We start from the raw sequence: 55,741 nt of genomic DNA on the forward strand, positions 1-55,741 counted from the left end.
GTAAGTCCTTCTATTGCATGCCTCCCCAATTCGGAGCGTCTGATCATATAGCTAGAGTTATACTTACTGCAATGAAACATGACCAAGCAGTTAGGAGTGCTATAGATCTGAGGTACGAAGAGTCTATAGTGAAGAGTCTCCCCAGTGAGGAGCTGTGCGTTTTCAATAGGAATGTCGAGACTGAGGAGTCTAGAAGTGTAGAGAGACACACCATGAACCTCATGGTGGACTTCTGCTATAAACTTTGGGATGGCAAGAGCCATAAATTCATAATAGATGAGGGGGACGTCGGTAAAGAGAAGACTTTGTTCGTCCTAGGAAAAGACCCTGTCGACGTGGTGAAGATATCTCTCTCCTTACTCGATTTGATTTGAACTTTTGCGATTTCCTATAACTACTTCAATCTTCTCTCTACAAGCTCTTATTATTTCAAGGATCTTCTTAGTTTCTTCTTCTCCGATAGAATTTCTATTACCATAAAGAATAATTATCATGTCCATCAGTTCAAGGGCAATTTTTCTCTTATCACCAGTGTAGTCGTCGGCGAACTTGGTCTTGAATTTCTCTCTAGCTTTTTCTAGTTCCTGTTTCCCTGCCTGGTTGAGGACATACGTCTTCTTTCCGTCCTTTTCGTTTACTTCCACTAATCCTTCGTCCACCAATCCCTTCAATATAGGATAGATCGACCCAGTGCTAGGGCGATATGTACCATCGAACCTCTCTTCTATTGACTTGATTATGTCGTAAACTCTAAGGGGTTTTTCAGATATAGACTCCATTACTAAGTACCGTAATACACCCTTTCTGAGTCTTTCCAAGTTCAGTTTTCCTAGCATAATCAAACACCATCTTACTAAACATATATAATGTAAGACTGTGAAATAAACGTTGCATAACATTTCGAAAGTTGAAAAGATATTTAATTTATCTAAATAAAATCATAATTTATGCAAAGTTTTTAAGAAACATTGAATAGTCTTTTATAATGGAAGGAAAAAAACACGTAGTTATAATAGGAGCTGGAAACGGAGGAGTAGTAACGGCAAACCAGCTCGCTAAGGAAGGAAATCTTCACGTCACAGTTTTGGATAAGTCCGCGTACCACGTTTATCAGCCTGGACTAGTAGATTTGATGTTTGACGAGAGTATGACTCCAGGAATGATAATGAAGGAGACCAAGCTGATTCTAGATAGAAGAGTGAACTTCGTTCAAAAGAAAGTCATTAAGGCAGACGTAGATAACCATAAGGTGGTAACGGAAGACGGAAGTGAATACAGTTACGATTATTTGGTGATCTCACCTGGGGTAACAGAGAAGAAGAAGTTCAATTTCCCAGCATGGCATGATATAGATAGCGTTACCAAAATCAGGGAAGGGATCACTGATCTAAACGGAAAGAATGTGGTAGTAGGTTATTACGGTCTCATAAAGTGCCCTGCTGCTCCATTTGAAATCTCTTTCATGTTGAAACGTAAATATCCTAAAGCAAACGTTACTCTTCTAAATCCTGTGGCTCAACCTCCGAAGCTTCAAGTACCAATGGCAAACTTGCTAGGGCAAGCGTCTAAGGAAATGGGAATTCAAGTTAAGAGAGGGTTCAAGTTGAGCGGTATTGACGGCAACACGATGATATCAGAAGACGGAGAGAAATTCCAGTTCGATTACGCCATAATCGATTCCCCCATACACGTACATAAAGAATTTGAGGATTTGTCAGACGACAGCGGTCTGATCCCTGTAGACAAGGCCAGTTTAAAGTTCAAGGATTTCGATAACGTGTACGCTATAGGAGATACGACAAATATTACATTTCCACCTAAAACCGGCGCTTTAGCTCACTTTGAGGCAATTCATGTAGCTAAGAGTATATTAAGCAATGTGAACGGGGGCAATAAGCCAGTTTTTGACGGAAGGGCAATGTGTGCAGTATATGCGGGAAACAACAAAGGAATGATGGTGTACATGGACTATGAGAAGAGTACCGCGCAGGGGAGGAACTTCATGTTCTATGCCTCTAAGAAGCTTTTCATGTCATTATACTGGGCCTCCCTTACTGGATCTTTAGATAAGACATTAGAAGCTTTTTCGAACTCTATAGCAAAAACAGCGGTAAAGACACCAAATTGAAAATTCAATTAATTAAAAAATAATTCTTTTCCTCCTCTAGTTATCTATTATTTGACTTCTACTAGGAAAATTTTTTCAAGAAATTAAATTTTATTTATTAGAAAATACTAATTTCTTGTCGTCTTTAATTGTCTTTTAAGGGCAACAGAAACTTTAAAGCCATCCCGGTTCGGTAGGGCTACGGATCCTCTCGGAATCCACCGCCCTACCAACGTAGACGGCTTAACTTCCGGGTTCGAGATGAGTCCGGGTGTTTGCCCGTCTACTATGACCGGGTAGCGATCTATACTATCTTTGTCTCCCTAAAAAGCTAACTTTTGATTCTGTTTTCAATTAATGATTTAAGTATTTCATTTGGCTCTGTTAGTTACTTTCTTTACAGTTTCTACATAATTTTTATCCTGAGTTATTATTCCTAAAGGCTTCATAGATTCTAGTTTTGGAAAAAGTGATACGTCATTTATTCCATCTATTAGCACTGGTGATCTGAATTGATGAATTTCTCTTATACCCATTGGCATATATTCTAGAATTAACAGTTTTGCCCTTACCTTATAGTCAGGCCTTCTAACTACGAGAGCCTTCTCCGAGGCCTCATTTGGATCTTCCGTTACTTCTATTTCATCTCCTTCAGGATAGAAGACTATCTTTTCTTCTTTTCCTCCTTTCATAGCTAATATTCCGTCGAAACCAAGATCGACTATCCTATCCCTGTTTATTTCCCCTGCGGTCTTTAGAATGAATTTCATGAATTTACTTTCTGTATCTTCTTTATTAATGCTATCTACATGATAGAATATGACAAGTGTTTTTTAATTTATAAAAATTATCTGTAATTAAAGTCTATTTAAAATCAATTCAAAATGATATTAAATTATTGTAGGCGTAATACGATACATCAGTATTACACGTTGCTAAACGATGAACGGTATATCTCCTCAGCTTTTTTGAACAGGTCAGGATACATTTCTTTGAGTCCCTTCTCAAGAGCTTCTTTAGCTATTTTGCTCATTTTGAAGCCTGGAATTGTATTATAAAGATATTGGAGAAGTAGAAAAGAAGGGTAGCTCCACACTCCTATCTTTGGGTCCTTGTTCACGAACTTCCTCATTAATTCCTCAATTCTGTCTTCTGGTCTAGAGGTCGAAGTTCTATCTTCTCCGACCCAGCTTTTTTCAACAGGCTCTGTTCTACTCTCTTCTGTCTCCTCACTTCCTTTTCTTGTCTTCTCTATTCTCTCTACTTTGTCCTCTCTTCTTTCTGCTCCTCCCAGAAGGAAGTCTAGTTCACTCATTCTACTATCGCCTTCTCTAGACTCTCGAAGTAACTCTGGAGTCTAGGTCTCTTGTTTCTGACCTCTTCATACCTGAGTGCTGGAACGCCCAGTCTAGACGCCTCAACGAAAACTCTAGACTGAGGAATGCCTACCTGCACGAACTTAACTGAGGAGAGCCCCTCCAGTGATACCGGTTTAGTTGAGAAGTTTGTGAATGATAGAGCTCCCTTCTTGAGGCTGTTGAGTCTAGAGTCTAAGTTCTTCACGGCTTCAAGGGAGAGAGGTTGCGGTGTAACTGGAGAGACTATACGATCCGCTACTATCATAGCAGAGACGGCAAGCTTTCCTAAGTTAGGCGGTGTATCTATGACGGTGGCGTCGTAGTTCTCAGCTATTTTCCTGATGTCTTTGGTTATCTCATTTATGTCTCCTCCAAGTTCCAGCTTCAGTAGTCCCACGCTTGCGGGATATACTTCTACATTAAATATGTTCACACTTTTAGTACCTAACTTCACCTCGTTCTGATCCCTCTTTATACCGAAAGAGACTGTAGAGCCTCCCTCTGGGTCTAAGTCTACTAGGGCTACTTTCCTCCTTTTTGAAAGGTAATAGGATAAGTTAACTGAAGTTGTAGTCTTTCCGACTCCTCCTTTTTGATTAATTACTGTTACTATCACACTCTAGACTCTTGAAAACCTTAGTTTAATAGAGTGACCACTTGATATTACTCTCAAGTGAGACCTCTCAGTTATACCTCATTTTCAAGATATGGTTGAAGTAGGCTGAAGAGCATGGAAGGAAGACTCTAGAGGAAGTCCGCTATATGCATGATCCTTTTACCGCTTTTCTTCATTACTAGGGAGCAAGAGGGGTTAGTGCTGATCACTATGTCAGCTACTGAGTACTTCACCTTCTTGTTCTTTTCCTGTATGACCTTATCTGAGATCTCCTGGTTAAAGAGGAAGAACGCTCCTCCCGCCCCGCACTCAAACGAGGGGTCCTCCATTTGAACCATGTTTTCTCTATCGTAAAATACATCTATCAGAGACTTAGTTATCCCGAGCAAGTGAGCATGACAAGGGTAATGAACTGTAAACTTGGTACCTATCCTGATCTGATAGTTCATGGACTTCATGAACTCGTGGAAGTCCATTACGTTTATCCCTTTTTCCCTCATATGTGCGGTGCAGTTTGATGAAAGGGAAACTAGCCTAGCGTTAGAAGTCCTGGCGCTTGTAGGTATGAGCCGATCTAAGGCTTTGTCTCCACCTTCTACGTCTCCTTCAGAGTAATGTGCTAGCCCGCAACAACCGTTAAGGATCTTGACTCGAAAACCCTTCTCTTTCAAGAACTTCAAGGCTTTCTCTACAGTACTTCTAAAGAACGTGGAAGTTATGCAACCGGGTATCAGGTATATGTCTGGATCCATCTCCTCATGCTCAAGAGGCTTCTGTGGATTTTCCACGAAATTCCTCAGTCTGTAGGAAAACTCCCCGTTACCCTTCGAGACGGCTAAAGTTCCCACGTAAAGTAGACTAGGTCTTTCTAGAGTTTTCAGCATTATTTTCTTGAACATGTCAGGCTTTCTGGCGCTAGTTATTATCTTGTTGTATTCCACTCCACTTGGACAAGCTATCTCGCATCTCCTACAATACATGCACGTCTCTATTCCTTCCGTGCTCAACCCCAGTTTAACAGTCAAAATCCTTCCCCTAGGTGAGTGAACTTCGGATCTAGTCACGACGTAAGTGGGGCAACTCTCTAAACAGAAACCACAGTGCACGCACTTCCCGATCTCACTTTCAGTAACGCCCTTCTTTCCGTCCATCCTTATCATTCCCATTCCCACATGACCTTGAGTACCTCATCCTGTTTTGGAAGCCTTACGGGCCTGAATATTTTCCAAGGGTTAAACAGATTGTTAGGGTCAAAGGTCTGTTTTATCCTCTTCATTACAGCTATCTCCTCCTCGTTGTAGTATATCTCTTCTATTCTTATTTTCTCTATTCCTATTCCGTGTTCGCCTGAAGGTACCCCGCCCATAGTGATTGCGATCTTGGAAATTTTCTCCCCAACTTTCAGGGCATTTAATAGGGACTCTTTGACGTTAGGATCATAAGGTATTAGAGGGTGTAGATTACCATCTCCTGCATGGAAAACATTTGCTATGAATACTTTCTCCTCTTTCGAAATCTTCTCTATAGACTCTAGAGCTCTAGGCAGAGCACTGCGTGGAACTGTGCAGTCTAGAGTGATGTATGCAGGTGATATTGCACCCATGGATGGGAAAGCGCCCTTCCTTGCGTTCCAGAACTGATTTTCCTTTCCTTTCGGGTCGATTACTTTTCCGTTATTAGCCTCAATTGCAGACTCAGTGACGGCTTTCTCTTCAGTAACTTGGGAAGTTGAACCGTCAAGCTCAACTAGTAGCATAGCACTTACATCTGGTAGGTCTGCTTTGTATCTACTCCTTTCTATAGCGTAGATGATGTTCCTATCCATGAGCTCAAGGGCGGACGGAATTATCCCTCTTCTAAAGACCTCGACCACAGCTTTTCCGGCATCAATTACTGTATTAAACGTGGCGAAAACCGAGACTCTAGACTCTGGTTTGGGGAACAACTTGAGCCTCGCCTTGACTATTGCACCTAATGTTCCTTCTGCCCCTATGAATATGGAAGACGGGTTTAGCTGCCCATTGTGAAACAGGAGGTCTTCAACATTTCCGTCAGGGAGTATCGTTTTGACCCCTAGAACACTATTGAAAGTAGGCCCGTACTTGATAACATGTATTCCCCCTGAGTCATGAGATATGTTTCCTCCGATGGATGAAACGGAATAGCTAGCTGGGTCGGGGGCATAGAATAAATGGGGAGGAGCGTTCTTAGTTAACATTATGTTAGCTATCCCCGGGCCTACGATTACTTCGTTACCTCTATACTCTTCTATCCTATTGAGCCTTGAAAGTCCTACAACTATTTCTCCATCAACCGGGATTGAACCTCCGCTCAGACTGGTTCCCGAACCGCGAAAAATGATCTTCTCCCCGTGTTTTATAATTGACCGGACTACCCTCACAGTTTCCTCTTCGTTTCCAGGTAAAACTACCATGGAAGGGTTTCCTCTGTAAGCCGTGAACCCATCAATACTGAAGAGAGAAGACTCTTCTCCAGCCATTACCCATTTATCTCCCACTATCTCCTTCAGCTCCTTCTCTAACGTCATGTATATACTTTTTAAACTCCACTAAACTATTTAAAAATACCTTGGTCGAGATAGTAGAGCCAAGAGATTACGACGAAATTAAAGACGTAATTCTCGAAACGTCCAGAGACGAAAAGAAAGTGAAGGTAGTCGGCACTCAGAGTAACGAGCTCGAAGCAGACAGTGATGTGTTACTTTCACTCAGAAAGATCACGGGGATATTAGATCTCTCTGAGGACGACAACTACGTAAAGGTGAAAGCCGGCACTCCGTTTCATGAGGTACAGGAATTCTTGAGAAGAAGGGGTTACATGATACCTCATTCATATTGGGGATCTGTGGGTGGTCTGTTCTCGCTGAATTTGCCTTCTGTTTTCTCATTTTGGTTCGGCCTTCCCAAGGACATACTGCTGGGCGCAACCATATGCACAGGTCTAGGAGAGGTCGTTAAGTCCGGTGGGGTAACTACGAAATTCTCCAGCGGTTATAAGATATGGAAAGCCCTTTCCGGATCCATGGGCAAGCTCGGAGTCTTCCTAGATCTCACTATAAAAATCATCAAGACTCCAGAGGAAATGAGGTTCGTAAAGGTAAAATCTGATGAAGCTTATCCTCTCATGATGTCAAATAAGAGGCCGTGGGGTGTAGCGTGTGGAAACGTAAGCGGAGAGATTGAGTGTGAAGCACTTTTTGCAGGGTTTAGCAGATCTGTTGAGCAACTTTCCTCAGGCTATGAACCAGGACGTATACAAGAGATTAGATCCCCTTTCATAAAGAACACCAGATTAGGAGACGAGCTAAGGATCCTTAATGAAGAGAAGGCCTTAGTCTTTCCTGGCGTTGGGCTTGGAATAGTTGAAAAGAGGGAAGAAGTTAGACTCACTAAATCTTTCTTGATGCTGAAACGTGCTCTGGATCCCAATTTCGTTCTAGTTTGAATTGGGTGCTACACTGTAATTATTTTTTATAATAATCTTATAGAAATATAGAATTAATTTCTAGACTATCTTGGTAAGGTTGGGAAGTGAAAGACCTTAGTTAGAAGAGTCAGAGAGTCCCTCATCCAAATATCAATTTAAAGACGCGCTGACGACATACTCATGGAGCGAGCGATTGAGACGTCTAGAAGTGAGGGTTTGTGAATGCTTCTGCTCCATTTATCAATCCTTGGGACATGTATAAAGACCAGGTTCGGGCGACCCTCAGCTTTAAGCTCACCCTCTATCACCGGCAAATGTAGCAATAAAGCATGAAGCCATATCAGTTATGTCAGGGTAATTCACGTGAAGGAAATAAGTTTCATTTTTCTTTTTTTTTACCTTACTCTATATATTCTCTATATATTACAAAAAAAAAACAAGAAAAATCTACTTTATCTCCTTTTCCTTCAAGATCTCTTCTATCAAGGTAGTTGGCCTTCCGTTATCTTCTATTACCTCTTGAGATGGTAAGTTGTCAATGTAAGAGGGAGACCTTTCAGTTATCCTCTCTTCATAGGTGCTCACTAATTCGTTCTTGTAGAAGATTCCTATAGGAATCCTATCTCCCCACTCTAGAGACTTCTCCAATGCCATAGCCATTTTTTCGTCAACCTCTTCTTTTTTGCTTACTACCGGGTTCCAGCTTTTCACATCCTCTAACCTATACACTCTCTTGTCATAGTATTCTTTCGTGAATAAGTCGTTATATGTGGGGCAAGGTTGAAGAACGTCGATGAGTGCGAGTCCCTTATGGGTTATGGCAGCCTTGATCAGCTCTTTCAAGTGCTTTACGTCGTATGCATATCCTCTAGCTACGAAAGTGTAGCCACTTGCTAGTGCTACGGCTAAAGGATTTATTGACTCATTTATGTTAGGTTTCGGAAGTGACTTAGTCTTTAATCCAAGCTTGAGAGTTGGTGAAGCTTGACCCTTGGTGAGACCGTAAACTCCGTTGTCATGGATGATTAAGGTCATGTCTATGTTCCTCCTTCCGCTGTTCACGAAATGACCAGCGCCTATTCCTAGCTGATCCCCGTCACCCGCGTTTACGATGACCTTGAGTTGCGGGTTTGACAGCTTAATACCGGTTGCAAAGGCCATAGCTCTACCGTGAAGAGTATGTACTCCAGAGATAGGTAACCTCATGAAATGAGGTGTCTTTCCTGAGCATCCTATCCCCGACACTAACACTATCTTCTTAGGATCCAACCCGAGCTCCGTAATTGCTTGCTGTTCGGCACTCAGAATGCCGAAATTCCCGCAACCCGGGCACCAGTCGGACCACTCTACTTTATGCTCCTGCATTCAAGATCACCTTTTTCTCTCCTTTCATGGAAAGTTTCAATGCATTCATTAGCTCGTCCATCATAATAGGTCTTCCGTTCCATTTCAATATGAACGAGTCAGCTGAAATTCCGGTGTTTAGCTTCAACACCTCATTTGCCTGAGCTAAGTAATTGTTTTCTATGTCTATCACTTTCTTACCTGAAAGAAGTTTGGCTATCAACCTCTTAGGAAATGGACTGAACATCCTTATTTGAACCAGACCTAGAGATATGCCCTCTTTTTTCAGCTCTTGGATTGAGTCCAACACAGTTCCCTTTGGAGAACCCCATGTTAGAATTACAGTGTCAGAGTCGATATCGCCATACGTCTTCAGCCTATCTTCCTCAGGTATCTCGGCGTCTGCGGTTTCCAGCTTCCTCATCCTCTTCTCATACATCTTGATCCTGTTCTCTGACTCTTCTCTTATGTGGCCTTCCTCATCGTGCTCGTCGCCTGAATACATCATCCATGCCTCGCCTAAAGGCGCTCTAGGGGATATTCCGTCCTTAGTTATCTCAAATCTCTTATATCCCTCACTGGGGCAGAAAGTGAGCTTCCCTCTCTCTATAATTAGAGAATCCAACCCGAGTTCTTCTTCTTCAAAAATGGAGTACGCGTTGGCCAAACCCTTGTCTACCAGATGAATAACGGGAGTTTGGTACCTCTCTGCCAAGTTGCTAGCCCACACTGCGTCTCTGAAAGCTTCCACGTGATCTCCAGAAGCTATTACTATCCTCGGAAATTCACCGTGACCAACGTTGAGTGCGAAAAGCAAATCTGCCTGCGAAGACCTAGTAGGCTGACCAGTGCTAGGACCTCCCCTTATGTAGTAAGTTATTACCACTGGTGCTTCGTTCATTCCTCCCCATCCTATACCTTCAGTCATTAAAGAGAAACCTGGACCGGAGGTTGCTGTAGCTGCCCTCACTCCAGTTAGGGAAGCTCCTAGTGCCATGTTTATTGCAGCCAGTTCATCTTCACTTTGAACGACGACTATAGTACCTTTTCTCTTGTCACCAGTCTTAGGATCCATCATCATCACTTCTTGATGAGCTTCTAGAAATACGCTCTCGTCGCTAGCTGGAGTTATCGGATAGTAACTCTGGAACCTCACGCCAGCATAGATTTTACCTAGAGCCACAGCCGTATTACCGTCGAGCTGAACCCTTTTCTTACTCTCATTTCTAGGAGGTAAGTCGAAAACTTTCTCTACCTTATCATAGGTTAACTCTACTGCCATTGAATTCATATTGTAAAAAGTTTCTTGTTTAAATGTTTTTTTCACTGAGTTCAGTAATGCATTTTTATCAAGCCCAATTATTTTCCCTGACGCAGCTATGGCTATCGTGTTCTTGACTCTTTCGATGACTGATAAGGGTAAGTGCATTTTCACTGATATTTCTTTAGAAATAGAGTCGTAGTCTATCTCTACAGTCTTCACTCCTCTCTCTCCGACAAACTTCACTACGTCTTCCACTGTCTCTCCCAATCCTTTTTCCTTCAGTCTACTCTCTACTTTCTGTGCTACTTCTGGTTCCATGCTGACTACCGATGATGCTTTTACTCCCTTCATTGAGGAGTTATAGATCAGTACTCCCTTGGCTTCTTCGAAGTGTTGAAAAATTGTTTCAGCGTCGAATGTTGCCATCACGTCTATAAGCTGAGAAACGCTGTTAACTCTATGATCGCTTATTGTGACGTTGAAATAGCTGTGTCTCCCTTTAATGTTTGAGTAATATTCTCTGTTCCCATACACGAAGTAACCCATCGATGCTATGGCATCGCCGAAGATCTGAGCGGAAGTATCAACGCCAGTACCTTGTGCACCTCCTATTAGCCAACTTAGTCTCATATGTAAAATAGGTTTTGTGGGAAAATAAATCACGATGGTTTTATACTAGATTTTTTTAAAATAAATTTCAAAAGTTAGGTAGTCTAGAATACGTCATGGTAATTTAGCTATTAGTCCATTTATTATATTCTCTTTTTGTAAATTCTTCTTTGCCTTGAAATCATAATAGATCCTCGCTTTCTCTTCCAGGCTAACAGTATTTCCACTGATTACGTCATCTCTTGTTGCCTTGCCTTTTTCAATCTTGAACCTTATGTCATCATTTTCTCGTGTAATAACAAGAGAGTTATCGCTGTAAACGTTCATCCCTATCATTGGGAGCATGAGAACTGTCTTGGGGGAGATCCACAATGTAGCTTCTACGTTCTCCTTTGATGAGAGGAGCTTTGTGACTAAGTTAGGTTCTATAAATATGCTCCTCTTCCTATCGAAATTAATTATTTTCTCATCTTGAAAGGTAACTTTTATGTCGTCCTCCTCTTTTTCCTGCACCCTTTTTTCTAGCGTAGAATAGCTATCATAATTAAGGAAAGAGAGCCTGAATGTTCCCTCTCTCATCACGGCCCTAGAAGGGATAGCTCCCTTTTCTGTAATTCTGACTTTCGTGGTGCCTGAGAAAGGAATACCATAGTAAGGAAACCTCAGCATGTTTTGCTCATAGGTTTTTCTCCCATCCTTTTCCAGGACTTTCTCTACGAATTTGTCTTTACTGTACTTGTATTGCCTGAAGAGATCGGCATATTTGTATTCCATTTCCTTTATTATGTTTTCCATTATCCTTTCGTCTAGGTAAGGGGACACGACTAACTCCAAGTCTAATTCCTTGCTTATCTCAACGGCAAAATCCACGGAACTCCTAAGTTCAGGAAATTGAGATAGAATGGAAAGTGAGCTCATACATAAAAGAGAAGGAACTGTATGTTAAATAGTTAATTGATATCAAATCTCTTCTTAGAAGAATTCTGAAAAAAGAGAGGAAAGATTAGTTTAAAAAGTTTTCTACTTTATTTTCAATTCAGGCTTTACTAGTTTATTACTCTACATCAACTTCTATCCAGCCGTTATTTTCTCTTACGGGTATCGTTTTCAGCCCTAGCTTGTCTTTGGGCGCATCGGGAGCTACATAGGGCGGTTCCAACATTTTCCCAGTATTTAAATCAAAAACCGCATGATGGCAAGGACACTTAACTGTCATGGAAGCTTTGTCAAGTTCTCCTAAAATACATCTTGCATGAGAACATACACCGTCCATCCCCATTAATTTCCCGTCTATATTTGCTACAAAAACAACTGAGTTATCTACCTTTATGGACGCATGACCTGCCTTTTCAAGGGCTTTCGCCATGATAGTCCTTTTCCAGACCATGTTTAAAGAGTGAATTATTCGGAGTAAAAATGTTTTTCTTCTTTGAAAATACCGAGGGGGAGAAAGAGTCCTACATTTATTTGAATACAAAATTTTTCCCCTATTTATAGTATCTGAAACGGCATGTATTTGAATAGCCTAAAGAAGATAATTTCCTATATTTGTAAATGAAAAGTTATTCTATATAAAATTTCAAACAGCTCTCTAGATCTCCGTGGTTTTAAAATACATTCAAAAGTGAAAATCATCACGACTTAAAATCCATATAATATTATCTTACATCCTTTACCTTGGGGTCTACGTATTCTTCTAACCTTTGAGACCGTAGTGGCATATATCGTAGCGTATCTATGTTTACGACCTTCCATTCTTCTTTGTCCTTCATGTCAGCTAAGATCATAGGTCTCACGATGCCGTTATCGTTCTCTGGAACCATTGCTATGCTCATTCCAGGATAGTCAGGTAAGGTTAAGTTGTTTGCGTTCACCACTCCTACCCTGTTCTCTAGAGCCCTTATCATCAGGTAAGCTCTCCAGATGTCTATTCCCTCTTTTCGTATCTTTGATGGAACTAGTAGTATCTCCATACCCCTTTTGAACAGTTCCCTTACTGACTCAGGGAAGTCTACGTCGTAACATATAGCTATGCCGAGTTTTACTCCGTTATAGTTAGTGAGTATTAACTCCTCCCCTGGAAAAAGCCTTCCTTTCTCATCACCAAAGAGATGTACCTTCTTTGCTACATCCTTTACGTTTCCATTTCTATCTATGATGGGAGAAATAACAGATACTCCGTCTTCGAAAGCTCCTGGTATTATCATTGCGGTGTACTTCATTGCCAGCTTCTGGAACTCAGGAAGAGGTACATCATCGAGTGAAGGGACCCACTTTTCGGGTAGAAGCACTACCTCTGCTCCATCGTTCAGAGCCTCCTCTGTCATTTGCACTGCGCTTGTCTTGGAGCTTGGCTGAACTATTCCAACCTTCAAGTTTTTTCTGCCTTGTCTTTCTTATTGTTTTTATCCTCGATCTTCTTTAGGTTCCTTATTATTCTAGACTCTATTTTCTCGACAGCCCTCTTTACTGCAACTACTGGATCTCTATCGGAGTCTTTAGCTACGAACTCACCTTCCTTGGTCACAGCCCTAACTGTGGCCATGTAAACCGATCCCTCTCCTTGTTTTGCACTTTTTTCCTCCTTGAAAGAAACCTTGAACGTTATGATATCTGATATTTTCTCTAGTTTAGCTAGGTATCTCTCCACTATAGCGTCTATTTCAGCCTTGAGTTCGCTGTTCTTCCTTATTATCATGGGAATTTTAGCGTCTATAGGTATCGATAACTGCATGGATTCAGACACTGCATTTATCACGTCTACTCCACTTAATACTCCTACTATTTGCTCTCCTTCCATGATAGGAAGGCCTGATACGTTCTTATCTAGCATCTTTTCTAGAGCCCCCTTTAACGATTCGTTAGCTTTAGCGGTAATTACTGGGTATTTCATGATTTCCTTTACACATGTTGCCATTATTCTTTCTTCCTCTGTCATGATGCTTGATTTCTTTTTATCTATCACTGAGTAGAGGGTATTCACCACGTCTCTTACTGAGACTATTCCAACTAGCTTGTTGTCTTCAACTACGGGCAGTCTTGATATTTTATCCCTTAGCATTATCCACCTTACCTTGGCTATGCTTTCACTCTGTGATATCACCTTGGGAGGAGAAGACATGTACTTCCTGGTCTTCTCGTTATCTGGGACCTTCTTCTGTTCTAGCAAGTACCTTATTATTGACTCCCTAGTTATCTCCCCCTTCAAGTTCCCTTTGTTGTCAATTACTGGTATCACTCTGGCTTTGGTCGTGTAGAACTTTCCTATTATTTTAGTGAAATCACTGTTATCTAAAAGGGACACCGTGGGTGACATCACCGATGAAACTTTAGAGTCTAGACTAACCCTTCTAGAGAGTAGGTCTTTATATGAGAGTAACCCTACGAGCACTTTTCCCTTGACTACCGGGGCAGTCCATGAGTTTGTTTCTCTCATTTTAGGAATAATTTCAGATAATCGGTCATTAGGCGTAACAGTTAATTTCACTTCCGAGATTAGCTCTCTTGCTGACATTTGAAACACGATAAAGTATTTTTAAAGCCACAATTAAAAGACTAATGAGACCTTTGTTAGCACATAAAACTGTTTTTGTGTGGAGTGACCTTTACTACAACTATTCCTTCCCTGGAGATCACCCTTTTAAGTCAATAAGGGAAAGCCTGACAAAGAAGTACTTGGAACAGAAAGGACTGTTTCACGAGATAGAACAAGTAGCGCCTGACCCTGTAAGTGAAGATATGCTTCTGGAAGTTCACTCAAGAGAATATGTAAACCAGATCAAGAGAATGAGTGAACGTGGTCAGGGGATGCTCGACGAGGGAGATACACCAGCATTTAGGGGAATTTTCGAGGCGTCCTTAGTCAGAGTAGCAGGCAACCTGAAAGCACTTAAGGAAATAGAGAGCGGAAATTTCGTTCATGCGGTTAACATAGGAGGAGGTCTACATCACGCTAAGAGGGACTCCGCAGGAGGCTTCTGCGTCTTCAACGACATAGCTATCTTAGTGAAGGAGGCAGAGAAGAGATACCAGCGTGTCGCAATACTTGACATCGATGGTCACCATTTCGACGGCACGCAGTCTCTCCTCTATCAAGATGATAAATCCCTAAAGATCTCCATGCACATGTTCCATCCTAATTTCTTCCCGGGATCTGGGTCTATAAATGAAATAGGGGAAGGTAAAGGGAAAGGGCTAACAGTCAACATTCCACTCCCCCCTGGTACTGCTGACGACGCTTACTTGATGGCGTTCAACGAGGTGGCCTACCCTGTCCTAGAAAGGTTTAAGCCAGAAATAATAATCCTTGAAGTGGGGGGAGACTCTCACTTCGGGGATCCGTTGGTAGAGCTCAAGTTAAGTACCATGGGATACGCGGAGGTAATAAAGAAAGTTCACGAACTAGCTCACCGTCTTTCTGAAGGGAGGCTAATAATGACTGGAGGAGGAGGGTATAACTACGACGCTACAGCTAGAGTCTGGACTCTAGCAATAGCAGAAATAGCTGGAATCAAAGAGACAGAGCTAGATTTGCTCCATGACTGCTGTTCTACCGCGTCGACTCCTTTTGTAATTGAGAAGGTAAAGAAAATTGTGGAAAAATTGAAAGAGGTTCATCACATTAGTTAACTACTATTAATGCTGAGGCTTTCCTTACTTTCTCTAAAGCTTCAGTTGGATTATCCCCCGTAGCCAGAACGACCCCCATCCTTCTCTTTGGATATGTGGACGGCTTACCAAATAGCCTGACTTGAACATTAGGTATCTCTAGAGCCTTGTCAACGTTTTGGAACTTGGGAGCCCATTTTGAGTTCTCGGCCAAGATCACGTGTGAAGCCGCAGGAGAGACTAACTTAACGCTGGGCGTGAAAAGCCCTAAGGCACTCCTAACATGGACTTGAAACTCGCTTATGTCTGAGCTAGCTAATGTGACGAGCCCCGTGTCGTGGGGTCTAGGAGAGACCTCACTGAAGAGCACCCTTTCACCAGTAACTATGATCTCAACACCATAGATTCCCAGACCTCCGAAGCCCTGCACTGTCTTTTTAGCTATCTCCTTAGCTCTCTCAGCTATTTCCTTCCTTACAGTGTATGGATGCCACGACTCCACGTAATAGTAAGATGGTCTGCGGTGTTCTATAGGCTCATATTGCCCTATTTCTGCCTTCCCGTCGCTGTTCATTGATCTGTATGTGAGCACCGTCAGTTCAGTGTCGATCTTTACGAATTCCTCGACTATTACCTTTTTGCCTTTACCTCTGGCGTGAGAAATCGACTCCTGATAGCCTTTTGCAACTTCATCTGGAGATTTTATCAGAACGTGTCCGTGTCCACTGGAGCTCATCTCGGGTTTCACGAGGCAGGGGAAGCCTACGTCTTTGCACGCTGACATGACCTCGTTCTCGTTTTCAGCGAAGTGAAATGTCGTCGTGGGTAAACCCAGCTTATTGGAGGCGAAGTCCCTTAATTCCAGTCTGTTCATGCAAGTCTTCACTGCAGTAGCGTTAGGAGCAACTCTAAAGCCGTCGTCCTCAAGCTCCACTAATGCGTCCGTGTTTATGGCTTCTATCTCAGCTATGACAGCATCGGGGTTTTCTCTCCTTATGATTGCCTTAATTGCATTAGGATCCATCATGTCAACTACGTATTTCCTGTGGGAAACATGCATAGCTGGCGCGAAGTCATATCTATCTACCACTACTGTTTCGACGCCTAGCCTCTGAGCTTCTATAACCATCTCTTTGCCTAGCTCTCCTCCTCCTAACCAAAGGAGTTTCTTAGAACCCTCAAATAAAGGTGAACCTATATTCACGTGTGGACATCAATTATCTAGATAATAAGCTTTCTATAAGTGAAAATAGCCTATTCCCGTCCTTAATCACGTTTTGTACGTACAACCATCCGTTAGGCACGCGACAACTTGACCTGAAAGCTATTGCGACGACTCCTTTCCTAAAGAATCTGGAATATGCCCTTATCTGTCCTTGGTCTACGGAACTAACTTTAGCTTCAACTGCTACATTTCCGTTCACTACAAAGTCAGGTCTGTTGTGATACTTTACTCCGGTCAATTTGGATAGGGAAACGAATTGCTCCTTTTGCCTCTCGACATGAAACTTTTTCGACAGTAAGTTGTAAACGTAATCCTCGAACAACTTACCTTCAACTCTGTTGATTTCGATCGTCCTTTCTTTCTCATCAGGGAAGCACAGCAAGGAGTTTGGATCTATTTCAACGTTTACCTTGCTTGCGATAACTTTGACTCTCTCGACTCTAGGGTCTTCTTTAAACTTAAAATTCAGAATTTTTTCTCCTTTAGAGTCTAAAACTGTAACTATTCCTCTACCACAGAGTACCCTAAGACTTCCATTTTCGGATGGAGTTATCAACCCGTCTACAAGGTCTGCGTTATAAATAATCAAGCTGAAGATCTAAAAAGATCAGAGACTTTAAATCTTAGCCGTAAAATCAGTCGTCTGGATGTTCGAAAATTACGTTACCCTAAACGATGTGTTGTGGGGTATTGTGCTCACGGTCTGGGTAGCTCTCGTGACAGTTGTAATCTCCAAGTATGTAGCTAAACTGACAACTATATACGTTGCAAGGAAGATCATACACATGCTTGGAGGAGGCGTAGTTGCTATATTGTCACCTTTCATTTTCTCTTCCCCATTGATTCCGATTCTAGATTCATACCTACTTATGGGCATCCTTCTTTACGTGAGGTTCAAGAAAGAAGGTTTCAATTGGTTTCAGGAAGAGGGAAATTACGGGGAAATCTTCTTCACGTTTTCCTTCGGCACACTTCTCCTCCTCATGTGGGTAATTGATCCAAACTATTGGTATTCAAATGACGTCTTTATCGCCATTCTTCCTTTAATCTTCATGTCCTTCGGTGACGGCGTTACTGGGATCATAAGAAACTATGTATACAAGAGAAGAGTCAAGGGACTTTGGGGATCTCTAGGGATGTTGGTGTTCTCCGCTATTGTAGGTTACGCAGTGTTCTCGATACCCGGTTTGATAGCTGGAGTGATAGCTACAGTCGTCGAAGTCCTTCCTCTAGTTGACGACAATATTTCCATTCCTTTTGCTTCCTTTGCAGTACTCTATCTCCTGATCAAGGTATTCTAATCAGACAGGGAAACGATCTTCATCAATCGGTAAACCATCACGTCATCACGCTGGCTTGTAACTTAGTCTATCTCTGCTTATAAAAAGCTGAAACGAGGGTTAAAATTATCTACATATTTTGAAACTGAAGAGCTAAACTCTAGTCAAGCTCTTAACCAGGGTATGCCCTCTTTTCATATGCAATGGTTAATGGATTCTCTCCAGATGGCGTGGGACGATTACGCATCAATATTTGAGGATTACTCGAATGCCGCAGTTTACGTGGATCGTATAACTTCTACGGTGCAAGCTGTCAAGGTAAGCGACATAGGCGATTTCTATTCGAGTTTCTCAGTTCTCCTTCAGGGAGGATATCTGTCCAAGTATAAGCCAGTTTACATCAAACTCGAAAAGTATGTGGCTTTCCCGACGCTTAGAGAAAACGTAGCTGTCAGGCTCTCTAGATTGAAGGGATGGAGAAGGGTAAGTTACTACGTGGAATGGAATCACGTTGCCTCGTGGGTCATAAAGGACTGCTTCAGGTGTGAAGCGGAACAGAAAGCCCACATGGAGATAAAGGAAGCTGGGCTTTCTGATGATGATCTAGTGAGGATACACTCTTCTCTCTAGAGTTCGTGTGGCTCTCTTCCAAGATCGAAGTCCTTAATTCCGTTGAACCTATCTAGAATGTACGATTTTCTTTCTTCTCCTTTATCTATCATCATTTCCAAAAGCATAGCCATCCCCGGTCCTACCTCTGCACCGTAACCGTTCAAGCCACCTACTAGGTAAAGGTTGTCCTTGAGCCTGCCGTAGAGAGGTCTCATGTCAGGTGTTCCCTCGCAGAAGTTACCTGAAACGTATATTGAGCGTGATTCAAACCTCCTTCTGATTCTCGAGATCACCAACTCTCTGTCCTTGATTTCTGGTTTCCTCATGTTTCCATCCTCAGGCGGTTTCATTTCAATTATATCGCCATCTCCTGCTATAAATAAGGGAGAACCTATCCCTATGGCAGGTCTAGAGTAGAAACCTAACACGTAATCATAAACAATGAACTTGTCCAGCTCCCTTCTGTGTCCTTTCATCAATGACGCCCAGCAATAGTACGGCTTTAAAGGTAATCTCTCGTCGATGATATTACTGTTCCAGCTACCAGCGGTTAAGACGAAGATGTCGAAGTCTTCAGTCACATCTTTTCCATTAGCTTTCACCGTAGCTTTCTTCTCACCCGTGGAGATCTCGACCTTAGCCTTCTCTTTGGGTACACTTACTAGGTTCCTTATGTCCACCAACGAGTCTCCTCCTTTAGCTTCTATTGCCTTCTCGCCAATCCAATCCACGTAAGTTTCTCTCGCCGAGACTCCGTGCTCCCTCCAAGACGAAACTAGGTCATCACTGACTTCTCCCAAAGTATAGGAAGTGAAGTCCATCCTCTTGATCCTATACTTATTGTAGAACTGTAACGAGAGAGACGCTAGTTCTATATCACATCCCTTCAAAAGTAAGGAATGTATCAACGTTGGGAACTGGGTTTTTATCGAAGCATCAAATACTTTCACTTCATGTCTTTCAGATAGGATCCTGTAAAGCGAACTGCCTACTATACCCCCTCCGATAATTCCGATCTTCAAATCAGGTACAGCATCCTTTTAACTTGAGCGAGTAAAAACGCTTCCGATGAGAGTAGTAGAGGGATACTTACTAAGATATAAAGGAGGAGTTTGGGCTGTCAAAGGATGTGACCACCCTCAGGGGTACGTTGTAGCACTCCCGCGGGAGATAGACGGTTTAAAGGTTAAACGGATCAAGGAAGGGATGTCGATTGTGAAAGAAAGGTTTCCAGCGCTGATTAAATACTATGACAAGATAGGATTTGAGGTTCCATTGATACCCCTTAACGAAAGCCACGTGATAGACCCGTTCACCATTGTTCCCAAGGATTCAGTTTCAAGGGAGTTCGCCTCTTTCTTTCCGGGGGTAGGAATCACGGGTAGTATGGCGTACAGCGACTCCTGGAGGGATGTGGATTTCCTGTCTTTCAATCCTAGAGACTATGAAACTCTTCTTCGCATGAGGAATGAAGGCAAAACTTCTCCTCTATTCACGATACAGGAAAACGAAATGGAGACTCTAGACTCTTCGTCGTTCAGAAAGCTGAAACAAGAGAGGGTAACTGAAGGAGTTTACAAGGGGATGGAATACACTTTCAAAATAGTAGAATGTTTTGAATTCCCTCCAGTTGAAGGGAGAGAGGAGTTTCACGGAGAAGTGGAAATACTTCGTGAAGTGAAGCCACATACTCTTCCAGTGGTTTATTTAGCAAGGGATAGTCAAGGTAATAAATTGAGTCTGACCTCGTTCAGAACTAGGTTCGCAGACCTAAGGAAAGGGGATAAGCTAACTGTCAAGGGGACGATCCTTAAAAGGAGGGGAGGTTTCCTTGACCTTGATCTCGATATTGCTGAGATAGTATCTCTTCTGTGAGACTGTTAATTTTCTTAACTAAAAACCCGGATGTAAGTCCGTTCAGCACTACATTCAGTATTACCAGCACAGTGGACGAGTCCTGTGGGTTAGGTGACGCTTTAATGAGGGATTTTCTAAGATAATAAGAAATTATTATTTGATTTATGAAGGGGATTTCGATTACTATTCCAAGAAATAGAAGCAACAAAACTTGAAGAACCGGAACCTCTCTCCCTGAGATCATGTATGTCTTTGACATTGCGTCGTAAGTGAAATAAGTTATTCCGATCTGTGTGATGAAATATAACATCAGGAAGACGGAGGAGGTGTAAAGTAAGGGATAATTCGATATTTGAACTTGAACGGAACCTATTATAGAAACCCTTATTGATTCCGCATAGAGGAAAATTGCAATAGGCAAGGAGATGGAATGAAGTATGCCCACAAAAGGAGACAGCAAGTTGTAAACACTGTTTGTCATAACATGATATTTAAGTTGGCTGGAAATATCTTTATGCGTAATGTCTCATTCACACAAGGAACATAGGAGTCATGCCCCAAGAGAGTTAGGTTTCTTCGTTATCACTGTGAGTTCCTCTAGGTTTGAGAAATCTAGAAGAAAGGAACCGATAATAGACGAGTCAGGGGACGTGGCTAAGCAGCTGATCATAAGCTCTGGGAATAAACTTGAGGGTTACTCTTTAGTTCCGGACGATAAGTTGATGATACTTAAGTCAGTAGTGGACGCTTTATGTAAGGAGAATGTAGACGTGGTGGTAACAACTGGAGGTACAGGTTTCACTCCGTCCGACATGACAGTGGAGACCTTGAGGGGCATATTTGACAGGGAAGTGGAAGGGTTCGGACAAGTTTTCCGCTCTCTCAGCTTTAGTCAAGAGGAAGTAAAGAGCGCGTCTTACCTCTCTAAAGCCACGGCAGGGATAATCAGGGGGAAACTTATCTATGTCCTACCAGGTTCGCCCGACGCTGTGAAACTAGCAATGTCTGAGTTAGTGCTCCCAGAGGCAGGCCATTTGGTATATTTGGCTAGGTCTGAGCGTTAAGAATCACTGACTTCATTTTCTCTATAAGCTTGGAATCCCTTAGCTCATAAGGGAGGGAAGGCGTATAGATATAAAGTAGCTTAAGCGTAATGTAAGGTACATCACTGAATCCCTTAGAGATGGCCTCTTCTTGGATGCTCTGTAATACAGTGTCATTAATTCCTTCAAACCAGCTGAGATCATCTAAAATTATTTGAGTGTTTTCTGTACCTTTTTCAACTTTATCTTTTATCTGCTTGAAAGTCTCGATAAGGTCTGGTATCTGAGGCAGAGATAAGTCAAGGACTGAAGGTATTCCTAAACCTTTGCTTGTGAGAGGACAAAGGGTTACATCAGCCTTAAGGTCTGCTCTCATTCCCTCTCTGTTAACCTTGTTGAGGAAGAACGTGCTACAGTCGTGTATTTTTTTGTCGTCATCTGTCTTAGGTTCACTCTTCAGGAGACAAGGCACATGAAGCGACTTTCCTTTCACAGCATCAGGGTTCTTCTCGAGTAGCATGGTTCCTATGAAATCTATCTGAATCACCCTTCTAGCCTTCAATATCTGAAGGTAATAATGGTCTTCCGGTGTTATCGTTATGAGTTCTTCAATTCCCACAAGTTCATTCATGAGGAAATCTAAGTCGGGATTTCCTCTTATTAGTGAATTAGGGTTCACATTTAGATAAATAAATCCTACATCTAAGCCTAGTCTAGATAGATATTCTATACTTCTAAGTGCATAATCATAAAGTTCAGCTGAAATTGGAGTTAATACGACGTTTATCCTCTTCCTCAAGTCGTTCAGAGGTGGTCTTGGGCTCTGTTGAGGTAATGTAGGGTTTACGAACTTTCTAAGGTCTGTGATAATGTCTAGCTTTGCTGGGCATACAGATATGCATTGCCCGCAAACATGACAGTTAGAAACTTGGTCAGCCATTCCGTCACTTTGTAATACATAGAGCCCTAAAGGTGTGAAGGATACATCGTTACCCCTCTGTTTACCGTGAGGACATACATTTACACATGACCCGCAAAGTATACAACCGTTAAATATTGACTCCTCTATGGAGAACTTAACGTTGGGGATGCCGAGCAGCTTGTTGTTACTAGATATAGAGTATACAGCTTTGTCTTTTCTTACTCTGATTACTGCAAACTCAGCCATTTCAATGGCAGCTTCAAGGGAGAAGAGACTGTCCAGAGGAATCTCTCCCTCGTAGTAAAAAGGAGAGTCTATCTTATCGTAAAACGGGTTCCCTGGGGAACTAGAATTGAGGAAAGGCTTAAGCAAAATTTCTCTCGTCTCTGGGTAAGAAGCAACCACTTTCACACCCTCATTGTCCTTAACTACGGAAATGTCTCTAAATACTGGGATGGTGTTGTTATACCAACTTCTGACCATAGAGAAAAGCGAACTGGTATTACCTCTCCATTCTCTCCACGTTATTTTCTTGTTTTCTTTCTTTATGAAAACTTTCAGAGGAATTCCTCCGTTATATTTCCCCTGATAAAGTGTCCCATTGAATCCCTCCACTTCTACTTTAGCTGTCATAGACCCGAATTCGTTTAAACCGTACACAGGGTCTCCAAAGAATAGTGTGCCCCCGACTGTGAGGTTCAAGTTACCATGTAATTCTACGTTATACTTCTCTGAAACCTCCCTCCAAGTTGTTCCTGCCTTTACCGCTATCTTGTCGCCCAAGTCTTCGATACCAGTGTAATGGTTCATGTTTACTATTACGTCTCCTTCAGCTCCTCTAAACATCTCAAACCTAGGTATAGAACCCTGGGGTATCTCCACACCTTCTGTGAAATTGATTACTTTGGATGGCAGTTTCCCCTTCTTTGAAGGAGAAATGGCTGAAAGAATGTACTCCTCGTACATCAAACCACCGGTTCTCCCCACCTGTTGCTGTATATCTCTTTTCCCTCATCCTCTAATAGTCCCTTTATTAGTCTGTACGAAAGTTTTCTTGAAAGCATTCTGTTATTGTTTCCGCAATAGGGACTATAAACGCACTTAGGACATCCGTCCTCACATGTACAGTTTCCGGTTATTTCCTTGGAGATTTCATATGCAGATTCAAGCCTGTCATATAGCAACGCCGAGATTCCGTTACCTCCTATTGTAGAGTCGTAGATTGCCACATCCCCACTAGGGTAAGATACACCACTTAGGTCGGTCTGTGAAGCACCAGCAACTACCCTTGCAGATGCTATCAGAACGTGTTCCGTAGCGTGGAATGCCTTTATGCTTTCCTCCACGTTTTTCATCCACTCCATTACTGGATGTTTTATGTACACTCCTTTGGTTTTATAAGAGAAAGAAATAGGTTCGTCGTAAAAGACCTCTCGTTTGGGTTTATCTCTGCTTGAGCCTGACATTGAGTACATCGAATATCCAGTTACTATTTCTTGGATTTCCATTTCACCGTACTTTACGTCCATGTTTAACACTTTCTTACGATTTATTTCTTTAAATTCTTTAATATCAACAGTATAAATAGGTTTCGTATAAAAATCTGTTATTTTTGATTCTTCTAATTCAGCCCTCATCTTATCTAGATCGAGGATCTTCACTCTATAAGACCTCTTGGATGCTAGGTAATACCCGCCCGGGTAGAACTCGTAAAGCGCAACAGGAAGTTCCCGCTCTCCTACCTTTCTTTTTCCGTCGAATGCCTCAATTATTTTTCCAGAACTCCTCAGAGAGCTTTCTAAAAACTTGGTCTTGGTTAGGTGCGTTGGAAAGATGAAACCGTTATTTCTCTTCAAGTAACCTTCACACTCCAGCTCTGGTAATGCTCTCTTCCATATGTCTGGAAGTCTTTCCTCTGAAAGGACTTTCCTCTCCAGGAGCATTCCCAACAAGTGCATCTTAGCTACTTCCAAGTTAGTTGGGTCGAAAGGTATGGGAAGAAGTTCCCTTTGAAAGAACTCGTTAGGGTTCCTCAGGTAGTAAGACTCGATGGGGCTGTCTCCTAAGATGGTGAAGACGAAAGCTACTTTATTTCTCCTGCCTGCCCTTCCAGCCCTTTGTACGTACTTTGTGAAGGACGGCGGATCAGCTGACATTATAACGCAGTCTATAGAACCTATGTCTATTCCCAGCTCCAGCGTAGGGGTCGCCACAACGCCGTCAATTTTCCCTTCTCTCAGCATCTCCTCCACGCGTATTCTATACTCCTTGTCAGTCCCAGCCCTGTGGACCTCGAATTTCACGTGAAACCTCTCAGTTATCTTTGCAGTTACCTCTGCCATCTGCTGGGAGTCTACAAAGATGATGCTCTTAAGTCCCTTCCTTGCCAAGTAAGCCCCAAGGAAGGCTGAGAGTATCCATCTGCTAGAGCCGTTGCTGTCTATTAAAGCATGGATCGCCACTCCCTTTCTCCTTAACGTCCCCCTCAACAAGCTTCCAGAGCTCAGTCCGAACAATTCTTTGAAGAGAAAATCCGTGCCTCCTATGGTGGCGCTAGATGCAACTATTTGAGGTTTCCTGTCAAAAGCTAACCTTTCCGATATCCATCTCAGGTGGGCCCCCATGACCCCTTCATATACATGAACTTCGTCAAAGATGAACATGGATGACTCTCTTATTAGGGACGAAAACCTATCGCTTAGAGGTAAGCCTCTGTGAACCATGTCTGGGTTCGTCACCAGCAGATCTGGAGGACTATCGCTTAGTTCTCTCCTCTCCTTCTCGGAGGTGTCACCGTCAAAAATCCCGACGGTGACGTCACATTTGTCTGTTATCCTCCTTATCCTCTTGACCTGGTCTCTGGCCAAAGCCTTAGCGGGATAGACTAAGACTACCTTCTCTCCGCTCATTGCTCTCTCTACCGCTGGTATTAAGAATGCCTCAGTTTTCCCAGTCCCAGTCCCAGACACTATCATGAGGTTCTCTCCTTTCATGATCCTTTCGATCGCCTCGGCTTGGAATTTGTAAAGTCTCTGTATTCCTTCTTGTATGAGTGCGTCCTTCAACTTCTGAGAAATTTCAAGAGAGATCACGGGAGGGCCCAGATCAGGATCCATGGAAGTTTCTGTCCTGACGTGAACTATCTTAGCCGAAAAGGAAGCTAAGGCCTTACTAACGTCTGACAAGAAATCATCGAGCTGTTCCACAGTTTTTTAAATTCAGCATTCTCGCATAAAAGCATGTCATCGAAAGACGTCCTTGATTCAAGGTCGCTTAGCTCATTTCTCTTGTCAATGAGTAACGTACTCAGGAAGGATGATAAACTGGAAGTAGTTGTATATTCAAAAGACATACAGGAATGCCCTGGAATAGCTATGGAACATAATTTCGCCATAATTGACGGAGAAGAGGACGGCGAAGATAAGATAAAGTTAGTTCTAGTATATAAGGGTAAACCCTGATAGGTTGAGGTTCTCATGTGCAGCGTCTCAGGAGTGATCCTACTGAATCCTTCCAGATACAAGGAAGTCGAGGAGAAATTTTCGAGGATAATGAAGCTTGCTGAGGACAGAGGAAGAGATAGCTTTGGAATCGTTGCAATTAGAGAGGACGGGTCAATCATGTCCTCCAGATCTCTTGGCAGACCTTCTGAGCATGAAGAGAAACTCTTGGGTGTCTTCGACGAGAAGACGTCTGTGGTAGTTTCCAACAATAGGGCGGAGCCTACCACGGAGTATGTGAAGTTGAAGGAGGAAAAGGACATACAGCCTTTCGAAGGAGAAAGGTTCGTAGTTTCTCACAACGGTGTTATAGCAAACGATAAGGAACTGGAGATCAAATATTCACTCCACAGAAAATCTAACATAGATACCTCAGTAATACCCCCATTTTTGGACAAGCTCTGGGACGGCACTCCGGAGAAGCTAGCTGACCTGCTGAAAGAGGTGAGGGGGAGCTTCGCCTTCATAATAGCTGACAAGAGACATCCAGATAGGCTCTTCGTAGCACAGAACTTTAAGCCAGTGTACATGGCATATGATCAGACCTTGGAAGCTATATTTTTCTCTTCTCTGGACGAGTTTCTAGACGAAGGTCCTTTTTACCCTATGAATATTAGGAAACTTGAGCCGTACTCAGTTGTAGAAGTAACCAAAAGGAAGGAGATCAAGGAGGTCAAGCTTCAAAGTGAAGAGAATAAGAGAGCACTCGTGATAGCTAGTGGCGGGCTAGACTCTACTGTGGCAGCGACGAAGTTGCTGAAGGAAGGGTACGAAGTAACTTTGCTTCATTTCAACTACCATCATAAGGCAGAGGAGAAGGAGAAAGAAGCAGTTATAAACATAGCTAGGTTCCTTAACGTTGACTTGATGGAAGTGAATACTGATCTTTTCAGGCTGGTTGGAGGCACAACCCTTCTTAAAGGAGGTGGAGAAATAGTTAAGGACAGATCTGGAATAGAGGGGGCTGAGTTCGCCCATGAATGGGTTCCCGCAAGGAACTTGATATTCCTTTCTGTCGCCCTTGCGATAGCAGAGACTAAAGGTTTCTCTTACATTGCGACCGGGATAAACTTAGAGGAATCAGGGGCGTATCCGGATAACGAGATGGAGTTCAATAGGCTATTCGATAAAATGTCTCCATACGCTACTGGTCCAAACAAAACGGTTAGAGTTCTCATGCCTGTCGGAAACCTGATGAAGAGGGAGATAGTCAAATTAGGAGTTGAAATAGGGGCGCCACTACATCTTACGTGGAGTTGTTATGAAGGAGGAGATAAACACTGTGGAAAGTGCGGTCCTTGCTTCATGCGTAAGGAAGCTTTCAGAATAAACGGGCTTGTAGATCCAGTACAGTATGAAAGTTAAAGTTAGACGTTGAACAAATGGCAATTTTAAAATGCCTAGAAACTCAATTCTCTCTTATGACACCACTGGAGCTGTTTATTGTCCTTGCAGTAGCAAGTGCCATATCAGGTATCTTAGGGTCTTTAACCGGTTTAGGAGGTGCCACTTTCCTAGTCCCTATCTATTCTCTTTTCTTAGGGATTCCAATTCAGTATGCCTCAGGGGCATCATTGATCTCTACGATAGCAACGTCTGCAGGGGCTACTAGTGCAAACGTGAAAAACAAGATAGTTAACATCAGGATCGGCATGTCATTAGAAATAGCCACCACACTCGGTTCCATAGTTGGTAGCCTAACTGTAGCGTTCATATACTCTCATCATTTAGAGAACGTGATATACGTAGTATTTGGGTTGGTTCTTCTCTCTCAAGTCTACGTTCAGTTGAAGAGGAGCAAGTTCGAGCTACCAAAACCCATGAAGCCAGATTGGTCAACCAAGATTTTCTCTCTCCACGGAAGCTATTACGATATGGCATTAGATAAACAAGTAGAGTATTACGGAGTGAGGTGGTGGTTAGGAGAGATAATAATGTTCATGGCAGGGTACATTTCTGGACTGCTTGGTATAGGATCTGGCGCTCTTAAGGTTCTTGGCATGGATTGGGCTATGAACTTGCCGATGAAAGTTAGTACTACCACTAGCAATTTCATGATAGGGGTTACAGCAGCAACGGGTAGCTCCATCTATTGGGTTTTCGGCTACATACAGCCATTTATCGCAGCTGCTACTGCGATAGGTGTTCTAGCAGGTGCAATACTGGGGGCAAGGTTAATACCAAAGGTTAGAAATAGCAGGATCAGGCTAATATTTACTGCTATCCTGGTTATCCTAGGGATTCAAATGCTATTAAGGGGTTTAGGACTATTCTGAGGTGACTTGAATGGGAGAACTTGAGGAAATAGTAGGCCACATAGCTAAGGCAGGAGTTTATCTGATCTTCGGATTCCTCGTGGTAGGTAGCATTCTTCTCTTCATTGAAGGAAAAGGTGATGGTAGATCCTTGTCAGAGATATCATCTCCTCACTCTACCTTCAATACTTCATTGATATCATCATCAATAGTCTATGGTTTAGCCAAGGGGGATCCAATATCTTTCATTTCCGTAGGTTTAATGATATTGGTAGCTATTCCAGTTATTTGGATAGCCACTGGGATAATAAAATATGCATTTGAAAGAAATAAGGTTTACACGATAGTGTCCATAATAGTACTCTTCGACCTTCTGTTTGCGATATTCGTTATACCATATCTAGTTAAATAAAATAAATACAATAAAACTATACTATCATTATTTTTTGATTAATCTGCTGTTTTCTATAGATCAGAATATATGGCAAGTTTATACTAAAATTTTATTATAAAAATAGATCTGCTTAATAACCTATAATTATTAAAAAAGGTAAGGCCTTATAGGCTTAGTTATTGATTCTGTTTCTTGATTTCGTTCTCGAACTCGCTTATTACTCTTTTCAGTTCATCTAATGAAGTCTCATCTTCTAACGTAGTAGTATCTCCTGTCTGCTGTCCAGAAAGGACCGATCTGATCAGCCTCCTCATTATTTTCCCGCTCCTTGTCTTCGGCAACTTAGTCACGAAATATATATCTTTCATTATGACTAATGAGCCCAAGTTATTTCTTATGTGAGACAGTATCTGTTTCTTGAGATCCTCGCTGGGCTGGTATCCTTGTTTTAGAACTACTGCAGCTACAGCTACTTCACCTCTCACCGGATCTGGGACTCCTATTACAGCACTTTCAGCTACTCCAGGGAAGGATATCAGCACGTCCTCTATTTCTCTAGTTCCTATTCTATGTCCTGCAATTTTGAGAACTTCATCAGCTCTGCCAAGTATGAAGAAGAATCCGTCCTCATCGCGTACTGCGTAGTCACCTGGGTAGTAAATTCCCTGGAACTTTGACCAGTAAGTACTAATGTACCTATCAGGGTCTCCCCATACCCCAGCTAACATTCCGGGCCAAGGCCTTCTTATAACAATGTAGCCCTTTTCCCTTGCATTTGCTTTCTCCCCGCTTTCATTTATGACATCTGCATCTACTCCTGGAAGAGGTAATCCGTTTGCGCTCGGCTTCAACATGTAATTTCCTAATCCAGGAGTTGCAGAGATCATGATTCCCCCAGTCTCAGTTTGCCACCAAGTGTCCACTATCGGGAGCTCATTATTGCCTATGTTCCTGCTGTACCACCTCCATGCTTCGGGATTGATAGGTTCTCCTACGCTACCTAGTATTCTGAGGTTGCTTAAATCGTGCATCTTTGGCCATTCGTCTCCGTACTTCATTAGGGCTCTGATCGCAGTAGGTGAAGTGTAGAATACTGTAACTCCGTATTTCTCTATCAAGTCCCACCATTTATCAGGATTAGGGTAGTCCGGCACACCTTCATACATCAGCGTAGTAGCTCCTGCCTGAAGCGGCCCGTAAACTATGTAGGAGTGGCCGGTGATCCATCCTATATCAGCGGTGTTGAAGAAAACGTCATCGTCATGCAAATCGAAGACCCACTTGGTCGTAAGGTAAGTCCATAACCCGTAACCTCCGTGAAGATGGTATATACCCTTCGGCTTACCAGTAGTTCCAGAAGTGTATAAAATGAAAAGCGGATCCGTAGAAGAGGTCTCTTCAGGGTCTACCTTCTTATATCCTGTCTTGGAAACCAGCTCGTGATAGTAGACGTCCCTTCCTTCCTTCATTTGAGTGTCCTCGAAGTGAGGTCTTTTCACCACTATAACTTTCTCCACCGAAGGGGCTTGTTTCAAAGCCTCGTCAACAACCTGTTTTAAAGGAATCTTCTTACCCCTTCTTACGGTGTAATCTGTGGTCACGACTACCTTAGCTTTGGCGTCGTTTATTCTATCAGCTATAGCTTGTTGTGAAAAACCTGAGAAAACCACGCTATGAACCGCACCTATCCTAGCTGCTGCTAGCAAGGTCACGGGCAATTCCGGCATCAAGGGTAAATACGTGAGTATTCTATCTCCTTTCTTTACTCCTAAATCATGTAACGTTTTGGCGAACCTGTTAACCTCATTAAAGAGCTGTCCATAGGTTAACGTCTTAGATTCTCCAGTTTCGCTCTCCCATATGAGTGCTGCCTTATTTTTCTTCCACGTTTTGACGTGTCTGTCTAGCGCGTTCTGAGTGATGTTTATGAGCCCGTCTGGAAACCATCTGTAGAAAGGAGGGTTCGACTCGTCTAAAACCTTTGAGAACGGCTTGATCCAGTCTAAGCTCTCCGCTTGTTCCCTCCAGAAGTTCTCAGCATCGCCAATAGATCTTCGATATGTTAACTTATATGGAGACAATGTGTATTTCTCGTTGAAAGGTAGGTTCTCTTCTTGTGCCATGGTAAATAATCTCGATTCCTAAATTATTAAAGTGATACTCTCCTGATAATTGTTAATTAGACCTAATATCTATCTTTGCCTGATGATGTTCTTCTCATCGATTCTGGTTCTCACCTTTCGGGCTCAGCTAAGAGGCTCAGAGGGCCGTCTCATTGAGTTAGCGATATCAATGACGTCTAGATAGTTTCCGTAACCTTTTACAAGTGCTTGTCATCAACACCCCAAAGAGGTTTTCAGCCTTTTATAATGAAAATTGACAATAAATTTGATATCATCTTATTATATATAAGTTGAGAAATTCCTAAGGCTATATAAATGAAAAATCTTCACTAAATTGCTTTAAAGGTCTTTCATACTTAATGAAATCAATCATGTTTTTCCTACTTAGTGTTTAGAATTAATCGCTAATTGGTTTGCATCATTCTCTTAATACTCCGCTTAAGGAATTCCTTTCTAACGTTAAGAATCTTCATGTTGACTTCCACTGATTCCCTCATCTGAGCTTCTGTGAAAAGTTTGCATTTTCCTTCTCTAAATACCTCGTCGAAAGCCCCTTCCATTTCGTCTCTTATCTCCTCCTCTTTGAAGGTATCTATGATCTCAAGCCCTGATAAAAAGTCCTCGTCTTTACTCCATATGTCGAACTTAGTTACCCTTTCATGGATTATCTTTTGGATCATGTAAGTAGGTTTCCATGTGGAAAGAGCATGACCGTGATCTATTATGTATCCCTTTCCGTCTTTTGCCATAACGTGACTTTCCTTCATGTCGACGTTGAGTATCCATTCCTCGAAAGCTACTGCTAACCTCAATTTGTCTATGTTCTGTAAATTAGGATGTCCCATTTCAGTGAGATATTCCATAACTATTCCGTACTTATCATTGAACGTGAATGGTTTGACCTCAAGCAGAGGAAATCCCATCTTTCTTCCTATTCTACTTGAAAATATTTCTGTAGCTATTTCTAGTGAGACGTTATGATCTTTATATTCTCTCATCGGTTTGAAATATAAGATCAATATTAAAGCCTCTGTGTGGAAGAATAATCATGGGTTATAAAAGTAGACTGTATCATGTTCTGCCTTATTCTAGGTCGTATAGGAAATATTATAAAAGAAGAACGAGGTTAACATTAAAATGGGCAAAACTGAGAATAAAATACTACTTAAGGGATAGATAAAAGAAAAATTCTTAAAGAACTAAAATACAAAAGGGAAAAATTTAATTACCATATCTTATACTTTGAAGTTAATGGATGTTAAATCTGAAGTCGAGAAAGTAGTAAAAGAGAGCGGATGGGTTACCGCCAACCAACTCTTCAAAATGTTACCTTTTCCAGCTCCAGAAGTCAACAAAGCCATAATTGATCTCATAAAGGAAAACAAGATTGAGAGACGCGGTCGGTATTTTCATTATCTATCTTAATTTTAAATATCTCGGTTCCTAACTTTCTTCATGTCCTTTAAGGTAAGGAATATAGATATAGTAAAGATTTTAATTACTGTAATAATTCTTGCCGCTTTAACTTACGTTATAGCTTTCCTTAGCGACCTTTTCTTACCGAAATATAAGATGTATATTTCCGATGTCAGCAGTGCCGTAATAGTAGGTCTAGGAGGGTACGTGATAGTCAAGATATTGATGGATATAATATCTCCTTATTTGTTCTCTAGAATGGATCAGGGGATTGCCCATACTACTAGGCTTGCATTAAGTGTAGCTCTCTATGCAGTAGTAGTATTGGCTGTGCTTTCGGCTCTCGGAGTTAACCTCACTGGAGTAGCTTTAGGTGGAACAGTTGCAGGAATTGCCATAGGTCTTGCAGCGCAAACAGTTTTCTCAAATGTTTTAGCAGGGTTTATGGTTTCCTCAAGTAAGACTCTGAAGCCTGGGGATTCTGTAATACTGAACTCATGGATATGGGGAAACCCTATTGTGGGAGAAGTTGTTAATGTATCTCTTCTCTTCACCGAGGTCAAAACACTAAACGGCAACGTGGTCAAGGTCCCGAACTCTGCATTCCTGGGTAACACCACGTTCACCAAGCTCAGCCAAGAGGAAGGAGATCTTGAATACCCGCTTCAGGTAACTATCAACGCCGACGTTAAGGCAGAGCAAGTACTTTCCTTAGCCCAGTCGTATGTGAAGGATTACTTTGACAAGGAGAAAATTCAGGTACCTTTGATGTACTTCACTTCAAAGAACGGAGGGACTAACGTGTTCACAGTTTTGTTGCGTTTCAATAACATAAAAGACCTCAATAGGATTCTCTCTATAATAAATACAGCGTTCGAGAAAGCTTACTGGGATGCAAAGTCGTCTAAAACATAGAAGTTATATTAGTTTGTTAAAATTCAGATAAAATCGCATATTGCCATGATGTGGGTTAAAGTTAAGAATCAAGACTAGCAAAGTGTCCGTGAATAATCATGGATGTAGCAATATTTCTTGCAGCAATGGGCATATCAATCCTGGAAATGACCGAAGCTTCGGCCATAGCCGTAATATTTTATGGAATTTATCATACATCTAAGTCTTATCTCTATGCAGTAGCAGGAGTGGCCACATCGCTAATCCCGGCATTGATAGCTGGTAAATTTCTCGTTCTTATACCACTAGACTATATTGCAATTGTAGCAGCGGTCATACTATTCTACTTCTCCCAGAAGCTTTTCAGAAGCGCTAGGAGGTCAATAAAAGGAACAAGGAGGAAGAAAGAAGAAAAAGAAGAAGGCCTGATAACAGTATATACAGTGAGTGTTGTAGAAGGATTAGAGGCATCTCTCGTAGTCGTAGGTCTAATGCCTTTCGGATATTTCTCAGCTTTAAGCGGAGTTGGAGTTGCAGTATTCGCTGTAATAGCGTTGACGTATGCAATGAAGGAAAGAGTAATGAAGATAAGAGTGCCTCAGCTTAAGTTGTTCCTCTCTGCTCTTCTAGCTACTATAGGGACTTTCTGGTTATTGGAGGTAGGACTTGGGTTATCAGAAATTTTTACTATTCCCATCTTCCTGTTTTACATCCTTTTAACCCAAGTTTTAGTTAGAATTTGAAACTTTAGATAGATTTTTTGTTATAGACAAACATAGTCAAGAATTTTAACTCTAAATTGACAGATTTAACGACGTAAAAGATGCTTAACGTCCTAGAGATGATGAACATAATTGGAATAATTTCATTTACAATATCTGGGACTAGCAAGGGGGTTAAGAAAGAGTTAGACCTATTTGGTACCATAGTGTTGGGAATAGCAACGAGCTACGCTGGTGGTATTGTAGCAGACCTCCTAGTAGGTGTAATACCTCCAACTATATTGAGACAATGGCAACTTCTATTGCTTTCAATATCTGTCTCTATCACGACCTTTTTTTATTATAAACAACTTAACAGGAAATTTCTGGCGTTGGTTCTCAAAGTTTCCGATGCCATAGGTTTAGCTACTTTCGCTGCATATGGGGCTGACCTAGCTTATTCCCATGGGTTTAGCTTGGTAACGGTTGCAATGATATCCAGCATAGTTGCGTCTGGAGGCGGTGTTCTCAGGGATATTCTGGTTAACGATATTCCTCTCATTCTCACAAAGGAGATATACGCTACTGCAGCTTTAGGCGGTGGAATAGTATATTACCTTGTGGCATCGATCTCAAATCAGGGATATGCCACACTAATTACAATTTTTACTGTGGTCACAATAAGGATCTTTGCAATAAAATATAACCTGCATCTACCTGTAATTAAGGCGGAAGTAGGGAATAGGTGAACTACTCTGACCTCACGGACAGAGGCTTTCTGTTTCATAGCTCTGTCATGCCCGTGACTAGACCATGGGTAGAGGACGTAGCTCCACACTGGTCGTTTCGACCTGATCTTGTCAAACGTTAAGGGAAACCTTATAGTCGCGGTCTGTAGTCCAACCACAGGGGCATGAACAGACGCGGTCTTAAAGGGTGAGGCCTTGCTTCATGCGTCCGCAACTAGCACACGTTCAGGAAGTGCATGCAGGGTTGATCAAGGTGATGGGGATATGAACGGCCCCACTCATAAGCTGTACAACAAGTAGCGATTGCTTCCACAACGCTCGAAAAAGGTTCTTCGAGGGACTAGACTAGGAAGGTCATTGCTCTCGATGTTAGCATAGAGAAATTTTTGCTTAATATTTACGTCGGATGAGGTCAAGTCTCTACGATATAGCGTTCCACAAGTTGAGGACAGTGACCCAATACCAGCTAGAGAAATATGGTAAGATCATTCCCGTTTCCTCAGGTCTTAGGTGAGTTGCCTCAACTCCGTCAATGTTAGGCCTTTTCTATCCCTTTGATAAAAGTATGGATCATTCACCTCAGTGTATTGTAGAGCTGACATTCTATTCAGCCTGGACTTGAACTCCCTCATGGTCTGTACGTCTACGTAAGCTCTTACCCTAAAGTAGGCATTAATAGGTTGCAAAGAAAAAGTATCATGTTTTCTTAAGCACAAACAACCTAAGGATACTCAGAAATATTCTAAGCAAAATAATCATAATTACAAATAAAAATCCTACCAGGATTCCTAAGGAGGAATACGCTGGTTTTAGATAGAGATATAGCAACGTTAATGAGTATAAAGGGAAAACGCTCATAAAGTAAGTCAGCAATTTAAGCAAAAAAAGATTACTTTGGAGATCCCCTTCTCCTCGCTACTGCTATTAATGCAATTATCAAGACTATAATGATTATCACAAATATCAGGATTAACAATGTATTACTAGATACAAGCTTAGAGAGGAAGGGTTCGTGAACTGTGGCGTTAAAAGTGTCGGACTGCACGAAAGGATAGAGTGACCCAGTTTGGTTCCACTCCAGAGCTACTGAGAGTGGATATGTGCCTGGTGTAGCACCGCTGCTTACGTCAACGATATAGGTTACATTGACTTTCTGTCCGGGCTTTATGTCTCCTATGAAGTATTCCGATGCTGTGAGAGCCTGCAAGGGATTTGAGGAGCTAACATGAGGATAGATGACGTCAGATTCTCCTAACCTTAATACCACGTTCTTTGCAGTTTCATTACCTATGTTCTCCAAGGTTATCGTAAGAGGTATCTTAGATGCTCCTGCAGTAGCTCCAGGGAAGTATGTGGAGTATATGATTATGTTAGCCTTAGGATATATTTCTAAGGTATAGGCATTAGTGTAATGTCCTCCGTCATAGTTAACAGTTACGTTGATTTCATAGTTGCCGGGGGAAGTGGTGTTGGGGACATTGAAGAGGAAGGAGGTGTTTATTAGTTTTCCTGAAGGAATTGCACCGATCTGTTGTTCTGGCTGTGAAATCAGGTTTATGCCATTGGGAGTTTTAATTTGTACGCTAGCGTTCTGCGCTATTCCAGAACCGTAGTTCAACAGTAACACATGTAACTCAACGTCAGAGTAACCTTGGAAAACTTGGGGTGGAAAAGTGTACATGTTCATTGATATGTTTACTGTCCCTGCTATTGTGATGGGCATCTCTACTTTCATTGTCTCTCCTCCGTAAAGCGTCAGAGTGACAGGGACGTAATACACTCCAGGTGTGGCGTTGTTATAAACGTCTGCAGTCACAGATACCTCGTTATACTCTCCAGGAGGAACTAAACCAACTGAAGCGTTTGGTTGGAGGAACTTCACAGGATACGTCGATTTAAATTCTAGGCTCACATTGGACAACAAGTTGGTTTCAAGGTTCTTTACAATGATAGTCAGAGGAAGATTCGCTTCTCCTGCAGACGCTATTATTGGAGACGACGTGGAGCCCCATAAGGTCTCAAGCGATACTTGATTAGTTGATATTATATCGACAGGAATCTTAACTGTCTCAGAGGAATCGTTAAAGAAAGTGATGTTTGCCTCCACATAGTGCACACCTTCGGTTGCATTGGGATATACGTCTGCAAGGACAGTAACGGGTATTGGCTGCCCTATTGGTAAGTACCCAACTGAGACATTGTCCTGCAAGAACTTGACTGGGTAGTTTGACTTCAGATGCAAAGTTACGTTAGAGAGCATTACGTTTCCTTGATTCTGCAACAATATAGTGAGTGGGACGTTATCCTCTCCAGGTCCAACCACCATTGAGGAGTTAGTTGTCCCCCACACTGACTGAGCGGAAACTTGTTCCTTACCTAAAACTGGGATAGAGACGACTATAGTCTTCTCCTCTTGGTTTCCGTTTTCGTCGTAACCACTTACCATGACGTAATACTTATATATACCGTCTTTAGCCGAGCTTGCTACATTGAGGAGCACAGTCACGTTCACGGTCTGACCTTGACCCCAGTAAGGTATAGAGATGTTCTCTGTATCGTTATAATAACCGTAAGGGGAAAATGGATAAACAGACATAGGTATCACCGACACGTTGAACAATGTGCTACCTAAGTTCGTTAGCGAGATTGTCACTGGTTCTCCAGTTTCTCCAGGGGCAAGTAGCTCGTCTGGATGAGCGTATCCGAATACGTTAGCTGTAGATGCTGAATAAAAAGGTACTTCTAAGAGGAAGCTTATCGCTAATACTAAAGCGAGCACTACTTTGCGGTTCATAGACAAAAAGATATATCTAAAATATTTAAGTTCTTCTTTCTCTGTATAATTAGTAATTTCATTGTTGATATATAATAATTTTTACGTATAAATTAAATAATCTTTATCTTCATTTTATTAAAATAAACTAAGAGGATAAGCTTGTGCTCCGTGGAGAGTAATCAAGGTAACTGCTAGGTATTTGCACTAGGGCAAAGTTTTGTTGGAAAGGGATTCAATAGTCCCTCTTAAAATTGTGAGAAAGGTGGATGAGAGGGTAGAGGTGTTTCCCTCGACTAGCCCCAATAAGCTAAGGGTAACTGTGTATGATCCTTAGGGGAGGTGTCCATGGCGGAATTAGAAGTAATTAAAAAATAAGCATAAGTTACACCATGGCTAAACACATATAAAATAAGAATTATGAGAACTTTAAGGTTCTAGAAACATGATTATTTTTTGGTGTAATATATTCTTAAGAAGATAATATTTAACTTTTATTTTACTTGTTTATTTTAGAGCTCTAATTACTGAGGGTAATTAAGGAACTAGTTTGATGTCAACAAGAATAGTAGCACCTTAATGCTATATTGAACGCTGCGTTGAAGTCCCTATCGGCCTTGTAACCGCATGCAGGGCATACGAAAATTGAGCCGAGGACTTCACCTTTCTTGTATCCGCAGTTAGAGCATACTTTCGAAGTGTTATATGGTTCTAGTCTCCTATACCTTATACCCCTCTTGTATAACTCTGTCTCCAGAGCATTTTGAATCGTCTTCAGCCCTCTCCCTATCTTGTTGTCGTAAAGTCTGAGGTCTTCCATAGCTACAACACGCGGGTTTAACTCCTCTATGAACCTTACAGCTTCGTTTGTCTGAAACCTCACCTTATCTCTTATCGCCTGAAGGTGAGAATACCCCTGATTTTCTCCCAGATATCTAGCGAAGTCTTCTTTCATTAAGTCGCTCCCGAAATACCTTACCTTCCACAACTTTCCATCTATCAGTGAAACTATAGTTATTAAATGCCTTATTCCCACGTCTATACCTACAACCACTTTCTTGCTCTCGTAGGCTAAGAACACCTTTATACCATCTGACATGTCTACTATAGCGTAGAGTGGTTCACCCATCTCTACTACTCCCTCCACAACTGTATTGTAATCTTTCAACCTCACCTTGTTTTCACTTACCCTTTGAACTTCAACTGGGCCGAGTCTTACAGGCCCTTTTCCTTGGATCGAAGAGATTACCTCCCTTGGTATAGATGGAGGTGGAGAGAACTTTCCTCCCTCCATCTTCCTCATGGCAGTAGAGTAAGCCCTAAAGTAACAGATGTCCTGATAAATAGTTTTTAACTTACCAAAATCTATTATCTTTACAGCTATGAGTTGTTCTTTCATAAAAAATAATACGACTAACTTACTTAAGTGTTTGAAGGACTACGTTTACTAGTCCCTGAGGCATTCCTTCCATTTCCTTTACAACTTCCATACTCCCTTCTGTGCTGTCGAAAGATTTAACGTATTCTTCCTTACACCCATCTATCTTGAATACTGAAACTTCTTTCACCGAGTTAGTCGGCATTATTGCCAAATATACTGCGAATCCCTTGCATGGCTTTTGAGAGATTATGAAACCGTTCTCATCTGTATACCTTACACTTTTTGCGATTACGCTTTCCATGTATATCAGACTGTAGTTACTATATTTAAACTTGTCTTCAATCTACTTTAATACTATTACAATTCTTTAAACCCAATGGGAACTCTGTCGAGTTTATGGTCGGGCAAGTGCATGGCTACTGAGGAAGACATACAGTAATTTTCGTTACAATAGATGTGGTAATACTGTTCTGACTTCTCCTTCATGGCGTTAGGGTTAAAGGAATGCAGGACTATTAGTCTAGTCTGCTTTCCCTTCACGTATAATAAGGCCGAATTCAAACTGGATGAGAAGTCCTTTATCCTAGAGTATTCCTCCTTGAACGCCTCATAGGGTTCTAAACCGGAGTTCACGTAGTCGGCTATGTCCTCCAAGACCATGTAGCTGTCGGTATACGGTCTAAGAGGATCCCTGAACGCTTTTCTATTGACAGAGCCGTTATGGGCGAAGAAGATATCGTAGCCATTAGCTCTAGTATGATATGGATGGGCATGGGGTAATCCAAGTAAGAAGGACTTACCGGCCTTTCTCACATGGAGAATTCCTATTACCTCATCTCCGTCAAGGTGAATAAGGTTAAAGAAATCATCCTTGAATATCGGTTTAGAGCTTCTATAATAAAAAGAACTCAAATCATCACCGTTTCTGATTAATGCAACTATCCCCCAGCCGTCTGGATGCCCACCGTAAATCGACAAATTGTCATGTTCTGCAGATAGCTTGATTGCTTCTAAAACTTGTTTATCCAATTCTCCTTTTACATGAAATGCAAGAATCCTGCACATGGTCAGTCCTTTTCAGATTCTCTTTCTAAATCACATAAACCTACACATTCATTCTCGTCTTTCTTGTCTTTCTTCCTCTTCTGGTCCTTCAAGGCATTTTAATGTTGAGCTTGTCAAGAAATAACTTTACCTCTTCTAATTTAGGTCCCAATGCCCCTTCAATTGTAACTGAAAGTCCTGCAACAGCGTTAGCGAAACCTACGGCTTCTTCGAGTGTAGTTCCCTTCTCTATCGCAAACGCTAAAGCAGCGTTAAAGACATCTCCTGCACCTGTAGTATCTATTGGGTTTACCTTCACTGAGTCTATTATCACTCTCTTGTGTCTTGTAGCTATGATCACTCCTCTCTCACCTAAGGTAATTATTAATGCCATTCTTACCTTCTTCAAAATCAAATCGATTCCGTCTTGTATGTCATCAGTAGAGGTCAATTCCTTGAATTCTATCTCATTTGGTGTCAGTATGTCTACATGTTCAAGCAAACTCATATCGGAAATGATTGACGGCGCCGGATTTAATATCCTTATACCGTTAAATTCTCTAAGGGACTTTTTCACTACGGATTCTTTCACTTCCATTTGAGTTAAAAGGACATCATCTTTTCCAGACGAGCTCAGGTCTACATCCTCTGGGTCCAAAAGTAAGTTAGAACCTCTGTTTACTATGATCCTATTCTTCCCTTTTTTGTCAACTATGATGATTGCGCTACCTGTTCTCCCCTTTTTAACTTTTACGTTACCGTGATCTACCCCCTCACTTTCCCAAAAAGAGATTGCGTCCCGTCCTACGTCGTCATTCCCTACAGCAGCATACAGTTTCACCTTGCTAGATAATCTTGAAGCTGACACTGCTTGGTTAGATCCTTTTCCGCCATGTCCCGTCCTAACTTCGTTGGAAAATGTTGTCTCTCCGTCCTCAGGGAACCTATCCACTTTTACAGTTAAGTCAAGGTTGTAGCTCCCTACAACGTGAATCAAGACCATAATACCTCTAGCTTGTTCTGCATTTCATAAAGCGTTGATGCCATTAGGAGCAAGTTTCCCCCATAGATCATAGCGTCTCCTTCAATCCCGCTTTCAGTTAGCTTTATGATTCCAGACTCAGCCTTCTTAAGGATCGACTGAGAGAAAGGTAACAACACGTTTATTCTCCTCCCTGTTTTCCTCGATATCTTGCTTATTTCGTTTTCCACGTTGACTAAAAGAGGACCATCTATCTTCACCTTGTCTAAATATTTTATGAGCCCGCCTGCAAGGCTTATCACGTCCCCGTAGCTGGTGAGATAGCTTACGTTCACCTTAAAGTCGTCCCTGAGCAGTTTCATAAAAGCTTTACTGCTCTCCATGAAGTATAAGAGCTCCTCTAAGGTTCTCCTTCCTTCCTCTCTTTCAATTATAGCTTCTGCATTAGAGAACGGATCTACGGGTCCCTTCCCTTTGCCTATAGAAAGCGAGTTTACTATCGAGAAGTAAGTGAATTCTTTAGCTTGCTTTATAGCTTGAAGTAAAGGAATTCCTTTTGAAAGGTACCCTACTATCGAAGCTGAAAACACGTCACCGCTTCCATGTAAATTTTGAGTGTTCACCTTCTGTGTCCTCAACTCTATTTCCTGGCCGTCTACTATGGCGACGTCAACTCCAAATGTGTTTCCTCCCTTTACTACCACGTTGCCTACACTCTCGTAAAGTTTCTTTGAGACCCTCTTCATATCATCAATGCTAGATATCCTATCCTTAGTTAGCCTCTCAGCCTCGTACTTGTTAGGTGTAGAAATTAATGCTTCCTTCATTAATGGTCTTAGAGCGTCTATAGCTCTATCGTCAATTAGAGGAGATCCAGTCTTCGACACCATGACAGGATCGACCACTATCTTCAAGTTGTATTCCTTCATTTTTTTAGATACTGCGTTGATTATATTCTCGTCTCCTAGCATTCCAGTCTTGCCGAACTTTACGTCGAAGTCTGACATTATCGCATCGAACTGAGACGACACGAAGGAAGGGTCCACCTTGAATATTGATGAAACTCCGGTAGTGTTCTGTGCTGTCAATCCGGTCACCACGGTAACACCGAAAACTCCCATTGAAGTGAGAGTCTTCAAGTCTGCCTGAAGTCCGGCACCCCCTCCAGAGTCGCTCCCCGCTATGATCATCGCTATTGGTCTGTTTTTCATAGGAAAAGGAGGTTTTACCTCAATTTAAGTTTTGAAAGGCTCATGCTAATGAGGGTTCTATTGTGAAGCTCGGTAGAATTTTTTAGTATACATCGGAAGAAAAGTGAAGTTAACCTAGTTCACTTAGGACGCCGAGCCTTTTTGTTAAAAGTATATTTTTTATTCAATTTCCTATTTTAGACTTCTGTATGTAATGTAATATCCTGTGTTACATTGGACGAGGAAAGTCAATATAGTAAACTACCCGCCTAACGAAAAGTGCTTCCTGCTTCATAGCTCCACCTTGCCAGGGGGTAGATAGCGGAGATCCACAGACCCTATGGGTTGTTCTAACCCTGATGTCGAGGAACATTCCACGTGTCTTGAAGACTGATTGAACAGAGACGTACCACACAGATCCTTGCTTAGAGTCATCTCAATGACGCTTGCCCCGTCTGTGACTGTCATCGAGACACGCATTACTTTTCTTGTATTTAAACGTACGTACAAGGTGACTATTCTCATGCGGGTCTTCCCCCTCGCCTTTGAACCCATCTCCCGTATATAATAAAAGAACAACATTGTTTTGGCAAGTTTTATTATAGTTCTAAATAGCTCTATTGTGTGAACTGGAGATATATACTACCTATTTACTTTATATATATCTTGCTTTCAATTATAGTCAAACTAATAGGCGAACAGAACTTCCCTGGAAATGTTCTACTATACCATGCCATAAACTCGTCACAAGTGACTCTTCTAAATCCAATAATGGTATTTCTTTCTGAATATGGAAGAGAATACGTCTGGATTCCAGTAACTGCGGCTCTGTTTATTGCCGGGGGGAAGTACAGAAGAGCTTCGATAATCCTCGCGTCCGCTTTCGTCCTGGCGATAATTTTTGGCGAACTGTCGAAATATGCTGTGGCTCAACCCAGACCTTTTCTGGTGCTCTCCACGTACCATCTCTTAGTCCCTAAGCCTCATGATTTCTCATATCCATCAGGCCATGCCCTAATTGTCGGAGTAGGAGCTATAACTTTACTTCTGACGGTTCCATATTACATATCATTACCCCTCACTGCAGAAGCGATACTGGTCAGTTATTCTAGGGTCTACGTGGGAGTTCATTGGCCTTTGGACGTCCTAGCGGGATGGATATTAGCGGCAGCGATCTCGTTAACTGCTATAAAGCTAGAGTGGCTGGAGATGAAAATATATGACCGCGTGAAGAACCTTGCCACTCACGATAGAAATGAGGCGAATATGAAAGAAATGAAAAAAGAGAAGAGGAATCAGAGTTAATTTCAGATTTTTCCCGACCTCTCAGTTTTAACCCATACTTTCTTTGCGTGGAGTAACTCTAAAGTCATGGCATAGAAATTCATCAGAATGATAAAGTCAATATATGCTAAGGACAGGACGGGGAACAGCGGCTCTATCATGTGTCTCCTTGAGATCGCCACTGATATCAGGAAGGACATAAGGGTAGCTATAGAAAGAAGTGCACTAGCTATGAAATACATAACGCTGAACGGATAGAGAAGGAACAGTCCGTAGTTCACAACCGATATTACCATGAACACCGGGCTTAGAGTTATTATCATGCCGTCTATGACTTTCTTGTTTATTTTCTTTGTTACCTTCAGTGAAACTTCGAAATGACCTCTATACCACCTTATTCTCTGCTTCCATAAAACTCTGAACTTGACCGGGACTTCCCTCCATGTTATCGCATTAGGAGAGTAAACTACCTTCAGCCCTAAGGCATGTATCTTTAAGCTGAGGTCTAAATCCTCGGTCAATCCGTTCTCATCCCATCCGCCTAAGCTGAGCAACACGTCCTTTCTTATGAAGGAACAAGTTCCCTCAAGCGGAACGAAAAGGCCGGACCTCGCTCTACCAGCTATAGAGTATTCATAAAGGAGTTCTTCAAGCGATGCGAACCTTGACGTGAGCGACTCCCTGACATTCACGGGAATCAATCTCCCCTGCACTGCACCTACCTTAGGATCGGAGAACTTAGGAGCTACGATAGATAAAACGTCTATTTTAGGTATGCTATCAGCGTCGAATACTCCTATCACTTCTCCTTTAGATATCGAAACAGCGTAGTTCAACGCTCTGCTCTTTCCATTTACCACGTTTGAAGGAGAGAGCGAAATGCACTTCAAGTTATCGTATTTAGCTTCATACCTCTTACATTGTTCCTCCGTGTCATCGGTTGATCCGTCCTGCATTACCATGATGTCGTATTTGGACTTATCATACTCCATGTTAACTAGCCTGTCCAGAAGTCTTGGAAGGACTTGCCCTTCATTTTTAGCTGGTACAAGTATCGAAAATCTCACTCCACTATATTCCCTTCCCTCGATGGGTTTCCACGTTACACCCCTTATAGCTAGAAAGGAATTGTAAGCACTCCATGAAGACATAGCTAGACTAAGTATCAGCAATAATACTTGCAACATTGAAGATGATTTATGTAGAATACATTAAATGCTTTGCTTATCGGTAATCCGATGCTCTCCGTCCTTCGGTTTAAAACCTTAGTCGAGAAATATTAAGTCATGAGCTCGATCAGATCCCTCTTGGGGGATTATGAACCCCGTGGTAAGTTAGTTCAGGGAGTAGGCAAGTTCATAGCGTTTGGGTTGGACGATCCATTTCACATCACTACAGTCACTGGGCTAGCAGTCTACGGTGTGGGGAAAATGATGGAAAGAAGAAGTAACTACGGGATAAGGCGCGCGAAAATGGATATTCATATGACTATCAACGAGATGAACAAAATGGTAAATGAGATCCGAAGCCTCAGGTTTTAAATGATCAAAGTAAGATTATTTTTATGAAGATAGTACCTATTGCGTTTGAAAGCCTTGGGGTTAGGTCTCAGGCTACTTTTCTGGAGACCCCAGACCTTAAGATACTTGTTGATCCTGCTGTCTCCCTTGCACCTAGGAGGTACGGTCTTCCACCTCATAAGCTCGAGGTAGAGAAACTCCTGGAATTGGCTAGGTCTGTGAAAGAATACGCCGAGGAAGCTGACGTCCTGATAATAACACATTATCACTATGATCATCACGATCCTGGATTCGTAATACCTAGGGACATATACAAGGGAAAGAAAGTTTTCATAAAAGATCCCAACTCCTTCATAAACGCGAGCCAGGGTAAGGGAAGAGCTCCGAGATTCCTCAATTCCATCAAGGGACTTCCTGACTCAGTTCAGCCAGCTGACGGAAAGGAGGTAGTCTTGGGTCATACGAAGATAAGGTTTTCATGTCCCGTTCTCCACGGGGCTGACGAGAAAATGGGTTACGTAATCCAAGTTGCAGTTTCTGACGGAGATGAGACAGTGATGTTCACTTCCGACATAGAGGGAGCTCCTAAGGAAATGCACGTGAAGTTCACCCAGGAAGTTAAACCTTCAACTCTGATAATAGATGGACCTTTGTCTTACATGCTGGGATACGCGCTAACAGAGGAACAGTTCAACGCCGCCATGAACAACCTAGAGAAAATAGTGAAACAAGGTCTAACCACGATGATAGTGGATCATCACTTGGTTAGGGATCAACGCTATCGCGAGATAATTTCGTCTTTGAAGTCCAAGGTGAAGGAAGTTAACGCTAACGTCGTTACAGCTGCAGAATATCTGGGGAGAGAGGAGAACCCGTTGGAGTCCAGGAGGAAGGAACTTTTCTCGGAGAGTAATGAGCCGGCCAAGCTACCCCGTGGTGTGGCGGAACTCCTTAAGGGAGGAGGGTGACTGGGAAGAAGTGAGCTAAGATTACACCTCCCATGTAACTTCCTATCAGAGCGAGAGAGCCAGTTCCGACTTGTTCCAGAGCACCCCTGACCCTGCTCAGTCCAGTGTACTTGGAACCCATTGCTCCGAACAGCCCGAGCGAGACTAACGCTATGACTACTGATCCAACCAAGAATGCGTCAAAGTCTCCTCCCACGAAGTACCCCACTATGAATGGTGAAAGTGGGAGTAATCCACCTACAACCAGGTATAACGCCATGATGAAGCCCAGTTTCACAGGGTTCTCGAAGTCCTCAGGGAATATCCTCAGTTCGTTTGCCATCATCTCCTGTAAAACGCTTTGCTTGTTCTTCCAAAGTTTCTCTGCTATGTTCTTTGCCTCTTCCTCAGTGAAGCCTTTTTCTAAGTAGAACTGTACCAGCTCTTCTTTCTCCATGTTTGGGTATTTCTCTATTTCCATCTTCTCTTTCTTTATTTCATTATCTATGACCTGCATCCTAACTCTCGTTGATATATACTCTCCTATACCCATCGAGAATGCCTGGCCTATTGTAGCTATTAGACCTGCAACTAGTACGGCAATAACGTCATGTTCGAACCCTGCAGCTCCTATCGCTATTGCACCCACTCCTATTAACCCATCCTGTATTCCGAATACCTTAGTTCTGAACTTGTCCGCTTCGTCAGTGTAATGCCTGACAGGTTCATAATTGTCTGAGTTTTTTTCCATGGACTTCAATAATATAAATTCCTGATTTAAACTATTCGTGTATTACGACAAATGAAAGAAAAGGAATAACTATTACGACTAGGCGAAAAAGATGTAAATTGCTTTCATTGTTCCCTGTCGCATCTGGCTTTATGGACACAGTATTTGCACTGCCAGCTCATGTCCTGGTTCTGTTTAGCCTCTGGAGGAGGAGTCTCCCTCTTGAGCAGGTAACCGTGAAGCGACTCTGACCTTTCTAAGGTCTTATTGTAGAGGTCCTGGTCGAAGTTCATTGGTATTTCCTCAATTTCGAAGTTGCTCCTATCCACGTAAAGGAGTATACCGTGCGATCTAGGATAAGCCCTCAAGTACATGTTCAGTTGTGCTCTGTGTTCCAGTTTAGGTAAGAACCCCTTCCTTAACTTGTCCTGAAGGTCGTCAACACTTTTGACCTCGACTATGTATCTCTCTTTCGTAAACTGTATAATTATTATGTCGTCAGCTCTACCCGAGAAGACTATCTCGCTGTTAGAAGGATGAGGTATCCTTATAGGTACCTCACTTATTACGTTGATCCCCTGTTCTTCCTTGAGTAGATCTGCAATGAGCTCGTGAAGTGCACTACCTAGAACAGTGAACCTTGTGCTTTCATACCCTATGGATACTGGGTACATCCTGTCATAGTACTGTTTCCTCACACAATTCCATATCTGTGAAGGCCAATATTCTCCATCGAAGCTGTCCTTGATCTCGTTCTCTGACAAGCGTTTATAAATGATTTCCTTCACTACCATAGAGATTTCATGGGCTATAATTTTAAAAATATTGTGGACGTTTTTATATTTGGTTTTATTTTAACAATAATAATTCATAGAAACGACTGTTTAATGCGACCCTTTCTCATCTAGGGGTGCTGAACTGGGAACAATAGAACTTTTACCCTTGAATTAAATTTTTGTATGATAGTTACAGGAAGATATTCTATTCTCTTCATCATCTAGCATATGAGATTTAGCACTTTAGGTGATGTGATTAAACACACGTATGGACAACTAACAAAATATGCTCAAGTTTTGCAGAAGTATTTCGAAGATCCTCATTGGTTTACCTTGAACCTCTCTTCATCAACGAGGGAAATTAGACCTGAATAGACTCCCCATTCAGCAAGTGTGATCTGAAGGTCATATTTACCTTGAGGGGAATTATAGCTCTGTATTCCTTTCCTTTCTAACTCATCCATTAGTTCATCTAGAGTGAACTCTTTCAACTCTACCGCAGTCTTGAAGGGTTCTACGTCCCTTATGGACTCTAGGATGAGCTTTTTCCTTTGTTTTAAGTTAGCGTTAAGGAACTGTAATCCTTTATCTGCGATGATTATATCGCCTCCTCCTATAGTGACGAAGCCTAGGTAGCTAGCAGTGTAAACTATAGGCATCATGTCATCTATGTCGATCCCCATATCCATGGCGAGTTCGTAGAGGTCAGCTTTACCACCGTAATTGTTATTGAGAACCATCAGAAGCCCCACTAGGTCAGCTATCCTGGCATTAGGATCTATTAACTCCATATGAAGATTTAAAAGAGACTCTAGATTTAAAAGTGATGCAGAGATTTCTTTCTATTTATTGTATTGATTGCTTTTCCCAGCTTTAATGTTAGGTTATGTTTTTCGGTCAGCTTTGTTACTAATAATATTATTTTTCTCTGCCATTAAACCGCCTATTACAGTTAACAAAGGAAAGATGTAGAATCCTAAGACCATGAGTATATCTACCGCAGAAATGAAAGAGGAGGAACCGAACTCTGCAAGGGCCCTGTCATGTGCTCCAGAGATAGCTGACGTCACTATCTCTAACCCTCCTATCAATGTTGAGATTAAGGGAATGTGCTTCCTTGAGGCTAGCATGAAGAGCGAAATCAGGACAGCTAAAGCTACCACGGTTCCTCCAGTTACGAGGGGAGGAACCACACGAAATAGGAGGAGTCCGCCCATCGCAAGAGCTACAGCTGACCCTAGGAGACCGACCTTAAGGAGGTTAAGCCACACAGCGTAATATCGAAAGGAAGGTATTTAAAGAGTTTCATTTCAACATTATCTTCGTGGAGTCAAAATCATTAACTCAAAATCAGTTCTTCTCATACTTCATGACCACCTCCGACATGTATCTGAATCTTTCAAAGAGCAGTGACGTTGTACCTACTAGGTGCGAGTTACTCTACGAATCAGTTAGCAGTTCTATAAAGATGCTTCAGTACTACTTTCACATAGACAAACCGAGGGATGAGGCGGTGAGAATTTTGTCTGACATACTAGGAGACTGGGTCCAAGAAGCCTACGACATAGCCCTGAAACTGCACTACGATGGATATATCTCGGAGAACCTCTTGGAGGAAGACCTTGCAGTTTACGAGGAGAAGATCAGATCCTTTGTGAGGGACGCTGAAGAAGTCATAACTGGTTAACGCTCTTTCTCAGAATTTCAACCCCTCTTCTTATTTCTTCTTCTTTTGCGTTGGTTATGCTCAACCTAGCCATGGTATTCCCTCCGCGTAAGAAGAAAGGTTTAGCTGGTACGAAGCTCAGTCCTCCCTTCACAGCTTCCCTGAAAACAGACCAACTGTCCTTTTTCAAGTCCAAGAGGAGAAAGAAGCCGCAGGACGGTTTATTAAACAAGTCGAAGCCGTTCTCCGTCAGAGAGTCTGTGAGGACTTTCATCTTGTTAGAGTAGTGCTCGCTCATTCTGGACGACAGGTCCTTTATTAACCCCTTCTTAAGTAGGAGCGATACCACGTACTGATTTACCGTAGAGGTAGAGAAGTCAAGTTGCTCCAGGAGGGATATCTTCTCCATGATTTTCCTGTCTCCCACTGCGAACCCAACCCTTAACCCTGGGGCAAGGATTTTACTGAAACTGCCTACGTATATTACTTTTCCCCAGTTATCGAAGTTCTTGATAGGAGGTGGAACTTTACCCGCTATGGGTCTGTACGGGTCGTCCTCTATGACGAAGAAGTCGCTCTCGTGGGCTAGCTCCGCTATCTCTTTCCTCTTCTCGACTGACATGGTCACACCTGCGGGATTATGGCAATTTGGTATTACATAAAGTAGCTTTATCTTAGTTACCTTGGTCAGACTCCTCACCATGTCCACATCTATTCCGTCCCCCTTCACGTCGAAGGGAAGGGAAACGGAAGCCCTAAGTTTCATGGTGTTGAATGTCTCCACAAAGGTAGGATTTTCAACTCCTACAACGTCGTTCTCGAGGAAGTACTTTGAAATTAGCTCCATTGCGTGCTGAGCCCCGCTTGTTACCACTGTCATGTCGTCTTTCGTTGTGACGTTCAGCAAAGGCAGAAAGTGCTTGTTTATGCTCTCTATCAATTCCTCCTGTCCTCCGGCCCCTGGGTAAATGAGTGACTTGAAGCCTATATTCTCTATTACCTCGTTGTATGCCTCCTCAATCTCTTTCACGGGCATGACTGCAGGGTCTGGGTTTCCACTGGCTAGGTTTATCTCCACCTTCTTCGCTATCTGAGACCCTAGTTCCACGGGCGATAGCCTAATTTCCCTTCCTATTCTCGACGCCATTTGCCTTTAACCTCCAGTTCTAACGCATTCCCCTTCCTTTTAACTTCCTCATAAAGTGATGACATAACTGCGACGTCTTCTAGACCTATTCCAACGGACTTAAACAAGGTCACTAAACCCTCCTCCCTCCTAGCTTTCGCCCTGCCTGAGATCATGGAAGAGATCGTAACTATTTTGTTTTCGTCTAACATCCCCATTTTCTTGGAAAGGATCAAGTCCCCAGCCTCTTCCAAAGCCATGTCCACGTCCTCTACTACTATCATGGAAGAGCTCTTCACCACTTCAGGGTAAAGTTCGCTCTTCTCAGGTATGTTGGACCCCATAGCGTTGACGTGAGTTCCCTTGTTCAGATAATCGAGCTTAAGGAAAGGATCCTTGGCTCTGGTTATTGTAACCACGACCTCGCTCTCCTTACATAGGGTTTTCATGTCCACGGGGAACACCTTGATCCCTTTGCTCTGCAAGTAGCTCAACGCGTTCTTCATCCTGTCCTGACTCCTGGTGAAGACGTCTATCTTAACTCCGGGCTTCAGTTCGTGGAAAGCCTCAATCTGAGCTAGCCCTTGCTTCCCCAAGCCTATGATCCCTACGGAAGAGTAAGCTTTGACTGTGAAATCTGAGGCTAAAACCGAGAGAGCCCCTGTTCTGATCTGAGTCAGCCTGTCAGACTCTATCATGGAGAGTATTTCTCCGTTCTTATCAAACAGTGTTGACATGAAAGTGCCGTTCACGAACGTCTTGTAACCCAAGTATTCTCTGAACCCACCAGCTTGATACGTTAAAGTAGACCCAGATATGGAAGTCCTCATCCTTTTTGAATTGACAGCCATTTTCCTATCTAAAAACTCGAATGCTTCCCTCATTGCAGAATAAGCCATGGGGTATGTTAGAGTAGAGTTCACGTCCACTTCTCTGATCAGGAGGGCCAATGTTACCATTAGAACTACGTGCCTCCATGTTTAAAAGATATTCTACCCTAAAGGAGAAGACATGGAACTTCCCCCAAGGTTACAGGACATAGTTGCGTTAATCAAGGAAAAAGGCGTTGTGAACATGACGGACTTAGCTCTGCAATTGAAGGTATCTCCTAAGACTATGAAAGGATACGTGAGGGAGTTGATGAGGACTGGATTGGTGGAGATGGACTCTGAAGGCAATATCAGGATAAGCCAGAAGCAAGATGAGAACTTTGAGGAGAAAGTGAAGAAGATCTTAGAAATACATGAGAGTCAGATATCGATGTTGATGAAGGAGGTAGTGGAGCTGAAGGATCAGGTAGCTAAGCTCAAGAAGAGAAGAGGAGAGAAACTAGAAACTTGAACCACCTCACTATTTCCCCGTTGTTGAGCTTGCTCTTCCCTACTTCCCTGTCCTTAAATACGATAGGGTATTCTCCCATCTTTAGGTTGGACTTCAATGCTCTATAAATGCTACATATTTGGAACTCATATCCGTCAGCGGAGTTGCAGTTGAGAGCCTCTCTCGCTGCTCTCGCTGAATACACTCTATAGTTAGACGTGTTGTCTTTAAGGTAAGACCTCATTGCTACTCGGAACAAGAAGTTAGCTCCCTTGCTTACTATCCTCCTCTTCAGGGGCCAGTTCTCAATCCCTCCTCCTTTAACGTATCTGGACCCCACCACTATGTCATACCCTCCTTCCTCTGCCATCTTGAGCATTCCAGGGAGGTAAGCAGGGTCGTGGCTGAAATCTGCGTCCATGGTGACTATTAATTCGCTCTCAGTCTTCAATGCTCTCTCTAGCCCAGTCCTGATGGCTGAACCCAGACCCCTCTCGTTAGTCCTCACTATCACTTCCAAGTTCTTCATCTCCATCTTCCTCAGTACGTCGTAAGTACCGTCAGGGCTGTTATCGTCTACAACCAAGTAGTTTAAAGAGGGGATAGCCTCATTCATGACTTTGAGGAGCTTGACTATGTTGTCCTTCTCGTTATAGGTGGGTATAACGACGCTAGTTTTCCTCATTGCATAATCCCCATAGCTCATCTTTAAGGTGGTGTACGTTTACGCCGAATTTTCCCTTGCCGTTCTTGGTGGCCTCGACAGCCTCATCTACAACCTTTAGTATCGATACTGGAACTCCCTGAAGTGTCCTTGCTAACACGAATGTGCCAGGCTTCACTTCACAGTGGTATTCCTTTATCCCAGGCACGAAAAGGTCAGCTCCCTTCACTAGAGCCTTTACAGCACCCTCATCAACAGAGACATATGGAACCTTTAGGCTTAGCTTCATTACTCCGCACAGAGTGGGTAATAGCACGTCCTCGTATGAGAAGAAGGACAAGACTCGATTTACGAAGTAATACTTTTTCTTCTTTTCCTTGCCTATCTCTATTTTTCCGCTTAAATCCACACCGTAATTTCGCTTTATTATTTCGCCTATTTCTTCGCTTTCTTTCTCTGATAAAACATGTCTCTGCATTTATTTCCTATGACCAGTTGTAGTTTAGGTTCTTAAGTCTTGTCGAGACGTCTGGATGTGTAGAAAGGATAGAAGCTTCCCTGTCGCCGTAAGAAGATATCAGGCTAACCAAGTCCTGACAGGGGACTAACCTAAGTGCGTATCTATCTGCCTCCAGCTCAAATTTCCTCGATAAGCTCTTCTGCGCTAACATTGCAAGGAGGAGAACCGGGATTGCGACCCAGCTCATTCCGTCGAGTAAGAGGAACATCGAAATGGTTATGAGAGAACCCATCAGTAAAGCCATTTTCACGTGATGATTTCTCTCTAGGTGTCCAATCTCGTGTGCTATCACTGCTTTCAACTTGTTCTCATCTAAGGAAGCAGCGCTCTCTGTAAGGAAAATGTATCCTTTCCTTAGCCCCCTGATAGAGAAAGCGTTGATCTGAGAGTGTCCCCTCATTACTCTAACCTCATATTTCTCTTCGCTAATTAGGTAACTTTTCCTTTTCATGATCCACGGAAGGGCAGTGAAAGGGAATACTATGATTAAGGATAGTAGTAATAAGTAACTATACATAAGATAAGAGGGGCGGTACTACTATATTAAATATAGTAGTTTCGGCCACCCCTCTGAAAAAATTAGGGCTCGTGTTTGACTGCTCTTTCTATATCTATTATAAGAAACAAAACTCCTTTACCTTTAGGGGAAGGTTTTTTGATTCTATTTCACCAATCTACTATTTCTTTTGATATAATATAATTCTTTACTTCCTTTTGGAAGAAGAGTTATCAATAATTACCGACTTAAGTTAAACGCTATTCATACTATCAATCTTTATTTTTACGTATAACTAAACATTTTTTAGCTATAAACACAAGAATCTCCTGTTCTATCCTGAGATAACTATAAATAGAATAACTTAACTCATAATTACCGTAGTTAAACAAGATTTAATATTTTAAGATTATTATTGATTTTTCTTATAGTTTAATAAAAAGTAAAACGAAATTTTTAAAAGCTAAGAATTCTGATATTTCACTTAGAGATGGAAAGTAAATATTCTGAAATAGTCAAAGTCAACCTTCCGCGAGGAGTGTTAATTAAGATTATCAGTAATCCATTCGTTTTCATGTCTGTCACAACACACTTTGTCGTCCTGAGGAAGCTGGAGAATGGAAATTATTTGGCTTCGCTTATAAATGATGGAGAAATAGGCAAGACGAAGCAGGAGTCCTATTACGGTGAGATCCTACCAGCCAGCATGGTAGGATCTACAGTAATATACAAAGGCGAGTCCTTTGACAAGAAGATCAGGCTCGAGGCATCAGTTGATCTATCGTTCTTTGCAAAGGACGGATCAGTCAATATTTCAATGACAATATCCACAGAAGACAAAGGACTTCTAGGCTGGGGTAAGGCCAAGTTCCCCATAACCGCTGAGCATGTGATAAAAGGCCATGTAATTCCAAACATTAAGAATTTCTCGTGTTTGATCAATGAGATGAACGAATCATGGACTGTCGACCCTATCGATGTAGCTAAATACGTGATGATGAAAGCTAAACAGATAGAAAGTGGATTAATTCTAGTCCACAATTGTAGTACTTACGCATCATTCAAGGTCGAAGACGGGCAGATAAGCAAAGCTTCAGGTAAGTTCGGGAATCTCCTGATAACTGGTAACGATGTCCTAATGAAGTTACTGCAAGAAAAGGAGAAGCTGACCTTAGAGATAGCAGACCCTTCAATGTTTAAAATAATAGAGGTAGTGAATGAAGTCCTTTAATATTATATGGCCGCCTGAAGAGCAGATTTCTATTCAGAATTTCCGTGGTAATATCAGGTTTCATAAAAGATACTCCAGCACTATGTTGATCTTAGACGGAATTGAATTTTTATCCTTTGACGCTCAATTTATAAGTCTAATCGAAGTGTAAGTTTAAATAGAGATAATCCGAGAATTTTCTAGGCATATGTTGGAAATAATAAAAAACGGTGGTGAAAAAATGGAAGATAGCTATAGCGAGTCGATGAAGATCGACATACCGCGTGGGTTACTAATCAAGATAATATCTGATCCATTTATCTTTATGTCAACTACTGGTCACATCATAGTGTTGAGGAAACTCGACAGTGGTAACTACTTGATCGGCACAATAAATGATAGGGTTTTAAACGACAAAATAACCGAAAAGTCGAAGACAGACCTCTTCATCGGTGAACTGTCTCCTCCGAACTTCACTGGCTCTATGTTAATTTACAGAGGAGACACATTTGACGGTAAGGTCATTTTCGAGATAGTTGCCGACTTGACGTCATTTTCAAGGGATATGTCTCTGAACTTCTCCATGAAGCTTAAAGTCGATGAAGGAATACTGGGTTTCTTCAAGAACAGGTTAGCTACTGCAGAACACGTAATAAAATCACACGTAATTCCCACTTTTAAAAAGTTCTCTGATCTGACTAAAGAGGCAAGCGAACTGACGTTAATTGAGCCAGTAGACATACCGAAGTATATAGTTACGAAAGCTAAGCAGACCTTCAACGGGATAATGATGGTATACAACCCAAATATCTATGCCTTATTTAAGGTGGAGAACGGAACTATAACTAGGTCAGTAGCTAAGGTAGGAGAAACGTCGCTGAATGGGAACGACGTGTTGTTCAGATTAATTCAGGAAAGAGAGAAACTGACCGTAAAGACATTGGACCCATTAATGCTCAACGTCACCAGTATGGTCAATGAGTTAGCTTAAAGTACTCGGGCTAGTTTGTCATCACTTTCTCATTTTTCCTACTTCTGACCTCCACATCACGCTTTTTTATTCTCACCCGACTTGTGTCTCCTGAGATGAAATCTGTAGTCTTAGAAAACGGCAAAGTCGTGATTAAAGACGTGGAAATACCTAAGCTGTCTAAGGGTGATGTGCTGATAAAGATGAGGTCCTGCGGGCTGTGTGGGACAGACGTCGAGAAGATATGTGGTCAATACACTGCTTCCCAGCCCATCCTGGGACACGAACCTGCAGGCGTGGTTGAGGAGAGCATGGCCGAAGGTTTAAACAAGGGGGATAGGGTTTTCGCCCATCACCACGTCCCATGTTATGAATGCTACTACTGCAGAAAAGGAAGCCCCACCATGTGTCCTTACTACAGGAAAACTAACCTAGACCCAGGAGGTTTCTCGGAGTACTTCAGGGTGCCTGCATGGAACGTTGAAAGAGGGGGGATTCTCAAGCTCCCTGATAATGTGTCCTTTGATGAAGGCTCCTTCGTAGAACCCCTGGCTACGGTGGTGAGGGGGCAGAGGAGGGTGAAGATAGACGATGGTGACTACGTCCTCGTGGTGGGTGCAGGCCCCATGGGTCTACTTCATGTCATGACCGCTAAAAGGAACGGAGCAGGCGAGGTCATTGTAAGCGACGTTTCTGACTTCAGGGTCGAGTTCGCGTCTAAGATTGCAGACCATTCTCTGAATTCGGCTAAAGTCAAGGTCCATGAGGAGGTGAGAAGACTAACTGACGGTCGCGGAGCAGACGTTGTTATAGTGGCT

The 55,741-nt window shown here is 42.2% G+C and carries 62 protein-coding genes, 1 rRNA gene and 1 pseudogene (2 of these 64 running past the window's edge); 25 read left to right on the forward strand and 39 right to left on the reverse strand.

Going from position 1 to position 55,741, the window contains the following annotated elements:
• Window positions 1–374, forward strand: the 3' portion of a protein-coding gene (locus IC007_RS09230) for a thiamine-phosphate synthase family protein (RefSeq protein ID WP_149528648.1). The gene continues 181 nt to the left of window position 1, outside the view; only the last 374 of its 555 coding nucleotides appear in the window; its start codon lies off the left edge, out of view; its stop codon occupies window positions 372–374.
• On the opposite strand, the gene IC007_RS09235 is transcribed toward IC007_RS09230, so the two are convergent.
• The gene (locus IC007_RS09235; RefSeq protein ID WP_054845949.1) at window positions 357–836 is read right to left on the reverse strand and encodes a PadR family transcriptional regulator; all 480 of its coding nucleotides are present in this window, start codon (window positions 834–836) and stop codon (window positions 357–359) included. The genes IC007_RS09230 and IC007_RS09235 overlap by 18 nt on opposite strands.
• Window positions 837–985: 149 nt before the next feature.
• Here IC007_RS09235 and IC007_RS09240 point away from each other — a divergent pair, with 149 nt between their 5' ends.
• Complete coding sequence (locus tag IC007_RS09240; protein ID WP_084739750.1) at window positions 986–2,128, forward strand: NAD(P)/FAD-dependent oxidoreductase; 1,143 nt, start codon at window positions 986–988, stop codon at window positions 2,126–2,128.
• A gap of 166 nt (window positions 2,129–2,294) precedes the next feature.
• On the opposite strand, the gene rrf is transcribed toward IC007_RS09240, so the two are convergent.
• From rrf to IC007_RS09270, 6 genes are all read right to left on the reverse strand, one after another.
• Window positions 2,295–2,401: ribosomal RNA gene (gene rrf, locus IC007_RS09245) — 5S ribosomal RNA — on the reverse strand.
• Window positions 2,402–2,478: 77 nt separating this feature from the next.
• Complete coding sequence (locus tag IC007_RS09250; RefSeq protein ID WP_054845950.1) at window positions 2,479–2,877, reverse strand: hypothetical protein; 399 nt, start codon at window positions 2,875–2,877, stop codon at window positions 2,479–2,481.
• A 155-nt stretch (window positions 2,878–3,032) separates the two neighbouring features.
• Window positions 3,033–3,422 (reverse strand): hypothetical protein, encoded by a 390-nt coding sequence (locus IC007_RS09255; protein ID WP_054845951.1) that lies wholly within the window; start codon window positions 3,420–3,422, stop codon window positions 3,033–3,035.
• Window positions 3,419–4,081, reverse strand: a complete 663-nt coding sequence (locus IC007_RS09260) for a ParA family protein (RefSeq protein WP_054845952.1) — start codon at window positions 4,079–4,081, stop codon at window positions 3,419–3,421. The genes IC007_RS09255 and IC007_RS09260 overlap by 4 nt, the downstream gene beginning before the upstream one ends.
• Window positions 4,082–4,209: 128 nt before the next feature.
• A complete protein-coding gene (locus IC007_RS09265; RefSeq protein WP_232048887.1) occupies window positions 4,210–5,247 on the reverse strand; it encodes a (Fe-S)-binding protein in 1,038 nt (345 codons plus the stop codon).
• Entirely contained in the window at window positions 5,238–6,629 is a 1,392-nt protein-coding gene (locus IC007_RS09270) for an FAD-binding oxidoreductase (RefSeq protein WP_054845953.1), read from the reverse strand. Before IC007_RS09270 ends, IC007_RS09265 begins: the two co-directional genes overlap by 10 nt.
• Window positions 6,630–6,670: 41 nt before the next feature.
• Here IC007_RS09270 and IC007_RS09275 point away from each other — a divergent pair, with 41 nt between their 5' ends.
• The gene (locus tag IC007_RS09275; protein ID WP_054845954.1) at window positions 6,671–7,546 is read left to right on the forward strand and encodes an FAD-binding oxidoreductase; all 876 of its coding nucleotides are present in this window, start codon (window positions 6,671–6,673) and stop codon (window positions 7,544–7,546) included.
• Between the two features lie 429 nt (window positions 7,547–7,975).
• Here IC007_RS09275 and IC007_RS09280 read toward each other — a convergent pair whose 3' ends face one another.
• The 6 genes from IC007_RS09280 to IC007_RS09305 all read right to left on the reverse strand — a co-directional run bounded on the left by IC007_RS09280 (window position 7,976) and on the right by IC007_RS09305 (window position 14,259).
• Window positions 7,976–8,893 carry a 2-oxoacid:ferredoxin oxidoreductase subunit beta gene (locus IC007_RS09280; protein ID WP_054845955.1) on the reverse strand — a complete coding sequence of 306 codons (918 nt, stop codon included), beginning with the start codon at window positions 8,891–8,893 and terminating at the stop codon, window positions 7,976–7,978.
• Window positions 8,880–10,766: a 2-oxoacid:ferredoxin oxidoreductase subunit alpha gene (locus IC007_RS09285; protein ID WP_054845956.1), complete on the reverse strand. Its 1,887-nt coding sequence runs from the start codon at window positions 10,764–10,766 to the stop codon at window positions 8,880–8,882. The genes IC007_RS09280 and IC007_RS09285 overlap by 14 nt, the downstream gene beginning before the upstream one ends.
• Window positions 10,767–10,859: 93 nt before the next feature.
• The gene (locus tag IC007_RS09290) at window positions 10,860–11,663 is read right to left on the reverse strand and encodes a hypothetical protein (RefSeq protein ID WP_054845957.1); all 804 of its coding nucleotides are present in this window, start codon (window positions 11,661–11,663) and stop codon (window positions 10,860–10,862) included.
• 136 nt (window positions 11,664–11,799) lie between these two features.
• Window positions 11,800–12,132: a sulredoxin gene (sdx, locus tag IC007_RS09295; protein WP_054845958.1), complete on the reverse strand. Its 333-nt coding sequence runs from the start codon at window positions 12,130–12,132 to the stop codon at window positions 11,800–11,802.
• 271 nt (window positions 12,133–12,403) lie between these two features.
• Complete coding sequence (locus IC007_RS09300) at window positions 12,404–13,120, reverse strand: carbon-nitrogen hydrolase family protein (RefSeq protein ID WP_149528649.1); 717 nt, start codon at window positions 13,118–13,120, stop codon at window positions 12,404–12,406.
• Window positions 13,117–14,259: a CBS domain-containing protein gene (locus tag IC007_RS09305; protein WP_149528650.1), complete on the reverse strand. Its 1,143-nt coding sequence runs from the start codon at window positions 14,257–14,259 to the stop codon at window positions 13,117–13,119. Before IC007_RS09305 ends, IC007_RS09300 begins: the two co-directional genes overlap by 4 nt.
• A gap of 44 nt (window positions 14,260–14,303) precedes the next feature.
• On the opposite strand from IC007_RS09305, the gene IC007_RS09310 reads away from it, so the two are divergent.
• On the forward strand, window positions 14,304–15,374 hold the full coding sequence (locus IC007_RS09310; RefSeq protein WP_149528651.1) for an acetoin utilization protein AcuC: 1,071 nt from the start codon (window positions 14,304–14,306) through the stop codon (window positions 15,372–15,374).
• On the opposite strand, the gene purT is transcribed toward IC007_RS09310, so the two are convergent.
• Window positions 15,367–16,557 (reverse strand): formate-dependent phosphoribosylglycinamide formyltransferase, encoded by a 1,191-nt coding sequence (gene purT / locus IC007_RS09315; RefSeq protein WP_054845959.1) that lies wholly within the window; start codon window positions 16,555–16,557, stop codon window positions 15,367–15,369. The two genes, IC007_RS09310 and purT, sit on opposite strands and share 8 nt — an antisense overlap.
• Before the next feature lie 13 nt (window positions 16,558–16,570).
• Window positions 16,571–17,167 (reverse strand): hypothetical protein, encoded by a 597-nt coding sequence (locus IC007_RS09320; RefSeq protein WP_149528652.1) that lies wholly within the window; start codon window positions 17,165–17,167, stop codon window positions 16,571–16,573.
• Between the two features lie 58 nt (window positions 17,168–17,225).
• Here IC007_RS09320 and IC007_RS09325 point away from each other — a divergent pair, with 58 nt between their 5' ends.
• Window positions 17,226–17,879, forward strand: coding sequence for a hypothetical protein (locus IC007_RS09325; RefSeq protein WP_054845961.1), 654 nt, complete (start codon window positions 17,226–17,228; stop codon window positions 17,877–17,879).
• A 177-nt stretch (window positions 17,880–18,056) separates the two neighbouring features.
• On the forward strand, window positions 18,057–18,488 hold the full coding sequence (locus IC007_RS09330) for a hypothetical protein (protein ID WP_054845962.1): 432 nt from the start codon (window positions 18,057–18,059) through the stop codon (window positions 18,486–18,488).
• Here IC007_RS09330 and IC007_RS09335 read toward each other — a convergent pair.
• A complete protein-coding gene (locus IC007_RS09335; protein WP_054845963.1) occupies window positions 18,485–19,492 on the reverse strand; it encodes an FAD-dependent oxidoreductase in 1,008 nt (335 codons plus the stop codon). The genes IC007_RS09330 and IC007_RS09335 overlap by 4 nt on opposite strands.
• A gap of 46 nt (window positions 19,493–19,538) precedes the next feature.
• Here IC007_RS09335 and IC007_RS09340 point away from each other — a divergent pair, with 46 nt between their 5' ends.
• Window positions 19,539–20,345, forward strand: coding sequence for a hypothetical protein (locus IC007_RS09340; RefSeq protein WP_054845964.1), 807 nt, complete (start codon window positions 19,539–19,541; stop codon window positions 20,343–20,345).
• Here the strand turns inward: IC007_RS09340 and IC007_RS09345 are convergent.
• A complete protein-coding gene (locus IC007_RS09345) occupies window positions 20,281–20,808 on the reverse strand; it encodes a hypothetical protein (RefSeq protein WP_149528653.1) in 528 nt (175 codons plus the stop codon). The two genes, IC007_RS09340 and IC007_RS09345, sit on opposite strands and share 65 nt — an antisense overlap.
• A gap of 40 nt (window positions 20,809–20,848) precedes the next feature.
• Here IC007_RS09345 and IC007_RS09350 point away from each other — a divergent pair, with 40 nt between their 5' ends.
• Window positions 20,849–21,391, forward strand: coding sequence for a MogA/MoaB family molybdenum cofactor biosynthesis protein (locus tag IC007_RS09350; protein ID WP_054845965.1), 543 nt, complete (start codon window positions 20,849–20,851; stop codon window positions 21,389–21,391).
• Here the strand turns inward: IC007_RS09350 and IC007_RS09355 are convergent.
• Together IC007_RS09355 and IC007_RS09360 are read right to left on the reverse strand one after the other, a co-directional pair.
• Window positions 21,375–23,258, reverse strand: coding sequence for a 4Fe-4S dicluster domain-containing protein (locus IC007_RS09355; protein ID WP_054845966.1), 1,884 nt, complete (start codon window positions 23,256–23,258; stop codon window positions 21,375–21,377). The two genes, IC007_RS09350 and IC007_RS09355, sit on opposite strands and share 17 nt — an antisense overlap.
• On the reverse strand, window positions 23,258–25,498 hold the full coding sequence (locus tag IC007_RS09360) for a DEAD/DEAH box helicase (RefSeq protein WP_054845967.1): 2,241 nt from the start codon (window positions 25,496–25,498) through the stop codon (window positions 23,258–23,260). Before IC007_RS09360 ends, IC007_RS09355 begins: the two co-directional genes overlap by 1 nt.
• Window positions 25,499–25,531: 33 nt before the next feature.
• Between IC007_RS09360 and IC007_RS09365 the strand changes: the two genes are divergently transcribed.
• Genes IC007_RS09365 through IC007_RS09380 form a run of 4 tightly spaced genes read left to right on the forward strand, consistent with a single transcriptional unit; the run spans window position 25,532 to window position 28,459 of the window.
• Window positions 25,532–25,753 (forward strand): hypothetical protein, encoded by a 222-nt coding sequence (locus IC007_RS09365; RefSeq protein WP_054845968.1) that lies wholly within the window; start codon window positions 25,532–25,534, stop codon window positions 25,751–25,753.
• 15 nt (window positions 25,754–25,768) lie between these two features.
• Window positions 25,769–27,157 carry a 7-cyano-7-deazaguanine synthase gene (locus IC007_RS09370; protein ID WP_149528654.1) on the forward strand — a complete coding sequence of 463 codons (1,389 nt, stop codon included), beginning with the start codon at window positions 25,769–25,771 and terminating at the stop codon, window positions 27,155–27,157.
• A 56-nt stretch (window positions 27,158–27,213) separates the two neighbouring features.
• The gene (locus tag IC007_RS09375; RefSeq protein ID WP_054845969.1) at window positions 27,214–28,068 is read left to right on the forward strand and encodes a sulfite exporter TauE/SafE family protein; all 855 of its coding nucleotides are present in this window, start codon (window positions 27,214–27,216) and stop codon (window positions 28,066–28,068) included.
• A 10-nt stretch (window positions 28,069–28,078) separates the two neighbouring features.
• Window positions 28,079–28,459 (forward strand): DUF1634 domain-containing protein, encoded by a 381-nt coding sequence (locus IC007_RS09380; protein WP_054845970.1) that lies wholly within the window; start codon window positions 28,079–28,081, stop codon window positions 28,457–28,459.
• 158 nt (window positions 28,460–28,617) lie between these two features.
• On the opposite strand, the gene acs is transcribed toward IC007_RS09380, so the two are convergent.
• Both acs and IC007_RS09390 read right to left on the reverse strand, forming a co-directional pair.
• The gene (gene acs, locus IC007_RS09385) at window positions 28,618–30,564 is read right to left on the reverse strand and encodes an acetate--CoA ligase (RefSeq protein ID WP_149528656.1); all 1,947 of its coding nucleotides are present in this window, start codon (window positions 30,562–30,564) and stop codon (window positions 28,618–28,620) included.
• A gap of 404 nt (window positions 30,565–30,968) precedes the next feature.
• Window positions 30,969–31,562 carry a hypothetical protein gene (locus tag IC007_RS09390; protein WP_149528657.1) on the reverse strand — a complete coding sequence of 198 codons (594 nt, stop codon included), beginning with the start codon at window positions 31,560–31,562 and terminating at the stop codon, window positions 30,969–30,971.
• A 253-nt stretch (window positions 31,563–31,815) separates the two neighbouring features.
• Here IC007_RS09390 and sul7s point away from each other — a divergent pair, with 253 nt between their 5' ends.
• From sul7s to IC007_RS09410, 4 genes are all read left to right on the forward strand, one after another.
• Entirely contained in the window at window positions 31,816–31,989 is a 174-nt protein-coding gene (sul7s, locus tag IC007_RS09395; protein ID WP_149528658.1) for a winged-helix single-stranded DNA-binding protein Sul7s, read from the forward strand.
• Between the two features lie 30 nt (window positions 31,990–32,019).
• Window positions 32,020–32,895, forward strand: coding sequence for a mechanosensitive ion channel family protein (locus IC007_RS09400; protein WP_054845972.1), 876 nt, complete (start codon window positions 32,020–32,022; stop codon window positions 32,893–32,895).
• A gap of 98 nt (window positions 32,896–32,993) precedes the next feature.
• On the forward strand, window positions 32,994–33,617 hold the full coding sequence (locus tag IC007_RS09405; RefSeq protein WP_054845973.1) for a hypothetical protein: 624 nt from the start codon (window positions 32,994–32,996) through the stop codon (window positions 33,615–33,617).
• Between the two features lie 80 nt (window positions 33,618–33,697).
• A complete protein-coding gene (locus IC007_RS09410) occupies window positions 33,698–34,324 on the forward strand; it encodes a trimeric intracellular cation channel family protein (protein ID WP_149528659.1) in 627 nt (208 codons plus the stop codon).
• A 506-nt stretch (window positions 34,325–34,830) separates the two neighbouring features.
• Here the strand turns inward: IC007_RS09410 and IC007_RS09415 are convergent.
• Both IC007_RS09415 and IC007_RS09420 read right to left on the reverse strand, forming a co-directional pair.
• Entirely contained in the window at window positions 34,831–35,010 is a 180-nt protein-coding gene (locus tag IC007_RS09415; RefSeq protein ID WP_054845974.1) for a hypothetical protein, read from the reverse strand.
• A gap of 203 nt (window positions 35,011–35,213) precedes the next feature.
• Entirely contained in the window at window positions 35,214–37,118 is a 1,905-nt protein-coding gene (locus IC007_RS09420; RefSeq protein WP_054845975.1) for a COG1361 S-layer family protein, read from the reverse strand.
• A gap of 154 nt (window positions 37,119–37,272) precedes the next feature.
• Between IC007_RS09420 and IC007_RS14125 the strand changes: the two are divergent.
• Window positions 37,273–37,497, forward strand: a pseudogene (locus tag IC007_RS14125) (IS200/IS605 family accessory protein TnpB-related protein); the annotation flags it as partial.
• 156 nt (window positions 37,498–37,653) lie between these two features.
• On the opposite strand, the gene IC007_RS09430 reads toward IC007_RS14125, so the two are convergent.
• The 6 genes from IC007_RS09430 to IC007_RS13350 all read right to left on the reverse strand — a co-directional run bounded on the left by IC007_RS09430 (window position 37,654) and on the right by IC007_RS13350 (window position 42,162).
• The gene (locus tag IC007_RS09430) at window positions 37,654–38,496 is read right to left on the reverse strand and encodes a zinc ribbon domain-containing protein (protein WP_149528660.1); all 843 of its coding nucleotides are present in this window, start codon (window positions 38,494–38,496) and stop codon (window positions 37,654–37,656) included.
• A 19-nt stretch (window positions 38,497–38,515) separates the two neighbouring features.
• Complete coding sequence (locus tag IC007_RS09435) at window positions 38,516–38,779, reverse strand: hypothetical protein (protein ID WP_054845976.1); 264 nt, start codon at window positions 38,777–38,779, stop codon at window positions 38,516–38,518.
• A 56-nt stretch (window positions 38,780–38,835) separates the two neighbouring features.
• Complete coding sequence (locus IC007_RS09440) at window positions 38,836–39,543, reverse strand: class II glutamine amidotransferase (RefSeq protein ID WP_054845977.1); 708 nt, start codon at window positions 39,541–39,543, stop codon at window positions 38,836–38,838.
• An 88-nt stretch (window positions 39,544–39,631) separates the two neighbouring features.
• A complete protein-coding gene (locus IC007_RS09445; protein ID WP_054846011.1) occupies window positions 39,632–40,519 on the reverse strand; it encodes a ribokinase in 888 nt (295 codons plus the stop codon).
• The gene (gene thiD, locus IC007_RS09450) at window positions 40,516–41,715 is read right to left on the reverse strand and encodes a bifunctional hydroxymethylpyrimidine kinase/phosphomethylpyrimidine kinase (protein ID WP_149528661.1); all 1,200 of its coding nucleotides are present in this window, start codon (window positions 41,713–41,715) and stop codon (window positions 40,516–40,518) included. Before thiD ends, IC007_RS09445 begins: the two co-directional genes overlap by 4 nt.
• Before the next feature lie 270 nt (window positions 41,716–41,985).
• Window positions 41,986–42,162, reverse strand: coding sequence for a hypothetical protein (locus IC007_RS13350; protein ID WP_156303760.1), 177 nt, complete (start codon window positions 42,160–42,162; stop codon window positions 41,986–41,988).
• A gap of 156 nt (window positions 42,163–42,318) precedes the next feature.
• Between IC007_RS13350 and sepP the strand changes: the two genes are divergently transcribed.
• The gene (gene sepP, locus IC007_RS09455) at window positions 42,319–42,999 is read left to right on the forward strand and encodes an undecaprenyl-diphosphatase SepP (protein WP_149528662.1); all 681 of its coding nucleotides are present in this window, start codon (window positions 42,319–42,321) and stop codon (window positions 42,997–42,999) included.
• A 2-nt stretch (window positions 43,000–43,001) separates the two neighbouring features.
• Here sepP and IC007_RS09460 read toward each other — a convergent pair whose 3' ends face one another.
• Complete coding sequence (locus IC007_RS09460) at window positions 43,002–44,165, reverse strand: glycosyltransferase family 2 protein (RefSeq protein ID WP_054845978.1); 1,164 nt, start codon at window positions 44,163–44,165, stop codon at window positions 43,002–43,004.
• Between the two features lie 99 nt (window positions 44,166–44,264).
• Between IC007_RS09460 and IC007_RS09465 the strand changes: the two genes are divergently transcribed.
• The gene (locus IC007_RS09465) at window positions 44,265–44,519 is read left to right on the forward strand and encodes a hypothetical protein (RefSeq protein ID WP_054845979.1); all 255 of its coding nucleotides are present in this window, start codon (window positions 44,265–44,267) and stop codon (window positions 44,517–44,519) included.
• A 23-nt stretch (window positions 44,520–44,542) separates the two neighbouring features.
• Window positions 44,543–45,466, forward strand: coding sequence for a hypothetical protein (locus IC007_RS09470; RefSeq protein WP_054845980.1), 924 nt, complete (start codon window positions 44,543–44,545; stop codon window positions 45,464–45,466).
• Here IC007_RS09470 and IC007_RS09475 read toward each other — a convergent pair.
• From IC007_RS09475 to IC007_RS09490, 4 genes are all read right to left on the reverse strand, one after another.
• The gene (locus IC007_RS09475; RefSeq protein ID WP_149528663.1) at window positions 45,450–46,196 is read right to left on the reverse strand and encodes a VIT1/CCC1 transporter family protein; all 747 of its coding nucleotides are present in this window, start codon (window positions 46,194–46,196) and stop codon (window positions 45,450–45,452) included. The two genes, IC007_RS09470 and IC007_RS09475, sit on opposite strands and share 17 nt — an antisense overlap.
• Before the next feature lie 104 nt (window positions 46,197–46,300).
• Entirely contained in the window at window positions 46,301–46,969 is a 669-nt protein-coding gene (locus tag IC007_RS09480; protein WP_149528664.1) for a PD-(D/E)XK nuclease family protein, read from the reverse strand.
• A 302-nt stretch (window positions 46,970–47,271) separates the two neighbouring features.
• Window positions 47,272–47,742 (reverse strand): AAA-associated domain-containing protein, encoded by a 471-nt coding sequence (locus tag IC007_RS09485; protein WP_054845981.1) that lies wholly within the window; start codon window positions 47,740–47,742, stop codon window positions 47,272–47,274.
• A gap of 93 nt (window positions 47,743–47,835) precedes the next feature.
• Window positions 47,836–48,222 carry a hypothetical protein gene (locus tag IC007_RS09490; RefSeq protein WP_054845982.1) on the reverse strand — a complete coding sequence of 129 codons (387 nt, stop codon included), beginning with the start codon at window positions 48,220–48,222 and terminating at the stop codon, window positions 47,836–47,838.
• A 53-nt stretch (window positions 48,223–48,275) separates the two neighbouring features.
• Between IC007_RS09490 and IC007_RS09495 the strand changes: the two genes are divergently transcribed.
• The gene (locus IC007_RS09495; RefSeq protein WP_054845983.1) at window positions 48,276–48,638 is read left to right on the forward strand and encodes a hypothetical protein; all 363 of its coding nucleotides are present in this window, start codon (window positions 48,276–48,278) and stop codon (window positions 48,636–48,638) included.
• On the opposite strand, the gene IC007_RS09500 is transcribed toward IC007_RS09495, so the two are convergent.
• Both IC007_RS09500 and IC007_RS09505 read right to left on the reverse strand, forming a co-directional pair.
• On the reverse strand, window positions 48,625–49,764 hold the full coding sequence (locus tag IC007_RS09500) for an aminotransferase-like domain-containing protein (RefSeq protein WP_149528665.1): 1,140 nt from the start codon (window positions 49,762–49,764) through the stop codon (window positions 48,625–48,627). The genes IC007_RS09495 and IC007_RS09500 overlap by 14 nt on opposite strands.
• A complete protein-coding gene (locus IC007_RS09505; RefSeq protein WP_149528931.1) occupies window positions 49,749–50,693 on the reverse strand; it encodes an ornithine cyclodeaminase family protein in 945 nt (314 codons plus the stop codon). The genes IC007_RS09500 and IC007_RS09505 overlap by 16 nt, the downstream gene beginning before the upstream one ends.
• 61 nt (window positions 50,694–50,754) lie before the next feature.
• Here IC007_RS09505 and sul12a point away from each other — a divergent pair, with 61 nt between their 5' ends.
• Complete coding sequence (gene sul12a / locus IC007_RS09510; protein ID WP_054845984.1) at window positions 50,755–51,084, forward strand: Sul12a family chromatin-organizing protein; 330 nt, start codon at window positions 50,755–50,757, stop codon at window positions 51,082–51,084.
• Here sul12a and IC007_RS09515 read toward each other — a convergent pair.
• Genes IC007_RS09515 through IC007_RS09525 form a run of 3 tightly spaced genes read right to left on the reverse strand, consistent with a single transcriptional unit; the run spans window position 51,050 to window position 52,764 of the window.
• Complete coding sequence (locus IC007_RS09515) at window positions 51,050–51,748, reverse strand: polyprenol monophosphomannose synthase (protein WP_054845985.1); 699 nt, start codon at window positions 51,746–51,748, stop codon at window positions 51,050–51,052. The genes sul12a and IC007_RS09515 overlap by 35 nt on opposite strands.
• The gene (locus tag IC007_RS09520) at window positions 51,735–52,205 is read right to left on the reverse strand and encodes a DUF1947 domain-containing protein (protein WP_054845986.1); all 471 of its coding nucleotides are present in this window, start codon (window positions 52,203–52,205) and stop codon (window positions 51,735–51,737) included. The genes IC007_RS09515 and IC007_RS09520 overlap by 14 nt, the downstream gene beginning before the upstream one ends.
• A gap of 7 nt (window positions 52,206–52,212) precedes the next feature.
• Window positions 52,213–52,764: a M48 family metallopeptidase gene (locus IC007_RS09525; RefSeq protein ID WP_054845987.1), complete on the reverse strand. Its 552-nt coding sequence runs from the start codon at window positions 52,762–52,764 to the stop codon at window positions 52,213–52,215.
• Between the two features lie 469 nt (window positions 52,765–53,233).
• On the opposite strand from IC007_RS09525, the gene IC007_RS09530 reads away from it, so the two are divergent.
• The 3 genes from IC007_RS09530 to IC007_RS09540 all read left to right on the forward strand — a co-directional run.
• Entirely contained in the window at window positions 53,234–53,974 is a 741-nt protein-coding gene (locus tag IC007_RS09530) for a hypothetical protein (protein WP_054845988.1), read from the forward strand.
• Window positions 53,975–54,194: 220 nt separating this feature from the next.
• Window positions 54,195–54,944 (forward strand): hypothetical protein, encoded by a 750-nt coding sequence (locus IC007_RS09535; RefSeq protein WP_149528666.1) that lies wholly within the window; start codon window positions 54,195–54,197, stop codon window positions 54,942–54,944.
• A 95-nt stretch (window positions 54,945–55,039) separates the two neighbouring features.
• Window positions 55,040–55,741: the 5' portion of a zinc-dependent dehydrogenase gene (locus tag IC007_RS09540; protein WP_149528667.1), read on the forward strand. The gene runs 312 nt beyond the window's last position; only the first 702 of its 1,014 coding nucleotides appear in the window; the start codon lies at window positions 55,040–55,042; its stop codon lies off the right edge, out of view.

This window comes from Sulfuracidifex tepidarius (assembly GCF_008326425.1).
Taxonomy (GTDB): Archaea; Thermoproteota; Thermoprotei_A; order Sulfolobales; family Sulfolobaceae; genus Sulfuracidifex; species Sulfuracidifex tepidarius.

Coding starts and splice junctions, on each gene's coding strand:
- IC007_RS09350 (WP_054845965.1), top strand. CDS start 20,849: ATGTCTCATTCACACAAGGAACATAGGAGTCATGCCCCAAGAGAGTTA.
- IC007_RS13350 (WP_156303760.1), bottom strand. CDS start 42,162: ATGACAGTCACAGACGGGGCAAGCGTCATTGAGATGACTCTAAGCAAG.
- IC007_RS09380 (WP_054845970.1), top strand. CDS start 28,079: ATGGGAGAACTTGAGGAAATAGTAGGCCACATAGCTAAGGCAGGAGTT.
- IC007_RS09270 (WP_054845953.1), bottom strand. CDS start 6,629: ATGACGTTAGAGAAGGAGCTGAAGGAGATAGTGGGAGATAAATGGGTA.
- IC007_RS09440 (WP_054845977.1), bottom strand. CDS start 39,543: ATGTGCAGGATTCTTGCATTTCATGTAAAAGGAGAATTGGATAAACAA.
- IC007_RS09430 (WP_149528660.1), bottom strand. CDS start 38,496: ATGAAAGAACAACTCATAGCTGTAAAGATAATAGATTTTGGTAAGTTA.
- IC007_RS09410 (WP_149528659.1), top strand. CDS start 33,698: ATGCTTAACGTCCTAGAGATGATGAACATAATTGGAATAATTTCATTT.
- IC007_RS09345 (WP_149528653.1), bottom strand. CDS start 20,808: ATGACAAACAGTGTTTACAACTTGCTGTCTCCTTTTGTGGGCATACTT.
- IC007_RS09235 (WP_054845949.1), bottom strand. CDS start 836: ATGCTAGGAAAACTGAACTTGGAAAGACTCAGAAAGGGTGTATTACGG.
- IC007_RS09310 (WP_149528651.1), top strand. CDS start 14,304: ATGAGACCTTTGTTAGCACATAAAACTGTTTTTGTGTGGAGTGACCTT.
- IC007_RS09370 (WP_149528654.1), top strand. CDS start 25,769: ATGTGCAGCGTCTCAGGAGTGATCCTACTGAATCCTTCCAGATACAAG.
- IC007_RS09470 (WP_054845980.1), top strand. CDS start 44,543: ATGAAGATAGTACCTATTGCGTTTGAAAGCCTTGGGGTTAGGTCTCAG.
- sdx (WP_054845958.1), bottom strand. CDS start 12,132: ATGGTCTGGAAAAGGACTATCATGGCGAAAGCCCTTGAAAAGGCAGGT.
- IC007_RS09405 (WP_054845973.1), top strand. CDS start 32,994: ATGGATGTAGCAATATTTCTTGCAGCAATGGGCATATCAATCCTGGAA.
- IC007_RS09465 (WP_054845979.1), top strand. CDS start 44,265: ATGAGCTCGATCAGATCCCTCTTGGGGGATTATGAACCCCGTGGTAAG.
- IC007_RS09365 (WP_054845968.1), top strand. CDS start 25,532: ATGTCATCGAAAGACGTCCTTGATTCAAGGTCGCTTAGCTCATTTCTC.
- IC007_RS09500 (WP_149528665.1), bottom strand. CDS start 49,764: ATGGCGTCGAGAATAGGAAGGGAAATTAGGCTATCGCCCGTGGAACTA.
- sul7s (WP_149528658.1), top strand. CDS start 31,816: ATGGATGTTAAATCTGAAGTCGAGAAAGTAGTAAAAGAGAGCGGATGG.
- IC007_RS09475 (WP_149528663.1), bottom strand. CDS start 46,196: ATGGAAAAAAACTCAGACAATTATGAACCTGTCAGGCATTACACTGAC.
- IC007_RS09285 (WP_054845956.1), bottom strand. CDS start 10,766: ATGAGACTAAGTTGGCTAATAGGAGGTGCACAAGGTACTGGCGTTGAT.
- acs (WP_149528656.1), bottom strand. CDS start 30,564: ATGGCACAAGAAGAGAACCTACCTTTCAACGAGAAATACACATTGTCT.
- IC007_RS09515 (WP_054845985.1), bottom strand. CDS start 51,748: ATGAGGAAAACTAGCGTCGTTATACCCACCTATAACGAGAAGGACAAC.
- IC007_RS09240 (WP_084739750.1), top strand. CDS start 986: ATGGAAGGAAAAAAACACGTAGTTATAATAGGAGCTGGAAACGGAGGA.
- IC007_RS09280 (WP_054845955.1), bottom strand. CDS start 8,893: ATGCAGGAGCATAAAGTAGAGTGGTCCGACTGGTGCCCGGGTTGCGGG.
- IC007_RS09525 (WP_054845987.1), bottom strand. CDS start 52,764: ATGTATAGTTACTTATTACTACTATCCTTAATCATAGTATTCCCTTTC.
- IC007_RS09435 (WP_054845976.1), bottom strand. CDS start 38,779: ATGGAAAGCGTAATCGCAAAAAGTGTAAGGTATACAGATGAGAACGGT.
- IC007_RS09325 (WP_054845961.1), top strand. CDS start 17,226: ATGTTCGAAAATTACGTTACCCTAAACGATGTGTTGTGGGGTATTGTG.
- IC007_RS09535 (WP_149528666.1), top strand. CDS start 54,195: ATGGAAGATAGCTATAGCGAGTCGATGAAGATCGACATACCGCGTGGG.
- sul12a (WP_054845984.1), top strand. CDS start 50,755: ATGGAACTTCCCCCAAGGTTACAGGACATAGTTGCGTTAATCAAGGAA.
- IC007_RS09305 (WP_149528650.1), bottom strand. CDS start 14,259: ATGTCAGCAAGAGAGCTAATCTCGGAAGTGAAATTAACTGTTACGCCT.
- IC007_RS09390 (WP_149528657.1), bottom strand. CDS start 31,562: ATGAGAGAATATAAAGATCATAACGTCTCACTAGAAATAGCTACAGAA.
- IC007_RS09330 (WP_054845962.1), top strand. CDS start 18,057: ATGCAATGGTTAATGGATTCTCTCCAGATGGCGTGGGACGATTACGCA.
- IC007_RS09250 (WP_054845950.1), bottom strand. CDS start 2,877: ATGAAATTCATTCTAAAGACCGCAGGGGAAATAAACAGGGATAGGATA.
- IC007_RS09400 (WP_054845972.1), top strand. CDS start 32,020: ATGTCCTTTAAGGTAAGGAATATAGATATAGTAAAGATTTTAATTACT.
- IC007_RS09255 (WP_054845951.1), bottom strand. CDS start 3,422: ATGAGTGAACTAGACTTCCTTCTGGGAGGAGCAGAAAGAAGAGAGGAC.
- thiD (WP_149528661.1), bottom strand. CDS start 41,715: ATGAAAAACAGACCAATAGCGATGATCATAGCGGGGAGCGACTCTGGA.
- IC007_RS09520 (WP_054845986.1), bottom strand. CDS start 52,205: ATGCAGAGACATGTTTTATCAGAGAAAGAAAGCGAAGAAATAGGCGAA.
- IC007_RS09265 (WP_232048887.1), bottom strand. CDS start 5,247: ATGGGAATGATAAGGATGGACGGAAAGAAGGGCGTTACTGAAAGTGAG.
- IC007_RS09290 (WP_054845957.1), bottom strand. CDS start 11,663: ATGAGCTCACTTTCCATTCTATCTCAATTTCCTGAACTTAGGAGTTCC.
- IC007_RS09375 (WP_054845969.1), top strand. CDS start 27,214: ATGACACCACTGGAGCTGTTTATTGTCCTTGCAGTAGCAAGTGCCATA.
- IC007_RS09340 (WP_054845964.1), top strand. CDS start 19,539: ATGAGAGTAGTAGAGGGATACTTACTAAGATATAAAGGAGGAGTTTGG.
- IC007_RS09420 (WP_054845975.1), bottom strand. CDS start 37,118: ATGAACCGCAAAGTAGTGCTCGCTTTAGTATTAGCGATAAGCTTCCTC.
- IC007_RS09460 (WP_054845978.1), bottom strand. CDS start 44,165: ATGTTGCAAGTATTATTGCTGATACTTAGTCTAGCTATGTCTTCATGG.
- IC007_RS09480 (WP_149528664.1), bottom strand. CDS start 46,969: ATGGTAGTGAAGGAAATCATTTATAAACGCTTGTCAGAGAACGAGATC.
- IC007_RS09355 (WP_054845966.1), bottom strand. CDS start 23,258: ATGTACGAGGAGTACATTCTTTCAGCCATTTCTCCTTCAAAGAAGGGG.
- IC007_RS09485 (WP_054845981.1), bottom strand. CDS start 47,742: ATGGAGTTAATAGATCCTAATGCCAGGATAGCTGACCTAGTGGGGCTT.
- IC007_RS09530 (WP_054845988.1), top strand. CDS start 53,234: ATGGAAAGTAAATATTCTGAAATAGTCAAAGTCAACCTTCCGCGAGGA.